The organism is Desulfobulbus oligotrophicus, assembly GCF_016446285.1.
In the GTDB taxonomy this organism is placed as follows: Bacteria; Desulfobacterota; Desulfobulbia; order Desulfobulbales; family Desulfobulbaceae; genus Desulfobulbus; species Desulfobulbus oligotrophicus.
Window position 1 is genome coordinate 2,780,001 of sequence record NZ_CP054140.1, and the last position, 57,671, is coordinate 2,837,671.

The 57,671-nt window shown below is 50.4% G+C and carries 46 protein-coding genes, 1 tRNA gene and 1 rRNA gene (2 of these 48 cut by a window edge); 31 read left to right on the top strand and 17 right to left on the bottom strand.

The window, feature by feature from the left end:
- Positions 1-453 (bottom strand): 16S ribosomal RNA (locus HP555_RS12705) (it extends 1,107 nt beyond the left edge of the window).
- Positions 454-875: 422 nt separating this feature from the next.
- Between HP555_RS12705 and selA the strand changes: the two genes are divergently transcribed.
- The 3 genes from selA (at position 876) to HP555_RS12720 (ending at position 5,687) form a co-directional block, all read left to right on the top strand.
- Positions 876-2,294 (top strand): L-seryl-tRNA(Sec) selenium transferase, encoded by a 1,419-nt coding sequence (gene selA / locus HP555_RS12710; RefSeq protein WP_199262947.1) that lies wholly within the window; start codon positions 876-878, stop codon positions 2,292-2,294.
- A gap of 38 nt (positions 2,295-2,332) precedes the next feature.
- Complete coding sequence (locus HP555_RS12715; protein ID WP_199262948.1) at positions 2,333-4,441, top strand: tetratricopeptide repeat protein; 2,109 nt, start codon at positions 2,333-2,335, stop codon at positions 4,439-4,441.
- Between the two features lie 163 nt (positions 4,442-4,604).
- The gene (locus tag HP555_RS12720; protein WP_199262949.1) at positions 4,605-5,687 is read left to right on the top strand and encodes a type IV pilus twitching motility protein PilT; all 1,083 of its coding nucleotides are present in this window, start codon (positions 4,605-4,607) and stop codon (positions 5,685-5,687) included.
- Positions 5,688-5,708: 21 nt separating this feature from the next.
- Here the strand turns inward: HP555_RS12720 and HP555_RS12725 are convergent, their stop codons facing one another.
- Positions 5,709-6,218, bottom strand: a complete 510-nt coding sequence (locus HP555_RS12725) for a PilZ domain-containing protein (RefSeq protein ID WP_199262950.1) — start codon at positions 6,216-6,218, stop codon at positions 5,709-5,711.
- Between the two features lie 587 nt (positions 6,219-6,805).
- On the opposite strand from HP555_RS12725, the gene pheA reads away from it, so the two are divergent.
- The 6 genes from pheA (at position 6,806) to HP555_RS12755 (ending at position 12,930) form a co-directional block, all read left to right on the top strand.
- Complete coding sequence (gene pheA, locus HP555_RS12730) at positions 6,806-7,909, top strand: prephenate dehydratase (protein WP_199262951.1); 1,104 nt, start codon at positions 6,806-6,808, stop codon at positions 7,907-7,909.
- 48 nt (positions 7,910-7,957) lie between these two features.
- On the top strand, positions 7,958-9,796 hold the full coding sequence (locus HP555_RS12735; RefSeq protein ID WP_199262952.1) for an ABC-F family ATP-binding cassette domain-containing protein: 1,839 nt from the start codon (positions 7,958-7,960) through the stop codon (positions 9,794-9,796).
- A 208-nt stretch (positions 9,797-10,004) separates the two neighbouring features.
- The gene (locus HP555_RS12740) at positions 10,005-10,748 is read left to right on the top strand and encodes an ABC transporter substrate-binding protein (protein ID WP_199262953.1); all 744 of its coding nucleotides are present in this window, start codon (positions 10,005-10,007) and stop codon (positions 10,746-10,748) included.
- A gap of 69 nt (positions 10,749-10,817) precedes the next feature.
- On the top strand, positions 10,818-11,498 hold the full coding sequence (locus tag HP555_RS12745; RefSeq protein WP_199262954.1) for an amino acid ABC transporter permease: 681 nt from the start codon (positions 10,818-10,820) through the stop codon (positions 11,496-11,498).
- Positions 11,495-12,262 (top strand): amino acid ABC transporter ATP-binding protein, encoded by a 768-nt coding sequence (locus tag HP555_RS12750; protein ID WP_199262955.1) that lies wholly within the window; start codon positions 11,495-11,497, stop codon positions 12,260-12,262. Before HP555_RS12745 ends, HP555_RS12750 begins: the two co-directional genes overlap by 4 nt.
- Positions 12,262-12,930, top strand: a complete 669-nt coding sequence (locus tag HP555_RS12755) for an amino acid ABC transporter permease (protein ID WP_199264566.1) — start codon at positions 12,262-12,264, stop codon at positions 12,928-12,930. Before HP555_RS12750 ends, HP555_RS12755 begins: the two co-directional genes overlap by 1 nt.
- Positions 12,931-12,991: 61 nt before the next feature.
- Here HP555_RS12755 and moaA read toward each other — a convergent pair whose 3' ends face one another.
- Complete coding sequence (gene moaA / locus HP555_RS12760) at positions 12,992-14,002, bottom strand: GTP 3',8-cyclase MoaA (protein WP_199262956.1); 1,011 nt, start codon at positions 14,000-14,002, stop codon at positions 12,992-12,994.
- 139 nt (positions 14,003-14,141) lie between these two features.
- Between moaA and tsaD the strand changes: the two genes are divergently transcribed.
- The 5 genes from tsaD (at position 14,142) to HP555_RS12785 (ending at position 21,482) form a co-directional block, all read left to right on the top strand.
- Positions 14,142-15,146: a tRNA (adenosine(37)-N6)-threonylcarbamoyltransferase complex transferase subunit TsaD gene (gene tsaD, locus HP555_RS12765; RefSeq protein ID WP_199262957.1), complete on the top strand. Its 1,005-nt coding sequence runs from the start codon at positions 14,142-14,144 to the stop codon at positions 15,144-15,146.
- The gene (rsmA, locus tag HP555_RS12770) at positions 15,118-16,038 is read left to right on the top strand and encodes a 16S rRNA (adenine(1518)-N(6)/adenine(1519)-N(6))-dimethyltransferase RsmA (protein ID WP_233249184.1); all 921 of its coding nucleotides are present in this window, start codon (positions 15,118-15,120) and stop codon (positions 16,036-16,038) included. The genes tsaD and rsmA overlap by 29 nt, the downstream gene beginning before the upstream one ends.
- On the top strand, positions 16,035-16,265 hold the full coding sequence (locus HP555_RS12775) for a hypothetical protein (protein ID WP_199262958.1): 231 nt from the start codon (positions 16,035-16,037) through the stop codon (positions 16,263-16,265). The genes rsmA and HP555_RS12775 overlap by 4 nt, the downstream gene beginning before the upstream one ends.
- 375 nt (positions 16,266-16,640) lie before the next feature.
- Positions 16,641-18,581 (top strand): 1,4-alpha-glucan branching protein GlgB, encoded by a 1,941-nt coding sequence (gene glgB / locus HP555_RS12780; protein ID WP_199262959.1) that lies wholly within the window; start codon positions 16,641-16,643, stop codon positions 18,579-18,581.
- Positions 18,582-18,620: 39 nt separating this feature from the next.
- Entirely contained in the window at positions 18,621-21,482 is a 2,862-nt protein-coding gene (locus tag HP555_RS12785) for an OmpA family protein (protein WP_199262960.1), read from the top strand.
- A gap of 84 nt (positions 21,483-21,566) precedes the next feature.
- On the opposite strand, the gene HP555_RS12790 is transcribed toward HP555_RS12785, so the two are convergent.
- Both HP555_RS12790 and HP555_RS12795 read right to left on the bottom strand, forming a co-directional pair.
- Positions 21,567-23,174 carry a DUF445 family protein gene (locus HP555_RS12790; protein WP_269846848.1) on the bottom strand — a complete coding sequence of 536 codons (1,608 nt, stop codon included), beginning with the start codon at positions 23,172-23,174 and terminating at the stop codon, positions 21,567-21,569.
- Positions 23,175-23,198: 24 nt separating this feature from the next.
- Positions 23,199-23,858, bottom strand: a complete 660-nt coding sequence (locus HP555_RS12795; protein ID WP_199262962.1) for an HAD family hydrolase — start codon at positions 23,856-23,858, stop codon at positions 23,199-23,201.
- 316 nt (positions 23,859-24,174) lie between these two features.
- Here HP555_RS12795 and ftsE point away from each other — a divergent pair, with 316 nt between their 5' ends.
- The 4 genes from ftsE to HP555_RS12815 all read left to right on the top strand — a co-directional run bounded on the left by ftsE (position 24,175) and on the right by HP555_RS12815 (position 28,543).
- Positions 24,175-24,930 carry a cell division ATP-binding protein FtsE gene (ftsE, locus tag HP555_RS12800; protein ID WP_199262963.1) on the top strand — a complete coding sequence of 252 codons (756 nt, stop codon included), beginning with the start codon at positions 24,175-24,177 and terminating at the stop codon, positions 24,928-24,930.
- A 65-nt stretch (positions 24,931-24,995) separates the two neighbouring features.
- The gene (locus HP555_RS12805; RefSeq protein ID WP_233249186.1) at positions 24,996-25,814 is read left to right on the top strand and encodes a cell division protein FtsX; all 819 of its coding nucleotides are present in this window, start codon (positions 24,996-24,998) and stop codon (positions 25,812-25,814) included.
- A 9-nt stretch (positions 25,815-25,823) separates the two neighbouring features.
- Entirely contained in the window at positions 25,824-26,984 is a 1,161-nt protein-coding gene (locus HP555_RS12810) for a murein hydrolase activator EnvC family protein (RefSeq protein WP_199262965.1), read from the top strand.
- A gap of 188 nt (positions 26,985-27,172) precedes the next feature.
- The gene (locus HP555_RS12815) at positions 27,173-28,543 is read left to right on the top strand and encodes a S41 family peptidase (RefSeq protein WP_199262966.1); all 1,371 of its coding nucleotides are present in this window, start codon (positions 27,173-27,175) and stop codon (positions 28,541-28,543) included.
- A gap of 44 nt (positions 28,544-28,587) precedes the next feature.
- On the opposite strand, the gene era is transcribed toward HP555_RS12815, so the two are convergent.
- On the bottom strand, positions 28,588-29,514 hold the full coding sequence (era, locus tag HP555_RS12820; protein ID WP_199262967.1) for a GTPase Era: 927 nt from the start codon (positions 29,512-29,514) through the stop codon (positions 28,588-28,590).
- Between the two features lie 95 nt (positions 29,515-29,609).
- On the opposite strand from era, the gene HP555_RS12825 reads away from it, so the two are divergent.
- From HP555_RS12825 to hemB, 5 genes are all read left to right on the top strand, one after another.
- A complete protein-coding gene (locus HP555_RS12825; protein ID WP_199262968.1) occupies positions 29,610-31,613 on the top strand; it encodes a ribonuclease catalytic domain-containing protein in 2,004 nt (667 codons plus the stop codon).
- Positions 31,614-31,867: 254 nt separating this feature from the next.
- The gene (locus tag HP555_RS12830; protein ID WP_199262969.1) at positions 31,868-32,443 is read left to right on the top strand and encodes a DUF4390 domain-containing protein; all 576 of its coding nucleotides are present in this window, start codon (positions 31,868-31,870) and stop codon (positions 32,441-32,443) included.
- 15 nt (positions 32,444-32,458) lie between these two features.
- Positions 32,459-34,681, top strand: coding sequence for a sensor histidine kinase (locus HP555_RS12835; protein ID WP_199262970.1), 2,223 nt, complete (start codon positions 32,459-32,461; stop codon positions 34,679-34,681).
- 72 nt (positions 34,682-34,753) lie between these two features.
- The gene (locus HP555_RS12840) at positions 34,754-36,118 is read left to right on the top strand and encodes a sigma-54-dependent transcriptional regulator (protein ID WP_199262971.1); all 1,365 of its coding nucleotides are present in this window, start codon (positions 34,754-34,756) and stop codon (positions 36,116-36,118) included.
- Positions 36,119-36,213: 95 nt separating this feature from the next.
- Positions 36,214-37,197: a porphobilinogen synthase gene (gene hemB / locus HP555_RS12845; RefSeq protein WP_199262972.1), complete on the top strand. Its 984-nt coding sequence runs from the start codon at positions 36,214-36,216 to the stop codon at positions 37,195-37,197.
- 112 nt (positions 37,198-37,309) lie between these two features.
- Here the strand turns inward: hemB and HP555_RS12850 are convergent, their stop codons facing one another.
- From HP555_RS12850 to hisB, 11 genes are all read right to left on the bottom strand, one after another.
- The gene (locus HP555_RS12850; protein WP_199262973.1) at positions 37,310-38,083 is read right to left on the bottom strand and encodes an alpha/beta fold hydrolase; all 774 of its coding nucleotides are present in this window, start codon (positions 38,081-38,083) and stop codon (positions 37,310-37,312) included.
- Entirely contained in the window at positions 38,083-38,490 is a 408-nt protein-coding gene (locus tag HP555_RS12855; protein ID WP_199262974.1) for a VanZ family protein, read from the bottom strand. Before HP555_RS12855 ends, HP555_RS12850 begins: the two co-directional genes overlap by 1 nt.
- Entirely contained in the window at positions 38,487-39,005 is a 519-nt protein-coding gene (locus tag HP555_RS12860) for a YecA family protein (protein ID WP_199262975.1), read from the bottom strand. The genes HP555_RS12855 and HP555_RS12860 overlap by 4 nt, the downstream gene beginning before the upstream one ends.
- Before the next feature lie 151 nt (positions 39,006-39,156).
- Complete coding sequence (locus HP555_RS12865) at positions 39,157-40,758, bottom strand: DUF3369 domain-containing protein (protein ID WP_233249187.1); 1,602 nt, start codon at positions 40,756-40,758, stop codon at positions 39,157-39,159.
- A gap of 12 nt (positions 40,759-40,770) precedes the next feature.
- Entirely contained in the window at positions 40,771-42,729 is a 1,959-nt protein-coding gene (locus HP555_RS12870; RefSeq protein WP_199262976.1) for an ATP-binding protein, read from the bottom strand.
- 210 nt (positions 42,730-42,939) lie between these two features.
- A complete protein-coding gene (locus tag HP555_RS12875) occupies positions 42,940-43,419 on the bottom strand; it encodes a hypothetical protein (RefSeq protein ID WP_199262977.1) in 480 nt (159 codons plus the stop codon).
- A gap of 35 nt (positions 43,420-43,454) precedes the next feature.
- Positions 43,455-44,801, bottom strand: a complete 1,347-nt coding sequence (locus HP555_RS12880) for a protein kinase domain-containing protein (protein ID WP_199262978.1) — start codon at positions 44,799-44,801, stop codon at positions 43,455-43,457.
- Between the two features lie 4 nt (positions 44,802-44,805).
- Positions 44,806-45,537, bottom strand: a complete 732-nt coding sequence (locus tag HP555_RS12885) for a metallophosphoesterase family protein (RefSeq protein ID WP_199262979.1) — start codon at positions 45,535-45,537, stop codon at positions 44,806-44,808.
- Positions 45,534-46,256, bottom strand: coding sequence for a tRNA lysidine(34) synthetase (locus HP555_RS12890; protein ID WP_233249188.1), 723 nt, complete (start codon positions 46,254-46,256; stop codon positions 45,534-45,536). The genes HP555_RS12885 and HP555_RS12890 overlap by 4 nt, the downstream gene beginning before the upstream one ends.
- 61 nt (positions 46,257-46,317) lie before the next feature.
- Positions 46,318-46,956 carry a hypothetical protein gene (locus HP555_RS12895; protein WP_199262980.1) on the bottom strand — a complete coding sequence of 213 codons (639 nt, stop codon included), beginning with the start codon at positions 46,954-46,956 and terminating at the stop codon, positions 46,318-46,320.
- An 80-nt stretch (positions 46,957-47,036) separates the two neighbouring features.
- Entirely contained in the window at positions 47,037-47,636 is a 600-nt protein-coding gene (hisB, locus tag HP555_RS12900) for an imidazoleglycerol-phosphate dehydratase HisB (RefSeq protein ID WP_199262981.1), read from the bottom strand.
- Positions 47,637-47,962: 326 nt separating this feature from the next.
- Here hisB and HP555_RS12905 point away from each other — a divergent pair.
- From HP555_RS12905 to HP555_RS12940, 8 genes are all read left to right on the top strand, one after another.
- A tRNA-Gly gene (locus tag HP555_RS12905) sits at positions 47,963-48,037 on the top strand.
- Positions 48,038-48,099: 62 nt separating this feature from the next.
- Positions 48,100-48,528 carry a 50S ribosomal protein L13 gene (gene rplM, locus HP555_RS12910; RefSeq protein ID WP_199262982.1) on the top strand — a complete coding sequence of 143 codons (429 nt, stop codon included), beginning with the start codon at positions 48,100-48,102 and terminating at the stop codon, positions 48,526-48,528.
- Between the two features lie 17 nt (positions 48,529-48,545).
- On the top strand, positions 48,546-48,938 hold the full coding sequence (rpsI, locus tag HP555_RS12915) for a 30S ribosomal protein S9 (protein WP_199262983.1): 393 nt from the start codon (positions 48,546-48,548) through the stop codon (positions 48,936-48,938).
- 131 nt (positions 48,939-49,069) lie between these two features.
- Positions 49,070-50,110, top strand: coding sequence for an N-acetyl-gamma-glutamyl-phosphate reductase (argC, locus tag HP555_RS12920; protein ID WP_199262984.1), 1,041 nt, complete (start codon positions 49,070-49,072; stop codon positions 50,108-50,110).
- Positions 50,110-50,904, top strand: a complete 795-nt coding sequence (gene truA, locus HP555_RS12925) for a tRNA pseudouridine(38-40) synthase TruA (RefSeq protein ID WP_199262985.1) — start codon at positions 50,110-50,112, stop codon at positions 50,902-50,904. The genes argC and truA overlap by 1 nt, the downstream gene beginning before the upstream one ends.
- 3 nt (positions 50,905-50,907) lie before the next feature.
- Positions 50,908-51,516, top strand: a complete 609-nt coding sequence (locus HP555_RS12930) for a Maf family protein (protein WP_199262986.1) — start codon at positions 50,908-50,910, stop codon at positions 51,514-51,516.
- 1,283 nt (positions 51,517-52,799) lie between these two features.
- A complete protein-coding gene (locus HP555_RS12935; RefSeq protein WP_199262987.1) occupies positions 52,800-54,182 on the top strand; it encodes a TIGR03013 family XrtA/PEP-CTERM system glycosyltransferase in 1,383 nt (460 codons plus the stop codon).
- A gap of 100 nt (positions 54,183-54,282) precedes the next feature.
- Positions 54,283-57,671 carry the 5' portion of a HEAT repeat domain-containing protein gene (locus HP555_RS12940; protein WP_233249189.1) on the top strand. The gene runs 3,133 nt beyond the window's last position, so 3,389 of the gene's 6,522 nt are visible here — the first part of the coding sequence; the start codon lies at positions 54,283-54,285; the stop codon falls past the right edge of the window.

Sequence of the window (57,671 nt, forward strand, 5' to 3'; positions counted from 1 at the left end):
CTTGACAGAGCTTTACGACCCGAAGGCCTTCCTCACTCACGCGGCGTCGCTGCGTCAGGGTTCCCCCCATTGCGCAATATTCCTCACTGCTGCCTCCCGTAGGAGTCTGGCCCGTGTTCCAGTGCCAGTGTGGCGGATCATCCTCTCAGACCCGCTAACCATCGTCGCCTAGGTAGGCCATTACCCCACCTACTAGCTAATGGTACGCAGACCCCTCTCTATGCAGTAGCTTATAAATAGAGGCCACCTTTCCTTGCATGCCTTATGAAAAACAAGAATATCCGGTATTAGTACCCCTTTCGGTGTGTTATTCCAGACATAAAGACAGGTTATCTACGCGTTACTCACCCGTGCGCCACTCTACTCAGAACCGAAGTCCCTTTCGCGTTCGACTTGCATGTGTTAAGCACGCCGCCAGCGTTCGTTCTGAGCCAGGATCAAACTCTCCAGTTAAATATCCTAGCCAATCACAAAAGACTGGACTTATCCAAATCAAAACCAATTACTTGGCCCGCTCGTTTACTGTTCAGTTTTCAAAGATCAAGGACGGCCAAAGGCCATCTCATAAAAAACAGCGAATCAAACGCTGCAAGAACTCAATCTAACCTTTTAAAAACATCGTGTCAATAATAAAATTTGAGGAACAACCAAAAACAAAACATGACACGTGCCCCAAAAGGAGACGGCTATTTACCTGAACAAAAAATACATGTCAATATAAAAAAAGAACTCATCGTAATTTTAAAAAATATTATACCGGCCAAAGATCTTTCCGAATTTCCAGTGTCCTCCGGAATGCTTTCGGATAAAATCTGGTCTATCTTTCTGTACATGACAACAGATTTTACTTTTTATCCCATATGCCGGGGTCATACATGTCCACATCTAAAAATACTCTTCTCAGAGAACTCCCGAATGTTCATGAAAGCCTTCAGTTTCTCTCCGCCTCTGAACAGCTGGCCGATATCCCCTTAAAGCGTTTAAAATTCTGTACGCGTTTCTACCTCGACAGGTTGCGCCAGACATTACTGACAGGCAAAGGGGCAATTGGAACACCTTCTACCAAAAAACAGATTCTTGACGAATTAACTGTCTTTATCCGGCGTTATCATCAACCGCATTTCAAACAGGTGATTAATGGTACTGGCATTATCATCCACACCAACCTGGGCAGATCTCTTTTGCCGGTATCGGTTTTGGACACCTTGGTTTCATTAAACAAGGGGTACTGCAACCTTGAGCTCGACCTCGAAACCGGGAAACGAGGGTCCCGTTATCAACACGTAGAATCCATACTATGCGAACTAACCGGTGCCGAGGCAAGCCTGGTGGTTAACAATAACGCTGCCGCTGTCTTTCTGGTTCTCAATACGCTTGCAAAAGACAAAGAAGTGATTGTTTCCAGAGGTCAACTCGTCGAAATTGGTGGATCTTTTCGCATACCCGACATTATGGATCGCAGTGGAGCCAAGCTTATTGAGGTTGGCACGACCAATCGGACACATTATCACGACTACCAGCAGGCAATAACATCTGAAACAGGGCTACTTCTTCGAGTGCACTGCAGCAATTACCGTATAATCGGTTTTACCAGTGATGTTTCAGCAAAAGAGTTGGCGCAACTCGGAACAACTCATGGTATTTCTGTCATGGAAGATCTGGGATCAGGATGTTTCGTTGATCTCAGTCAATATGGGCTGACCAAAGAACCTCTTGTCCAGGAGGTTGTGGCGAGCGGTATTGATATTGTTACTTTCAGTGGCGATAAATTACTCGGTGGTCCACAGGCAGGCATCATTGTTGGAAAAAAGACGCTGATTGATCGAATTAAAAAAAACCCTCTGAACAGGATGTTGCGCATTGATAAGTTCACGCTGGCTGCCCTGGAATCTATTTTGCGCCTATACCTTGATGAAACCCATGCACTGAAGGAAATTCCGACATTAGCAATGATTACGGCGCCGGAAGAAGCAGTACGGTCACGAGCAGTACACTTTATTGAAACGTACGTCACCCAGATGCAGGATCATTGTCAACTGGACCTGCTGCCGACCTTTTCTCAGGTCGGCGGGGGGGCCGTGCCGGAACAAAATCTACCGAGTTGGGCTGTAGCTGTACGCCCCATAAAACTGCGGACCAGCCAACTTGAGCAAAGATTACGGCAAACAACAGTACCTGTTTTAGCACGGATAGAGGCAGAGCAGCTACTGATCGACATGAGAACAGTTGCAGATGAGGAAATGCCTGCTCTTGCAGCCGGTCTTCACTCCGCACTGGTCTTGGACTCTCAATAATCACGACATCTTCAACTCTTTAACATCATTACATCGACATGTTATCTCTTTTTGATTTTTATACTTTACACCAGTTCATTGCAGATGAAGCACAACGCTCCCTGTCTTTGCCGGCAACCGTCTATTTTGCCCGTCTTGATGCTGATGGATCCCTGCATGCCTTACAGTTGCATTCAACAGATCAAGATGAAGTACCGTTTTCCGAATTACCCCACCAAGTCCTCAAGCCTCACCTGTCAGAAGACAAAATCATTATCCCTTTAACATTACCGTCTGAAGAACATATTGCATTGGTTATTACCGATGTTGATCCGGAATTGCTCAAGAAGATGTCTCCTCAATGGCTTCAAAAAACAGGAGAAGACCTGCTTTCCATATTGGAACTCTCCTGCTTACAGTACAAAGATACCAACCTTGATCTCTATAACAGCCATGCAGCAAAAGCATTTATACAGTGCACGAAGTTCGAAGAACCTGTTTTTTTTCTTTTAATCAACACTGTTTTTTACAGACGATCTGCAATCGGTAATTTGCAAAAATTGCGTGAAACAGCCGACCTTTTGCAAGTTTTAACTAAAAGTCCCTGCTTTACTTTTGGTTATGGAGTTTTTGGGGTAGCACTGGCGCTCGAAAATCGGGAACAGGCTCTCCGACAGACCCGTTATCTGCAACAGCAACTGAAAAGAGAAGGTCTGCACAAGGTTCAGGTGAGCTTTGCCAAGCTTGGCTCGGATCATAGCAAATATGAAAACAGCCTGTTTGAAAAAATCTGGCAGGCTCTGACTGTCGCCGAACAACGAGGCCCCTTTGGATTCTGTGACGTGGAGATCCTGCAGAACCGACCGGATCATCCATTTAAACTTGATAACCCAACCCTGTCAGCACGCCTTGCCCAGCGTTGGCGCGCGCTCTCTGCGTTCTCTTTAGTGCTGATCTCCCGTCAGGCCGGCACCGAAGAACCGTTTACCGGCCCGGCTGAGGCAAATTCCATAGCCCTGCCCCAACACCTGGGTGAGTATATCGGCGAAGATGACAACCTTACCTTTGTGCTTATCCCCGGTAGCGATCCTGAAGAAGTGCGGCTGCAGGTGGATGCCATCCGGGACAGATATCAAGAACTTTATAACAACGGATTATCGCTGACCATAGGAGTTGCCTCATGGCCCTGTTTAGATTTTACCAAGCATGATGTACCGGGTAACTGTCTCAAAGCTCTTCTGCACAGTTCGTATTTAGGTGCCGGAACCACTGTATTCTTCGACCACATCAGTCTCAATATCAGTGGCGATGTTTTTTTTGATGAGGGGGATTATCGGACGGCTATCCGCGAGTACCGCCGTGGCCTCCGCCTGCACCCGAATGATATAAACCTGATGAACAGTCTGGGGGTCGCCCTCATCGAGTGCGGACAAAAACGGCGGGCAGCGGAATGTTTTCAAAATGTACTGCAAAAAGATCCGGCTAACCATATGGCGCTGATCAACTTCGGACATGTACAGCAGACTTTAGGAAGAAAAGATCTGGCACTGCAGAGCTTCGAGCTGGCCTATCAAGGCTTGGAAACAACGAGTTTTGCTCCGCAAGATCTATTGATCCCGCTTGGCAAACTGTACGCTGAATGCGGTGCACACAAGAAAGCTCAAGCCGTGCTTGAGCAATGGCAAGCCTGCCCGGGCAGTGAAAACGAATACCTCCTCTACCGATTATTAGGCCAGTCTTATTTTGAGAACGGTCGTCATGAAGACGCGAAGTCGGCCTGCCAGAAAGCACTGCAGCTCTTTCCGCATGACAGTGTCTCCTTAAGTACACTGGGGTTACTGTATGTTGAGTCAGGTGAAGGTGACAGTCTTGGATTGGATCTTTGTCAAAAAGCACTGGAACTTGACAATCAGAACCCGGATCACTGGTATCGACTGGCGCGGGCACTGCTTTGTCTTATGAACGAAACCGAGGCCTTGTCAGCGGTTAAGCGATGTCTGCAACTCCAACGATACCACATGGAAGGCCGGCTCCTTCTCAGTCGGATTTACCTGCACATGAAAAAAAGCAGGCTGGCTGAACAGGCAGCAGTAAAAGTTTTGGAGGCAGCGACCGCTACAGTATCCCAAAAACATCGGGCGCAGCAAATAATTACTGAATCGGCTTAAAAGTATCTGATCAAACAAGCAGACGCTGATGGCACAAAATAGCACTTCCCTCAAAAAAGTGAATATGAGGTCGAGTTCTCCTTCAACTTTGCCGCAACTTTTTGATACCCTAGAAGAAGATGTTTCATGAACTGCTTATTAGATGCTTGAAGGAGTAGAACCAATGGCGCAAATAGATGCTTTTTTTAAGTTGATGAATGATGAAGGAGCCTCTGATCTTCACTTGATGGCCGGCCAACAACCTGTTCTGCGTATTCGCGGTGACATGGAACGGGTAAAATTCAAAATTCTCGACAACGATACCCTGAAAAGTATGTTGTATGAGATCTGCCCGGAAGATAAGATCAAGATCTTCGAAGAAAATGGTGATCTGGATTTCGGTTACGAGATTCCGGGACTGGCTCGCTATCGCTGCAACTTTTTCCAGCAAAAGTATGGTATCGGAGCTGTTTTTCGTGAAATCCCCAGCGACATTCTCACCTGTGAACAGTTAGGGCTCCCCAAGGTTGTTTCCAGACTGGCCGCTCTCCCAAAAGGTCTGGTGCTGGTTACCGGTCCCACCGGATCAGGTAAATCCACAACGCTTGCCGCCATTCTCGACGAATGCAACAAAACAAGAAAAGACCATATTCTTACCATCGAAGATCCTATCGAGTTCGTTCATAAGAGTCAAAACTGTATCATCAACCACCGCGAAATAGGGACACATACCAAGAGTTTTTCTACAGCGTTACGAGGAGCGCTCCGTGAAGATCCGGATATTATTTTAGTTGGCGAAATGCGCGACTTAGAGACGATTTCGCTGGCCATGGAGGCATCGATGACAGGCCACCTTGTTTTCGGCACTCTCCATACAATGAATGCGATGAAAACAGTGGACCGTGTGGTGGAGATTTTTCCAGCCAATCAGCAGGGTCAGGTCCGTTCAACATTGGCCGATGCGTTACGGGCCGTTGTTTCTCAGACACTGTTCAAGCGGGCCGATATCAAAGGACGCGTTGCAGCACTTGAAATTTTAATTTGTACAGCTGCCGTGCGTAACCTCATTCGTGAGGGAAAAACCTATCAGATTCCTTCAATCATGCAAACCGGCAAGAAATTCGGCATGCAGACTCTAGATGACGCTATTTTTGAGCTTTTGGAAAAGAAGAAGATCAGTCCTGAAGATGCGTATACCAACAGTTATGAAAAAGCACGCTTTTTGAAATATCTCCGCCACCAGCCCTCGGATTTCACCGAAATCTAAAAGCCTACATGGAAATCTTTTTCACGTGCCGAATTGATTGAGGCAGGAACGGAGAACCTTTTTCTGCGCCTGCGTCAGGTTGGTAAACCGGCAGCTGTAATTCAGAACCGTGGTTTTGATGCCGTTTGTGTCAAGAAGATACTCTGTTATCGCCAGTATTTCAGTGGGCAGCTGTTCCAATGAGGACCCGTCATTGCAGTTGTAAAGATCGACAGTTAATTCATTCGATCCGAGGGGAGGGGCATTGTAGTGCTGGTCAAAGGAAATACCATCTTCGCTGATATTTTTGATACGGGCATACTGTTGATCTTTTCCGGAGATGCGCGCCAGAAAAAATGCCGGCAGATGTTTGCGGGGAAAGCGGCGATGCTCCCTGCTGATTGATACGAAGAAAAAAGTGAAAAACTGCTGCCGGCAACGTGTACATCCATAGCTCCGGATAACCGGCAACCAGGCAAATCCGGAGGCTGCGGGACGGGCGGTTACATCTGTGCCGCGACAGGACGGGCATTTAGAACCGAAAACAAACATGGGTTTTCTCCTGTGCCCTGGGGATGGACTTCTTGAACGTACCCAAATGATGACCAATAATTTTTAACTGTTTTTAAGAAAGTGTTCCACTATCATTTTAAGAGACAAGATATTTAAAACAAGTGACTGTACGGTTGTTGAGTACCCATCTTGATATACTCCTGGTTATTTGATAGCGAAGTGAAAACACGAGATAAAGAGACCTGTTGTCATCTGAAAAAGATGGCGTTTGCTCTGATCCGATGCCACAAAAGTCGTTCAAAACGTACAGTAGGCCGTCCTGGTCATTTTTTTACTGACAGCTTCTTAAAACCGGAATCCCTTGGGTGTGTTAAACGTACAAGCTATTTTTTGAAGCTGTCTGTACATCCCCGTTTATTTCCTTAACATGCCGATATCTCCGACAAACAGGCAAACCATGCCAACCTGTGCCGCATGTTTTGTATCAGGTCAATTACAACTGTCTGGTTAACTGTTTTCAACCATCGCAATCAATGCTATAGTCGCCTGCTGGTTGCCGTTGATGACAGATCTTGTTGAAGGTGCTGATCAGCACTCTTCCGACACCTTTAAAGCCATTGAATATCATGACCGAGAAACAAGATATACCGCAAATACGAGAACGTATTGACCAGATTGATGACACCATTCTGGAGCTTTTAAAAGAACGCCTTGATTGCGCCAAAGCCATCGGCCTGTTGAAGAATGAGTCTAATCGGGCGAAGTGGGATCCACAGCGTGAACTGGAAATTTATGAACGGCTGCGTAAAAACAACAACGATATCTTTCCATACAAGGCATTACGCTCGATTTTTCATGAGATTATTACCACCTGTCGGCTATCGCAACGTAAAGCAACGGTCGGCTACTTAGGTCCGGAAGCTACTTTCTCACACCTGGCAGGTGTCAGATATTTTGGCCAAACGGCCGAATATCAGCCTATGGAATCAATTGGCGAAGTCTTTGAAGAGGTGGAAAAAGAACGTGTTCAATATGGCATAGTACCGGTCGAAAACTCCATTGAGGGTGCGGTTACCTACTCTCTGGACGCTTTTCTCAAATACAAGGTCAAAATCTGTGGGGAAATCCAGTTGGCCATCACCCATAATCTGGTCAATCGGTCGGGAAATATCGAAGATATTCAGACCGTTGCCTCCCACTCTCAGCCATTGGCACAGTGTCGCAACTGGCTGCGCAAGCATCTACCCAAGATTCCCACACTGGATGTATTCTCCACCGGGACCGCTGCTCAGATGGCTGCCAACAATCCCAATGTCGGGGCTATTGCCAGCTCATTGGCTATCAATACGTACAATTTGCAGGTAGTTATTCCCGGTATTGAAGACTACCAGGGGAACACCACCCGGTTTCTGGTAATCGGCCGCAAATCACCGAAAAAAAGCGGTTACGACAAAACATCGATCCTCATCGGCTTGATCAATCGTCCTGGAGCTCTCAATGAGATTCTGACTATTCTCTCGGCCAAAAACATTGACCTCGCCAAAATCGAATCTCGACCGACGAAGGACAAACAGTGGAGTTACATGTTCTTTCTTGATATGCTCGGTCATATTGAGGATCCGGTGATTTACGAAGCCTGCAATATTCTCCGACAAATCTGTGCCTACTTCGAACTGCTCGGATCCTATCCTCGTGCCGACGATATCAACCTGAACGGTGATATTGACTGAATCGGCTCGACATAAAAAGAAATAGGCCTGCATCGTTTTTTTCACGTTATGTGTGCATTGCTCAGCTGCCAGAGACTGGCTAAAGCCTTTGGTGCTCAAACGCTGTTTACCGACGTCACTTTAGTTGTCAATCCCGGTGACCGAACCGGCCTGATAGGTCCCAACGGCTCCGGCAAATCAACTCTGCTCAGAATTCTCTGTGGCCTGGAGCAGGCTGACAGTGGTGTAGTGTATACGCAGAAACTGTTGCGAATCGGCTACTTACCACAGGACGACACCTTTGACGAAGCTGCAACCTGCTTTGAAAACTTGTACCACACAGTACAGACAACAGGCCTTGATGAGGAGGCTGAACAGCATAACCGAATTAACGCTCTTCTCAGCCGGGCCCAGTTCACTGATCCAAACATACCGGTCCGTCAACTGTCCGGAGGATGGCGCAAACGCCTGGCCATCTGTCGGGTACTGCTGCAGCGTCCCGAAGTCCTGCTCATGGATGAACCGACTAACCATCTCGACATTGAAGGGATACTCTGGCTTGAAAAACTGCTGAACACGGCCCTTCCCGAAAGCCCCACCGCCTTTCTCATGATCAGCCACGATCGGCGTTTTCTTGAAAACACGGTCAATCGTGTGATCGAACTTGCACCGATTTATCCGGAAGGATCCTTTCAGGTGCGTGGAACATATACCGATTTTCTTAACAAAAAAGCCAGCTATCTCCAGCAACGACAAAATCTGGAAGAGCGATTGGCCAACCGGTTACGACGAGAGACCGAATGGTTGCGCCGCGGGCCTAAAGCACGAACGACCAAGTCCCGTTTTCGAACTGAAGAGGCTGAGCGGCTGCAGGAAGAATTAACCGAAGTTCGGCATCAAAACAGAGCAACCGGCCAGGTAGACCTAGCCTTTGATGCCACTGCCCGGAAAACCAAGAAACTGCTCACCGCAACCGGATTAACCAAAACGTTTAACCGAACCACCCTCTTCTCCAATCTCGACATCTCCCTCTCGCCGGGCATGCGCCTTGGACTCCTCGGACGTAACGGCAGCGGCAAATCAACCCTGATGAGCATCCTGGCCGCATCCGTCCGTCAGAGCGGCCTCAAGGCAGACAAGGGCACCATCATCACTGCAGATGGGCTTCGCATCGTCAGTTTCGACCAGCGCCGCGCGCAACTTGAACCGGAGATCACTTTGCGGCATGCTCTGGCTCCGGAAGGTGACAGTGTTGTCTACCAGGAACAGTCGCTCCATGTGGTTACCTGGGCAAAACGATTTCTGTTTCGTGCCGATCAACTGGAAACACCTGTCTATCGGCTTTCCGGCGGTGAGCAGGCCAGAATTCTCATTGCCAGGCTCATGTTGCAGCCGGCGGACATTCTCCTGCTGGATGAACCAACCAACGATCTTGATATCCCCTCCATTGACGTGCTTGAAGAGAGCCTGTGTGAATTTCCCGGTGCTGTGGTACTCGTTACTCACGATCGTTTCCTCCTTGATCGTGTCTGTACCCTGGTGCTTGGTTTTGATGGATCAGGCAATGCCGAATACTTTGCCGACTATGAACAGTGGCTTGCAGCACTTTCTGCGCAGCCCGACAAAGATCAACCTGACACATCTGCTACCCCTCGTAAAAAAGTAGCTCCCAGGTCCAAACCCGGTAAACTCTCGTACATGGACCAGAGGGAATATGACCAGATGGAAGAGTTGATTCTTGCCGCTGAAGTCCGATTGGACCAGGTAGAGACATTGATGGCTTCACCCGAAATAGTGGCCAACCCTTCTGAGTTACAAAAACACTGGCAGGAACAACAGGAGCTGCAGGATAAGATTGACCGGCTGTACGATCGGTGGAATGAACTTGACGCGCGTAAACAGGGGTAACGCAACCATCATCCGCAGCGTTCATAAATTCTTTGCAGGTATGCTCTTTTTCGAAGTCAACCGATCCGGGTAAATCCCGTTGACACTTTGTACCGGCTTCACTATTAATCTGTCGGAATCCGCTCCAAAATAACTGTGTCCTATGCAGCAGTGTGATAACGTTTGCGCCAATGGTCATCTTCTACCTCCCATTACCAAGGATACCCTCATGATCAGAATATGCTTCCTCCTTTTAAGTATCGTGCTGTTCACAACCAACCAAGCCTCTGCTGCAGACAAACTCCTAAACGGTATTGACGCTAACTTCCCGCCCTTTGCCTTTATCGACAAAACCGGACAACCAAGCGGATTTGATGTCGAGGCCATGAACTGGATCGCTGAAGATATGGGAGTCGAAGTCAGTCATCAACCCATTGAATGGGACGGAATCATCACCAGTCTGCTGACCAAAAAAATCGACATCATTGCCAGTGGTATGAGCATCACTGCACAACGGGCCAAACAGGTCAACTTTACCCTGCCGTACTGGATTATAAAAAATGTGTTTGTGGTCAAAAAAGATTCACCGCTGACTGTAGACACCCTGCTTAAAGGCAAGAAAGTTATCGGGGTGCAACAGGGGACTTCTGAGGCAAAGTGGCTCAAAGAGCAGATCACTGCACAGCATTTCAACTATGAGCTCAAATACTACAACTCCTCGCCACTGGCTGTTGAAGATCTCCTGAACGGTCGAATCGACGCTGCAGCCATGAACGATGCTCCAGCTATGGACGCTGCCGGTAAAAAAGCCGTGCAGGTTCTGGGATCCATCGGCATGCCGCAGGAAGATTTTGGTTATGCGGTTCGTAAAGAGGACGGCGAGCTTCTGGATCGAGTGAATACCAGTTTGAAAAAACTGATGGCCTCACCGCATTGGGAGGTATTGAAAAACAAGTATGAACTCAACAAATAAGAACCGGGAATGACGGGCTCCACACTTTTTCAGGTCCGCCCCTGTTGTAACCGATAACCGGTATTCATTATGCCAAGCAGTATCAGCACTGTCATTGATGCTCTGCCCTACCTCATGTCGGGATTTTTCAACACAGCGGCTATCGTGCTGGCAGCCATGTTTTTTGGTCTGTTACTTGGTGTGAACATAGCAGTCGGCCTGGTTTACGGTAATCGGATTTTACGCTTCTTTCTTGGACTGTATGTCTGGTTTTTCAGGGGAGTACCCGTGCTGGTTCTCCTCTTTCTCTTTTACTTCGGCCTGTTCCCCTATCTCAACCTTCCCTTTAACGCCCTGGTCTCCGTATCACTGGTCTTGGGTATGACCACCGGGGCCTATCAGGCGAACATCTTCAAAGGAGCGATTCTTGCCCTCCCACACGGGCAGTTCAACGCTGCCAGCGCACTGGGAATGAGTCATTTTCAAACTATTCGCACCATCATCCTGCCGCAGGCATTACGTCTCTCGGTCCCTGCATGGTCGAACGAATACTCAATTATCCTTAAAGACTCCGCCCTGGCATTTGTCATTGGAGCTCCAGAGATCATGGCCCGTACTCAGTTTGTTGCCTCACGGACCTACCAGCACCTGCCACTTTATATCGTCGCCGGTCTCCTCTACTTTCTTCTGACCTGGCTCGGGGTCGCCGCGCTCCGTTACTTTGAACAACGGGTGCAGATTCCCGGGTACAGTCACCATGGTTTACAATGACCACAGATATGCCGCCTATCTTACAAATCGACAATCTTTACAAATCTTTTGACAACGCCACCATATTAAAGGGTGTCAGTCTGCGCTTGCACCAAGGTGAAATCAAGGTGCTGATCGGACCGTCAGGAAGCGGTAAATCCACGCTGTTACAGTGCATCAACTGCCTGACCTACCCTGATGAGGGGGAGATCCTTCTGGATGGAAGAGTAGTTGATCGGACCAGCAAAATCAGTTTATGCAGACTTCGCCAGGAAGTGGGCATGATCTTTCAAGATTTTAATTTATTTGATCATTTAACCGCCCTCAACAATATCACCATACCACTGCGCAAAGTAAAAAAGATTGGTCGCCGGGAAGCGGAAAAACGGGCCAGGCTCGAACTGGAACAGGTGGGACTGGCTGACAAGACAGAACTCTACCCTGCCCAGCTTTCCGGTGGGCAGAAGCAACGGGTGGCCATGGCCAGAGCCCTGGCCATGGATCCGAAAGCCCTGCTCCTTGATGAACCCACCTCAGCCCTTGATCCTGAACTGATCGGCGAAGTGATTGCAGTGATTAAAAATCTGGCGGCCAGAGGCATGACTATGCTCATGGCAACCCATCAGATCAGTTTGATTGCCACTCTGGCCAATGAAATTTTATTTATGGAACAGGGAAGTATTGTTGAACAGGGCCATCCCTCTGTTTTACTGGCACCCGGAAGCAACAGCAAAAGTCAGGGATTTTGCGACCGTTTGAATGAACTGTCCGACGGCAAAAGATGATGGAGGGATTTTCTCCTTTTTATCAGGAACTGTTCACCGCCCTCAACCGGGGTTTACTGATGAGTGTGGCCCTCATTCTGCCCTCAGCTGTCGGAGGGCTCTTCATAGGCACAGCAGTCGGCAGTCTGCGCGTCTACAGCGGACCGATATGTCGTCGCCTCGGTGATGGTTACGCTGCCCTCTTTCGTGGCACGCCTCTGGTGGTCCAGCTCTTTATTCTGTACTTCGGGTTGCCCAACATCGGTCTTTATCTCAGCCCGTATGCGGCAGCGGTTATTGGTTTTATTCTCTGCAGCGGCGCCTATCAGTCGGAGTATGTCCGCGGTGCCCTGCTGTCAATCAAACGCGGTCAATACCTTGGCGCCCAGGCCCTTGGTTTCACGGGCTGGCAGACCATCCGGTCAATCGTTCTTCCCCAGGCGATCCGTCGCGCGCTTTACGGCTGCGGCAACGAAATTATCTACCTGATCAAGTACTCATCACTGGCGTACGTTGTCACCTGTATGGAACTCACCGGTGAAGGCAAGACAGTTGCCACAGAATACTTTCGTTTTACTGAAGTGTTTACCGTTATCGGCATCTACTATCTGGGTCTGGTTACTCTGGCAATGGCGGGTTTGAAAAAGATTGAGCGTCTGCTCTATATCCCCGGGTTTGGTCGCCAATAGCACATCGCTGTATATCGCAGAACAGGTGTCGGCTCAAAGCAATCAGAACGCCTCTTCCCTTTCATCCCCCGATACGAGACATACGACCGTGGCAGTCGCTGCCGGACCGGCGCATTCGTTCGGCCAGCTGGTGCCCCTGCGGCTTGTTGCGAATTGCGGTTAACAGAACCTCACGAACAGCCGCATCATCGGGATTGCTCCTGAGAACTTCCCGCAGATCCACCTCTGCATCATGCAACAGACAGGAGCGAAGTGTACCGGACGAGGTCAGGCGCAGACGGTTGCATCGGTTGCAGAAGTGATGGCTCAGCGGACTGATAAACCCCAGGGTGCCGACAGCCTTTTCACCGAGACGAAATACCTGTGCAGGTCCGTCACTCTGATCTTTCTGCAGCGGGATCAAGTCTCCCGCTCCATGGATCCGATCCATAATTTCATCAGTACCGATGAAGGTGTCGGCGTTCCAGCGAGTTGACCCGCCAATGGGCATAAATTCGATAAACCGAACCTGTATGGGCATATGCTGACTCAAGCGGACAAAATCGAGAAGTTCATCGTCATTGATATGCCGCATCACCACCATATTCAGTTTTACCGGCGCAAACCCCAGGGCCAGAACACGTTCAATGCCCCGCCAGACCTGATGAAAACAGTCCACGCCTGTAATTGACTGTACACGCTCCGGCCGTAAGGAATCCAGGCTGATGTTCACCTTGGTAACTCCGGCGTCAAACAGTTCCTGACCGAACCGTTCAAGGAGAATACCGTTTGTGGTAAGACGGACATCACTCAACCCTTCAATCCCGGTGAGTGCACGGATAAACTGCATAACGTTCCGTCGGACCAGGGGTTCTCCCCCGGTGAGTCTGACCTTGGTGATTCCCATCGCCACAGCCACACGCACCACTCGCAACAGTTCTTCATAGGTCAGTAATTCGTCATGCCTGAGCTTAGACAGACAACCTGTTGCCTCCTCTTCCGTCACACAGTACATGCAACGCAGATTACAGCGATCAGTCAGACTGAGGCGCAGGTAAGAGATAGTTCGTGAGAATAAATCAGTAGGAGGCATTTTTGCCTGTTCGAACCTGGTAATTTTATAGATATTGTGTATTTTACTGTGTGAAACAGGGTGTGCGATTGCACATGCAGCAGCCAGTAACTGGCAACTACAGATACCACTACAGGGGAGTGATTGCAAGAAGTGACCTATGCTTATCCTCGCGATTGAAAGTTCTTGTGACGACACAGCAGCAGCAGTGATAGAGCCGGAAAACCGGATCCTCTCCTCAGTTATCAGCAGTCAGGATGAAATCCACGTTCGATTTGGTGGCATTGTCCCGGAATTAGCCTCCCGTCGCCACATTGAAATGATTCGGCCCGTGGTTCATCAGGCGCTTGCCCAGGCCGGTGTCAAACTGGAGGATATTGACCTTATCGCCGCCACCCAGGGACCGGGACTGGTCGGCTCTCTTCTGGTCGGATTTACCTTTGCCAAAGCTCTTGCCCTTGTCAACAACCTGCCCTGTGTCGGTGTGGATCACATGGCCGCCCACCTGCTGTCCTGTCTTCTTGAAGCACAACAACCGTCTTTCCCTTACACCGCACTGATTGTTTCCGGTGGCAACACCTCGCTTTTCGCCGTTGAAGACCCGCTCACCTTCACCCGTCTTGGTCGTACCAGAGATGATGCTGCCGGCGAGGCCTTTGACAAGGTCGCCAAACTGCTTGATCTTGGTTATCCCGGAGGCCCCGAGATCAGCCGACTCGCAACGTCAGGCAATCCACACACATTCGCCTTTCCCCGTGCCCGGTTAAGCAAAGAGAGCCTTGACTTCAGCTTCAGCGGGCTTAAAACCTCGGTGGCCGCCTGTGTGCACAAGCTTAAAAAAACCGACCGTACACTGCCGATTCCAGATATCTGTGCCTCATTTCAAGAGGCAGTTGTTGATGTACTGGTGGATAAAACCCTGGCCGCCTGTGCTCGGACAGGCTATCGGTCGGTTGTCATCGGCGGAGGAGTAGCGGCAAATCCGAGACTGCGGCAAGCGCTCTCCAACCGGTGCACTGAAGAAGGGCTGCAACTGTTCATGCCCAGCCCGGCGCTGTGTACGGACAATGCCGCCATGATCGGCATTGCCGGTTATTATCAATTCTTAAGCGGTCGATTCGTAGATGCAGACAGTGATGCCTATTCCCGATCGCCTCTCAACTGATATGACGCCCCTGCACACGAAACAGATACTCAGGCGCCAGGGACTGGCACCGCATAAGAAGCTGGGACAGAACTTCCTGGTCAATCCACGCACAGCCCAACATATTGTTGACCTTGCTCAACTCAGCCCTGATGATCAGATCATTGAGGTGGGAGTCGGCCTGGGAGCACTCACCCGCCCGTTGGCTACCACCGTCCGTTCAGTTATCGGGCTTGAAAAAGATGCCGGTATCATCCGTTTGCACCAGGAACAGCAGGATCTTCCCTCAAATGTCAGCCTGCTGCACACCGATGTGCTCACGATTGATCTCAACTCTCTTGTCGAACCCGGTCAACGCCTTAAAATCGTGGCCAATCTGCCCTATTCGATCTCCAGCCCGTTTCTCTTCCGCTTGATTGCTCATGCCGAGCTGATGGACTTTGCCGTGGTCATGCTGCAAAAAGAGGTGGCATTACGACTGACTGCTCAACCAGGAAGTAAAGAATACGGCGTCCCTACAGTGCTCCTTGCCGCCTGTGCCGATGTGCAGCCGCTGCTCGCCGTTTCCCCTGCCGAGTTCCATCCCCGTCCCAGGGTCGATTCACTGGTCATTCGCATTAATTTCCATCCTCTCCCCAAACGGGTACAGGCATTAGGCAGATTCGACCGGGTATTATTTACTCAAATTGTCCACGCCGTTTTTCGACAACGCCGCAAGACCCTCTTAAATGGACTGACAGGTGCCGGGTTGAACCTCGACAAAACAACTCTCCACCAGTGTCTGGAAAAAGCCGGGTATGCGCCTCAACTCAGGGGAGAGACTCTGGCCCTCGAAGATTTTGTCCACCTGACACGTCGTCTTGCCGACCAGGGCTGCACCTCACTCCTCAACAACCAGCCTGTTATACCATGACAAAAAAGACCCGCCCCTCACCCCCGGGAATCGGCCCCTATGTCTTTCCCGTCCTGCTCACTGTCTTTGGTCTTTGGTGTCTTTATGACGGCTGGTTGAACGATAGCCCTGAAATGTTACAACACAGTCTCTTCAATCGGATCGCCAGCGGTGTCCTGCTGACCTGGGCTGTCTGGGATCTCATCCGTATCCGCAAACACACAGCATCCAAACAGACCGACGGGTGATCCGCCCTGCCATTACTATCAGCCTGAGGGCCTGAAAGTTTACACACCAATGCAAAAAGGGATGTCCTTCTCAACAGACCGGGCAAGTTCAGATAAGGTTTCGACAGAGTAACCACCCCCCTGAGCAGTCCCCATATCCCCACCGGGGTTAAACAGGTTTTCTTACCGGTTGACACCGATTACTGCCGGTTTTGGTAAACGCCTGCTCCCTTCTCCCTGGTAAGTTTTATTCGTTGTTTGTATTCGCTGCACAGCCGCATTCCGCCTTTCCTCTACCCGGGCTGCGTCAACATTTCTCCATGACAATCATTGGTCAATGCGGTAAGTTGAAGGAGTTTTTTTAGTTATTAACTTCTGATGAGGTGTAGACAACTGATGAAACATGATATTCCCGACGGAATAGCTGTGCCTGCAGCCTGGCTCAGTGATTTTGACCGCTACCTGATCAGCGAAGGAACACATGAACGCGCTTATGAAAAGCTGGGCGCTCATCTGATACGATTCGATGAGCAAGATGGCGTGGTCTTCGCTGTCTGGGCACCCAACGCCTCACATGTTTCGGTAGTCGGTGATTTCAACAGCTGGGACGGGTCCCAGCACCCCATGCACTCCTCTGATACCGGCATCTGGACGCTGTTCATCCCGGAGCTCACCGAATTTTCCGTCTATAAATATCGTATCACCGCACGCAGCGGCGAACTGCTGGACAAGGCCGACCCTTTTGGCTTTGCCATGGAAGAACGGCCTCGCACCGGTTCAGTCGTTGCCGATCTTGATCGATATCAGTGGCAGGATCATGAGTGGATCAGCCGGCGAAGCACTGTACAAGCCCTGGATCAACCGATTTCGATCTATGAAGTGCACCTCGGCTCGTGGCGTCGGATACACGATCAGCAATGGGGGTACCGTTACCTCTCTTACCGGGAACTGGCCGATACGCTCATTCCTTATGTTGTGGAGATGGGCTACACCCATATTGAACTGCTTCCCATAGCCGAACACCCGTTTGACGGCTCATGGGGGTATCAGGTTCTAGGCTTTTATGCACCGACATCCCGCTTCGGTACCCCTGAAGACTTCATGTACTTCGTGGACCGCTGTCACCAGGCCGGCATTGGTGTTTTGCTTGATTGGGTACCAGCACATTTCCCAAAGGACGGTGCCGGACTCAACCTCTTTGACGGCACGCAGCTGTATGCCCATGCCAACCCTATGCAGGGTGAACATCAGGACTGGGGCACCCTGATTTTCAACTACAGCCGTAATGAAGTCCGCTCTTTTCTCATCTCCAATGCCCTCTTCTGGATCGACAGATATCATATAGATGGATTACGCGTTGATGCAGTTGCCTCTATGCTCTATCTCGACTATTCGCGCCAGGAAGGACAGTGGATCCCCAATCAATACGGTGGACGTGAAAACCTTGCGGCAATCAGTTTTCTTCGTAAAGTCAATGAAGTGGTACACGGCATCTTCCCGGGTGTGCTGACCATTGCCGAAGAGTCAACCTCCTGGCCCATGGTCAGTCGCCCCACCTACCTGGGCGGACTTGGTTTCAGCCTTAAATGGAACATGGGCTGGATGCACGATACCCTGCGGTACATGTCGAAAGATCCTCTGTTTCGACGATTTCATCACAACGAGATGACCTTTGGCATGCTGTACGCCTTCCATGAAAACTTCCTTCTGCCCATCAGTCATGATGAGGTTGTGCACGGCAAAGGCTCACTTCTCAATAAGATGAGCGGTGATGAGTGGCGAAAATTTGCCAACCTGCGAGCGTATCTCAGTTTCATGTGGGGCTATTCAGGCAAAAAACTTCTGTTCATGGGTTGCGAGTTCGGCCAATGGCAGGAATGGGACCATGATACCGGCCTGGAATGGCAGGCTCTTGAGGCTCCTTCGCATCAGGGTGTACAACGGCTGGTACGAGATCTCAACGCGGTGTATCGCCATGAACCGGCCCTTCACCAGGTGGATTTCGACTGGAGCGGGTTTCGCTGGATTGATGCCAACGATTCGGACAACTCGGTTTTTTCATTTCTCCGTATTGCTCAAGACCCTGATACATTCGTTATTGTGGTGTGTAACTTCACCCCGGTGGTACGGGAGAACTACTGTATAGGCGTACCGGTGGCAGGAAGGTATCGTGAACTGATCAACTCTGACCTGGATGTGTACGGAGGCAGTAACATCAGCAACGGACCCGCCATCATGACACAACCAGTGGCAAGCCATACCTTTGATCACACCCTGAGCCTGACCCTGCCTCCGCTGGCTACTCTCATCCTTCAACCTGACACTGCAAACAATTAAAAACCTCTTCCACATGACTTCAACCAGGTCGCATCTATCATGAAAATACGACTCATCCTTCTCACCCTTGTCGGCATAGTCATCTACATATTCCTGGCCACGTTCCACAGCAATATGGTCAAAGAGGCCTCAAAGACGAAAGAACAGGAAACCCCTGTCCGGATACAACCCCCTGCTCAAGAGCCTCTGTCCGCCGAAAAGAAGGAGACTACACCTCCAGTTCCCTCCCAGGTGCTGCCGGATCTCCCTTCACCTCAGGAAGAAGCTGTTTCAAAATCTCCAGAAAAATCAGCAGCCGATCAGGCTCTGCAACCGGATCAGGCCGTGTCAGATGCCCCGGCCATGATGGTTGCACCGGCTCTGCCAGCGCCTGAAGTGAAACAACTACAGGCAGATCTTAAGCAACGAGACGTGCAAATACGTCAGCTGCTCGATGCACAAAAAGATATGTCCAACCGGTACAAGGCTCTGCTTGATGCCAAAAAGGCAGAAGCAGTTGCCGGTACGGTCAAAGATCAAAGACTGGAAGAACTTCTTCTTGACAAAGAAACAACCAAAGCTGAACTCGGCAAGGCCATCAAGATGTTGCAGCAACTGCGTCTGGAGATGGAACAACTAAAGACCGCTGAAGCACAGGCTAAAAAAAGTCTCATCATAACCAATGCAGAACAGATCAAGGCGCTGGCTGCTGAGAAGAAAAAACTGGCCGCAGAACTGCAGTACGCCAGAAAAATGACGGAACAGCTGCAGACAGTTGTCAGTCAGACAGAGTCGGCACTCAAAGAAAAAGAGAACATCCAGCAAAATATACAGGCTGATGTTCACAAATATGCAGAAAAGAACAACCAGTTAAAAGCACAGCTGGAGGAGACGGTTAAAACGTTAGCCACCACCAAAGTTGCTCTGCAACAGGCTGAACACAAGGTTTCCGAACTGATCCGGCGGAGTATGGAAAAAGAGCAGCTGGCCGCAACTCTGCGCAATCAGCAAACCATTCTGGAGCAGGAAAAGGCTGCCACTGAGCAAAGATTGAGCGAAAAATCCTCCTTGCTGGAAAAATCGCACAAAACCATTCAAACGCTCCAGCAGGAGATAGCAAAGCAACCACAGGCAATTGCTGCTGTGCAACTTCTGCTCGATGAGCGTAATCAAGAATTTGATCAGCTCAAGCAGGAAACCACCACCACAATGCAGCAGCTTCATCAACAGATGAACGATGCCACACAGAAGACCGGCGAATTCGCCAGAGAACGTGACCGCCTGAAATTAGAGTCTGCTGAAGCAAACAAGCGCATTGAGCAGCTCGACTTGCAACTGCAACAGACAAAGGCTGCGCAGACGGATGCAGATAAAAAACTCACATCAGCACTTGAAAACGAGAAAAAACTTCAGGCAGAGCTCAATGAAAAAACGCTTTCACTCAAAAGTTTTCAGGCACAAGCAACTGAATTAACGTCAAAAAATACCACACTGCATAATGAACGCCTTGGCCTGTCCAGTCAACTTGAGGCTCTGCAGGCCGATCACAGCAGGCTCCTTGCGGAGAAAGCGTCTTTTGAAGGCCAGAAAACAGCCCTGGCCAAGGCCGAGAACCGATTAAAAGAGATGGCAACACTACAGGTTCAACTCGAACAAACAACCCAGACATTGGCTGAAAAGACAACCGCCTTAGACAAAGCGGCAAAGCAGGAAGAAGAACTGCAAGCTCTGCAGACAAAACATGCTGAGCTCAACACACAGATGCAGGAGAGCAGGTCGGCGCTTACGCAACTGGAAGAAGAAAAATCTGCTCTGGCAGCCCAGTTGGCAGCTACGCAAGCTGCTCGTGACAATGTTGAAACTCTGAAGAAGACGATAGAAAGTAAAAACACCGCCCTCACCGATGCTGCAATAAAAATTAAAGAACTGACAGCTGTCAGCGCCAAGGTGGCTGACCTTGAGACGCAGTTAGGCAACACCAAAAAGACACAGCAGGCCACTGAAAAACGAGCGGCAGAGTGTGAGCAGGCAAGTAAAATGCACCAGGAATCGTTGAGCAAAAAAGCTGCAGCTATGCAAACACTGGAAAATCAACTGAGAACGGCACAAAACCGTGTTGATGAACTGACAGACACCTATCGTCTGAAAGAACAGCAAGATCTTGTCCCCAATCTCAAGCAGCAGATTGCCACATTACGCAACCAGGTTGTGCAGCTGGAGACTGCTGCCACCCGGTCGCAACAGGCTGTTACTGAAGCAACAGCAGCGATTCAGGCAAAAAATGAAGAGGCAGCGACCGCTCACGCAAAAACCCAGGCCCTGCAGGCTGAAAATGAAAAGCTCCTGCAAACCCTTCAGACCAATCAGGAGATGGTCGATTCGTTAAAGAAACAGCTACGCACTGAGGAAAAACAAACACCTGCACCTGTAGAACAGTCGGGCGCAGCAGCGCCGGTCCCGGCGGCAGCGGCTTCTGCCTCCATTCCTGATGCTGACAAGGATGGAATCAGCGATGCAGATGACCTCTGCGCTGATACACCGGCGGGAACACCGGTCAATGCCCTTGGCTGCCCTTCAGAAAAGGCCATCATTCTTGAAGGTGTCACCTTCCAATCCGGTACTGCAGCATTGACACCGGAGTCGCAAAAAATTCTCGATAAAACCGCCGATATCCTCAACCAGAATCCTCAGGTTACCTTTGAGGTGGCCGGTTATACCGACAGTATGGGTAATGCTCAGATCAATCTGTCTTTAAGTGACCAGCGGGCCAAAACCGTTGCCGGATACCTGGTTAGTAAAGGTGTTGCTGCTTCTCGATTGACGACCAGAGGGTACGGATCGGAAAATCCGCTCGCCGACAACGCCACTGCCGCAGGGCGGCAAAAAAACCGTCGCGTTGAATTACACCTGACCACTCCCTGAGCAATCTTCCGCACCAAGCACAGCGCCCTGTTCACCATCGGTGAACAGGGCGCTGTGCTTATATAATAAAGACAACAGGGAAGACTACATCGTCAACCTGGCCAGCACAAGATTGATCAAGCCGATAAGAAATCCAAGAAGAGCACCGAACAGGTTGATGTATTTAAACTGCTCCTCCATGATCGACAGCAGGAGTCGTTCTAATTCGAGCAGGTCCAACGAATTCACCTTATCGATCACAACCTGCCTGATGTTAAGCGACTGAACCACCCCGGGTACTTCCTGAAGCAGCATGCGGTTCGTGACAACAACAATATAGTCAACAATCCCCTGTCGCACGCCGTGGGGAACAAGGTCATAGAGCCGTCCCAACGGTCGGGTAAGAAGGCCATCAACCATGGTGCCCACCATCGTATGGATCAGACGTTCGCTGCTGCCGGAACGAAACAAGCTCATCATCTCCCTGAAAAAGACGTGTCGTACTTCATCCTTCTGATCCTGGGTGAAAAACTGCGAAATAACCTCCCCAAGAGATCGTTCTCCGCCGGCCACCATATTTTCAAAGCCAAGATGCAGCAATGCCCGCAGCTCTGTCAGCACCTCTTCACTCCTGATCACGGTAACCAGCCGGCCGGCACAGGTGTGACACAGGATTGCGACCTCTTCTTCAGGCAGCAGTGCCAAAAAAGTGCGGAGTGGTTGTTCCAGAAACGAGGTGAAAACACTGTCAAGAGCCATTCCCATCCGTTCCTGCACTTCGGGATTTTCAAACCACTGAATCAGATCTTCCTGTTTTTCGTCGAGATAGTCACCAATACTCTGTTCCATAGTATCGATTTCCAGAAATCCCTTTGCCATGGCTCCGACTGGACCGAGCTTTTCCAGAAAGTGCTCAACACCGGTTATAATCCCCTGAACAATCTGCCCCCGCAACACAGGATCAGCGAGTTGCCCTCCCATTCGCTGCAGAAGAGGCCCGATGTGTTTGCCCAGCGCCGATCGGACAAGCTCGGCAAGCTGAACCGGAATGACATCACCAAAAGTTTTATTACTCTCCGCTGCCTTCCGTACCAGGCCTTCAAGATATTCTCCAAGCCAGGCTTCAACCTGCCTGTTCATAATCAGTATCCGGAACAGCTCGTCTATGAACCAATAGACAGTCCGCCGGTTGCTCGAGGTGAGCAGACTGTTGATTTCACGCTCCTCCATCTCGTCCAGATGGCGGGTAAACGCATCTGTTAACGTATCGGCAAAATCATCGCTGCCCACATAGGTGACAACGCCCTCACCTATCTGATACTTCAATGTCTTAATACCTATCTGCAGATAGGAACGAAAACGAAGCGGTACGACCTCTGCCAAAGGCCCGAGTTCCCGTTGGAAAATCTCACCAACTTTTTTTTCGGCCAGGGATACAAGATGATCCTGAAACGGTTCTTTGGAAATAGCGCTTCCAATATCCGTACTGGTCAAAAGATGGCGTCCCACCATTTCACCGATATTAACCGCCAGTTCACGGCGTTTAGCCGGAATAATCCCAGGGGTCATCGGTACACGTACACCAAACAGATGCCAGGGGCGTAAGGGACGAAAAAGCATACGAATGGCAACCTTATTCGTCAAATATCCAATAAACGCTCCAACACAGGGATGGGCCAGAGACGACAGCAACGTATAGTCAACGGGAAGCACGATAGCAGAACCTACGGTACACAATTAAACAGGAAACAGGATGGGCAGCAGATCTTCAGGTCGGGCAACCAGATAGCGTGCCCCGGCCCGACGCAGTTCATCCCCATCACGAAACCCCCACAACACCCCGGCCACATCCATCATGGCAGCACGGGCGGTGTGCATGTCCACTCCGCTGTCACCCACATAGAGGATTGAGGCAGGGGACAGATCAAGGATGTGGGCTATTTCCAGAGCCGCCGTCGGATCAGGCTTCTTCGGGATTCCGGGACGTTGTCCGAAGACGGGATCAAAATGCCAGCCAGACAGCATTCGATGGACACACAGGCGGGTAAACTGATCCGGTTTGTTGGAAAGAATACTCAAGCGGATCTCTTTTGCGGTCAGATAATCAAGAAGAGAGGCTATCCCCGGATACGGTGCGGAACGGACATGCCAGCATTCTGCGTACACCTCTTCAAAGGCTGCCATCATTTTCGTCACAACCACCGTCTCCCGGTGTCCTTCAGGTAAGATGCGTTCAATCAGAACCCGCAAGCCTTCACCAACAAAAGTGCGGTACGCTCCCACAGGATGCGTGGGGAAATTGTTATCCGCCAGTATCCGGTTGGCCGCAAAAGCCAGATCTTCAAGAGTATCCAGCAAAGTTCCATCCAGATCAAAAATCACTGCTTTGTACCGCATCCCCCTCACCTCTTTGGCCACTAAGAGTATTCAAACCCGGAACCACCACGGTTTCTGAAGCAAAAAGCTGTTACGGCTCGTACTATACCAACCCTTTTCAGCTGTGTAAGTGTTTTTCCGTTCTGTGCACATCCAGGTACAACAGAACCATGCACACTATTTTTTCTTTGTTCTCACCGAACAAAAGCTATAAACTTGAAAGTATGAATATTTTACACTAAAAACAGCTAAACGATATACAGTACCCGGTACTGTGAAACATCAAGGTCCTTTGTCAAGCTCTCTTTCCCATTTTCTCTACCTGTGATCATAACGAATGCATCAGACTCCTCCCACACCGTCCACCATCGTCGACCTGGTCAAGGTGAGCAAAACCTACCATCCGGATACTCAGGCCCTGGTCGACATTTCCCTCAATGTCTGTCAGGGGGAAATCCTTTTTCTGACAGGTGTAAGCGGAGCAGGCAAGACGACTCTGCTTCGTTTGATCAGCCACATTGAAAGACCGACGAAAGGGATGATTGAGGTTGCCGGTATTGATCTTGGCAAACTGCCACGCAACAAAATCCATCTCCTTCGACGCAAGGTCGGCACAGCCTACCAGGACTTCAAGCTACTTTCTGACCGGACTGTAGCAGACAATATCGCCATCGCCATGGAGGTGATATATCGACCCAGTTCTCATATTGAACAGCGAACCCGAACTTTACTCGACCAGCTCGACCTGGCGACGAAATACAACACGCGGGCCGGAGACCTTTCCCGCGGCGAACAGCAAAGAGTCGCCATTGCACGGGCGGTGGCCAACAATCCGGAAATCGTCCTCGCCGATGAGCCGACCGGTAACCTGGATGCCGAGACCACAGCAAGGGTGATGGAACTTTTCTACCAGCTCAATCGTCAGGGCACCACATTGCTTATCGCCACTCACGACCGTTCCCTTTTTGCAGATACAGGCCACCGGGTGATTGAGCTGCGTTCCGGAAAAATTAAATCAACGGTCAACAGATCCCTGAAAAACATAAGTGAGCCGACCGAGGAAGTTCATACCGTGCAGGAGTCTGAGCAATGAGATTTGTATATGTTGTTCTTCGTCAAACTTGCCGAAACATGCTGCACTCCTGGAAATCTCAGTGCATGACGCTGCTGACTGTATCCCTGTCGGTGCTGATCTTTTCTTTTTTCTTTCTCATCTACTCCAATGCACTCCATATCGGCGAAAAGCTGGGCGATGATCTTCGTCTGATTGTTTACCTTGACGAAGAAGCAGCGCCACCTCTTCAGGAAGAGTACCGCCACAAAATTCTCAAGTTCGACCAGGTCGACCGCATCGAGTTTGTCAGCAGTCAGCAAGCCTACAAGCGATTTGAGCACATGCTGGGTGACAACACCGACGTCCTTACCGGTGTCCCCACTGACTTCTTACCGCCATCCATTGAAGTGTACCCTGTCCGAACCCTGGACAGCCTTTCACGAATCACCCGTTTTTCAGATTACCTGCAAACATTGCCGGGGGTACTCAAGGTACAGTACGGTAAAGAGTGGATCGATCGATTTTACGCTTTCATCCAGTTAATGCGGGTGATTATTATCCTCTCAGGGGCCCTGCTCATCATGACCACCACCTTTATGGTTGCCCACACCATTCGCCTGAGCCTCGTATCACGTCAGCAGGAGTTGGAACTTCTCCGACTGGTGGGAGCAACCAACAACTATATCCGTACACCGTTCCTGTTTGAAGGTGCACTGCAGGGATGCATAGGAGCCAGCTGCGGTATTGGTGCACTGCTGGCACTGTTTAACTGGATCACCCTGCGATTCGCCGGGCCGGAAACCATCTCCCAACTGCCGTTTATCTTCTTTAACTGGCCGATAGTCTGCGCAATTATCGGCATCTCCACCCTGCTCTGTACGTTCGGCAGTCTTTCTGCAATCAGACGATTTCTCCACCTGTGAGTTCTATCCATGCTTCGCTGCCTCACGATTGCCTGTGTCTTTTTTCTCCTGAGCATGCCATCCTTTGTCTTGCCCGAAACAGACGAAGAGTCTCCATCAAGCAATGTCATAACCATCGGCAGACTTCGCCAGGAAATGGCCGTCCACCAGGAAAAAATCGATCTGGTCGACGAACAGGAGCGTTCGTTACTTGACGAACTGGCTGCACTGGACAAAAAAATAGATCAACAGAAGACAAAAATACAAACACTGCAAATAAAGATTGATGAACAGAAGGAGATCATTGCTGAGAAGGAACAGGAACTGACTACAATCAACAAAAAAAATGAGTCCTTACAGCAACATCTACTAAAACGTCTTCGATCCTTTTACCTCCTCGGTCAAACCGGATCCCTCAGTATTGTGTTTTCTAAAAACACGCTGCCCGATCTGATGCTCAGCAACGATGCGTTTCGTTTTCTGTCCACGTACGACCAAACGGTGTTTGCACAGTATCGTGCCAATGTTGTCGCTCTCACACAGGTCAAACAGGCCCGGGAACTTGAACGAACGGTTCAGGAGCACTTCCTTCAGGATACCGCCACTGAAAACGAGTTGTTACAACAGATCGTTACAGAAAAAAATGAGCTGCTGCAGCGAACACAAACCGAAAAAGAACTGTATCAGCAGGCAGTGCGAGAAATGAAAAAGGCGGAAGCATCTCTGCTTACCACGCTAACTCAAGACAGTCCGGCGCTGGAAAAGAACCGTGGTGGTTTTCTGACACAAAAAAAGAAATTGCCGCCACCTGTCTGGGGAAAGATCATCCGATACTTTCATGAACCGACAACAGACGAGGACACTACATTTATTAACGGGATCACTATTCAGCCCTCCGAACAATCTGAGGTTTTCGCTGTGGATAACGGAGAGGTTATTTACTCGGGATATATGAGCGGGTACGGCAGAATGGTGGTAATCGAACATACCCAGAATTACTACTCCATCACCTCCGGACTGGAGGATATCCGGGTTCTTGAAGGCGACGTCATCAGGCAGGGACAGATTATTGGGACGAGCACAGACAGCGCCGGGTTATTTGGTGAAGGTCTGTACTTTGAAATCCGTCATGGTGCCCAACCGGAGAATCCACTGGACTGGATCAAACCCGGCACGCTTGTGAACCGGTGACCAAGCCTTTGATTCTTCTATTTTTTAAGTGACGCACAATAACCATTGCCCCGCCTTCTATTTCTCGTTAGGTTTGAGGGAAAATGCCTTTAATACGGTCACCCGGATACGTATAAGCTCTTCCCGTATCAGCGTAACGCCGTGAACGTGTTAATCTAACCGCTCCAATCAACTTGTCGAACACCCCAATGAAACGCCTATTCTTCCTTATACTTATCGGGATTTACTGCATCTGTACCCCACTTTTTGCCGATGAGAATAAACAAGAGGGTGATATTTACAGAGATCTGGAAACATTTGCCAATGTTCTCACCCTGATTCAGCAACATTATGTCGAAGAGATTGACTCCAACAAGGTGATCACCGGGGCTATCAACGGTATGCTCAACTCCCTTGATCCCCACTCTGCTTATATGACACCCGAGGATTTCAAAGACCTGGAAGAAGAGACATCAGGGAGTTTTACCGGTGTTGGGATTGAAATATCCATCCGTGACGGGGTGCTTACAGCCGTGGCCCCGATTGAAGGTACTCCTGCTGATCGCAAAGGAATCAGATCAGGAGATCATATCATTCGTATTGATGGTGCACTCACCAAGACCATGACCCTTATGGAGGCGGTTCGAAAACTTCGCGGAGAAAAGGGAACAGCAGTCACAATTACCATCCATCGTCCAGAGTGGAAAGAACCCCGGGACTTCACCCTGACCAGAGAGGCTATCCCGCTCATTTCCGTGAAATACACAGAACTGGAACCCGGCTTCGGCTATATCAGGGTGTCCAACTTTCAGGCGACCACCACCAGAGACCTGCATAATGCCTTGAAAGACCTGAAGAAGAAACATCAGACTCTCGGTATTCTCCTTGATTTACGGAACAACCCCGGCGGCTTGCTTGATCAGGCGGCAAAAGTGGCCGACCTGTTTTTATCCAGAGGAGTGATTGTATCGATCAAAGGAAGAGACAAGGAAGAGCAAATGGTTTTTGAAGCGCATGCGGATGACAGTTATACTGATTTCCCCATGGTCATTCTTGTCAATGGCGGTTCCGCCAGCGGTTCGGAGATTGTTGCCGGTGCACTGCAGGATCACAAACGTGCCGTCATCCTGGGGACCACCACCTTTGGTAAGGGGTCAGTCCAGACCATTCTCCCCCTTCCCGAAGGGGCCGGCCTGCGACTGACCACTGCCAAATATTACACTCCCAAAGGAGCTTCCATTCAGGCCACCGGCATAAAACCGGATATGATCGTGCCATTGACAGCAAACAACGATACAGAGGCATCAAGTACCAGTACCGATACAGATGCAGGTACCACTACTTCCGGTTCCAGCAAGGTCATACGCGAAAAAGATCTGCCCGGCCATCTTGAAAATGAAATGGTCGATGAAAAGACAGTGGAGAGCTCAAAAGAAGAAAAAACACCTGATGAACAGGAAGAACGGTTTCAAACCATTGATAATCTGCAACAGATGACAAAACGACTGAAAGAGGACAATCAGTTACGCACCGCCCTCTTCACCTTGAAAAGCCTGAGTCCGTCCGGCAGACAAAAATAAGGAAGAGAATCATCATCTCCGGTACAAACAGACCGTTTCACCCCTCAGACCAAGCCAAGATCGCGAAGGATGGCTGTATTTTCCGTCCAGTCCTTGCTCACTTTAATCCAGAGATGTAAACGGACCCTGCGGTCAAGTACCTGGGCAATATCTGCGGCGGCACTCTGACGAATTGTCGCCAGCATCTTGCCTTTTTGCCCCACTAAAATACCTTTTTGAGAATCTCGTTCCACCATAATCGTCGCCCGAATAACCGCAGGATCACCTTCTTCAAAAGAATCGATGACCACCGCCGTTGAATAGGGAACCTCTTTGCGGATCAACAGAAAGATTTTCTCGCGGATAATCTCTGCTGCAATAAACCGCTCAGTCGCATCTGTCGGCAGATCCTCAGGGTAGTACTGCGGCCCTTCCGGCAGTAAGGTAACCAGTTCGGCCAGCAATACATCAACACCCTGACCTGAAAGAGCGGAAACAGGGACAACAGATGCAAATGGATGCAGGGTCCGACACCAGTCCATAATGGGCAGCAACTGCTGCTGTGGTATCAGATCCTGTTTATTCAGGGCAAGCACCACTGGTTTGGTTATCTTTTTTAAATACCCTGCATACTCCTCGGCTTTGCTTATCCGTTTATCATGATTCCAAACGCTGCAATCAACAAGAAAGAGAACAGCATCAGCGTCTGCCAGACTGGCCAGGGCAATCTTAACCATACGCCGGTTGATCTCCTCCTTTGCAGCGTGCAAACCCGGTGTATCTAACAGGAGAATCTGAAAATCAGGACCGGTCACTATCCCCATAATCCGATTGCGGGTTGTCTGAGCCTTGGGTGTGACAATGGCTATTTTCTGCTGGAGCAGCTGATTGAGCAGAGTTGATTTGCCGACGTTGGGTGCACCCAGTATGGTGACAACTCCGGATCGATAAGGTGCGGAAGAGGCGCTGAGACTGTTTTTTTCAGAGATCATACGAGTGTATCGTAAAGAATAGAATGACAAAAAGAAGAATTCCTGCTATCCACTGCACCTTACCATGGCCTTAAAACTTCGCAACGTGTTCCCCCATGATTTTACCTGGTAGCCTTATCGAGTTCATAGATGGCGGCAGATTTATCTGCGGACTTGTTTTTGGTGCTGCCAATAAAAAGGTACGGCTCATCAGCCAGAACGGGCGAGAACTCCATCTTCCGGAAAGCCGCATCGTCAATGTTTCGCAGCAGGTGTACTCCCAGACCGATCCGAAGGAGGCAATTATCGCCCTGCTGAGGGAGCACTGTGCCAAACGTACAACTCTGGCAGAGGCTATCGATATAGAGCCCCTGTGGGAAATCGTGTGTGAAGAGGCCGAAAAAGAATTTACTCCGGATTTCCTGGCGGAGCTGCACTTCGGCAGCACGGTTGACGATGATCAGCGTGCCGCCTTTCTACGCGCTGTCTTTACAGATACCCTCTTCTTTAAATATAAAAATGGTCAACTCATAGCGCATACACCGGAGCAGGTGGAGCAGTTGCGACAGCAGCGCCTTCGAGAACAGGAAAAGAAACAGTTGTTCGAGCAGGCTGCCATCGGCATGCAGGGCATTATGCGTGATGAGCCGATCCCTCCCGCCACCTGGCCGGATCGTGATCGCTGTTTACAGTGGGTCAGTGAAGCAGTTCTCTTTGGCAATGAGGCAACAGAACATGTTTTTGTCAGCCAGGCACTGAAAAAGGCCGGCTTAACCTCACCACATGCCGGTTTCGAACTCCTGGTCAAAGCCGGCATCTGGGACCGTGACGAAAACCTTGCGCTCCTGCGTTCGGACCAGCCGATCGACTTTCCGGAACCATGCCTGGATGTGACGGAAAATCTCTGCGAACCCACAGCTGAAGAGCTTCTCAGTGACTCTAAGCGCAAAGACCTTCGATCTTTAAACACCTTCACCATTGATGGCGCAGCAACACGCGATTTTGATGACGCCATCCATATACGAAAAAAGGAAGATGGATTGATCGAAGTCGGCATCCATATCACTGATGCCAGCTACCACATCCCGATCAAAAGCCCTTTATTTGCCGAAGCCAGGGAACGGGCAACCTCCATCTACTTCCCGGAAGGCCATATCCCCATGCTGCCGCAGAGGTTATCCTTTGATCTGGGGAGTCTTGCCCGGGGGAAGATCCGCCCCACGATCAGTTTTCTGGTCACCTTCTCAACAGACGGCATGCAGGTCCATTCATCCATCACCCCCGCCGTTATTGAGGTTAAACGACAGTTAAGCTACCGGGAAGCGGATGCCGCCATCCATCAGGAGCCAGGTCTGGCACTACTGCACCGTATCAGTCAGCAACTCCGTCAGCAGCGCGTTGAGCGGGGGGCACTGTTACTCTCACTTCCAGATGTCAACATCGACATTCGCGATCGAGACCACATCCACGTACACCTGGCCGCAGTGGACACGCCGGCCCGTAACCTTGTTTCCGAACTGATGATCCTGGCCAACAGTCTGACCGCCTCTTATCTGGCGGCACGCGAAGCCCCTGGACTGTTCCGCTCACAACCTCCGCCAAGAAAGCGTATTATTTCCGGTGTTCAAAACAGCCTTGCCGATATTGTTCAGCAACGCCGTTATATCGCCCGGGGCGAACTCACTGCCCACCCCAAGCCACACAGCGGTCTGGGGCTTAACTGCTACACGACCATTACCTCACCGATCCGCCGATTCCTCGACCTGGCCATGCAGCACCAGCTCAGCCATATGCTGCACGGTCAGGGCATTCTTTTCTCAACAGAAGAGTGTAAAACATTCACAGGTATCATCCAGCAAAAACTTGGTCGTGCCAATGCCCTGCGGCAACAGCGGCATCGATATTGGATTCTTCGCTACCTGGCACCCAAAGAAGGACAGCTGGTCAATGCTCTGGTAGGAGGAGTCGGCCCGAAACGTGTCAACCTGCTCCTGTGCGACTGTCTCTTTGATGTTGATTTACCACTGAACCCCGCCTTTCCTGTTACCCAGGGTGATATTATTCGTCTCAGGCTTGCCCGAGTCCGCCCGTTGGATAATGTACTGCGGGTCGATTGGTGACAGCTCTTTATCTCGACCGCCATGCAGTCGGCCGGGTGGCTTGATTTTCCTTTTTCCATCAGCATGCACAACCTTTCCTTCACCTGCAACCATCGATGGTGAACATGAAAATAACAGGGTGTGATGATCCAACTTCACAGTACCGGAGCAGTCCTTGTGATAGACAAAAGAGCGCTGATCAATTATATGTTTTCCATACGCTCTTTTTCGTGTCGTCTTCAATGAATAAAGCAGGGGGCCCTGTTCACTTCAACATGAAACACGTCGCCGTTCGACTGGTAACCCTTCATTTTCTTATTCTCTTGTTTCTGGCCTCATCCGCATTTGCCAAGCCGGATACATCTCCGGAAATAAAAGATATTATTGTTACCACTTCAGAAACAGACCTGCTCCTGTTTGCCACTGTTAAAAATGGGTTCACCCAAAGAATGCTTGAAGATCTCAACAATGGTATTCCCATTGACTTCATTTACCAGATGGAACTGATTATGACCGGTAATCGATTCCTGAATACCACTTTGATGGAAGCAACCATTACCCACACCTTACAGTACGACCAGGAGAACAAGAGATATCACGTTACTTTTTCTGAGAAAAACGACAAAAGTTTTGTCACAGATGATCTCTCCCGGGCCAAACAGTTAATGGCCGAACTGAACGGTGTAAAGATCATCCCCCTGTCTCAACTGGTTCCTGACGCACCCTATGCCATCCACTTTAAGGTAACCTTAAAAAAAGGCGCACTCCCTTTGGGTATGCACCGTTTTCTGCCCTTCTCCTCCCTCTGGAATTTTGAAACCGACTGGCGAACCATCGAGTTCAGATACTGATATCCGGTACTAGAGATGCTCACCGCTGATCAGAAAAAAAAGAAACAGCGGCTTGTCCGGCTTGTTATTGTTTTTTGTATTCTCCTGATACCGCTCCTGGGATACGTGCAACGCGGCCTGTTGACCGGGCAGTTCAACCTCCCAATCTCCAGCACTATACTGATCTTTGCGTTAATCAATATCAACGGCCTGCTGCTGTTGCTCATGCTCTATCTCGTCTTGCGCAATCTTGTTGAGCTTGTTTTTGAACGCAGACAAAATATCCTTGGTGCACGACTGCGAACCCGGCTGGTTATCTGTTTCATCTCCCTGTCTTTTATTCCCACAGCCATTCTTTTTTTTGTTGCCCTTCGTTTTATCTCAACCTCAATGGACTACTGGTTCAATGCTCAGATAGAAGAATCTCTACAGGCATCAGTACACCTGTCCCAAACCATCATTCATGACAGCGGGAAGCAGGCGGAATATACAGGCCGGCAACTGGCCACTATCCTGGAGAGCGGCACTGTCAACCTGAACGATCTACCGGCACTTGAACGCTTCTTAAGCAACATTATTGCCATCAGCACAGAGGGTGCGCCGGACAGTTTGCTGCTGCTCAACAGCCGGCACCAGCCGCTGCTCACACTTGTCGGCCCTCGACTCCAGGGTGTTCCCTATCCGGATCCACCCTCTGAAGCCCTGCGTTTTGCCACCGTAGCAAACCGGTCCGAAGTGGTGACCCATAAGACGATCGCAGGCGAGCTCATTGAGGCCATTGTTCCTGTCCAGATCTCCCGCACCCCTCCGCAGACATGGTTCCTCATCACCTCGGTGCTGATACCGGCAAGCCGCCTGGATGCCATGCACTCCATCTCCAGTGGCACCACAGACTATCAGCAACTCATCATGCTCAAGGCACCAATTAAATTCAGCCTTATCATCATATTGCTGATCATTACCCTGTTGATTCTGTTCGGAGCGATCTGGTTTGGTTTCTTTATTGCCCGCTCTTTAACCGGACCGATTAAAAAGTTAGCAGAGGCAACCAAACGAGTCGCAGACGGAGACATGGATTTTATTGTGGAAAAGGAGGCGGATGATGAGATGGGCATGCTCATCGATTCGTTCAATTCCATGACGTCGGAAATACTGGCCTCCAACCGGCAGTTGGCCCGGGCGCACCTGGCCCTCCAGGACAGCAACGAAACATCCGAACAACGTCGACGTTATCTCGAAACTATTCTGGAGAATGTGGCGGCCGGTGTCATTGCACTGGATGAGAACAACCGTATCACCACCATCAATCGCTTTGCAGAGGAACTGCTTGCCGTTGATCCAACAGATTTCCTGGGCAAGGACTTCCATACAGCGCTGCCAAAGCAGCATGTGCTGATTGTGGAAAATTTTCTCACAGAGTTACAAACCACCGGCAAGGCAACCATTGAACGACACCTGCGTGTCACCATCCGCAAGGGGGAGACCCTCTCCCTGCAGGTAAATATCACACGAATGGTCGATGACCGTCAAAATCCCATCGGGTTTGTCATCGTTTTCGACAACCTGACCAATCTGGAAAAAGCCCAGCGACTTGCGGCATGGCAGGAAGTGGCGCGCCGCATTGCTCATGAAATCAAAAACCCCCTGACGCCTATTCAGCTTTCAGCCCAGCGGCTCCGTAAGCGGTACCTGGAAACCATCAGTGACAATCGGGATATCTTTGATAAATGCACGGCTACCATCGTCAACCAAGTCGATGAAATTAAAAAAATGGTCAGTGAATTCTCCGACTTTGCCCGCATGCCGAAGCTGCGCAAAGAACGTAACAACCTCACGTCCATGATCCATGAAGTGGTGGTGATGTACCAGGAAGCGCATAAGCAGCTGCATATCACCAGCAACATTGCACCAGATGTACCTGCATTTCTTTTTGATGCTGTACAGATCAAACGGGTACTGATCAATCTCCTCGACAATGCGGTTGCCATGCTTGGAGATACCGGATCCATTACCGTTACCCTGAGCTACGATGATCCTGAACAGAAAGCCCGCCTGGAAGTCATCGACGATGGCCCGGGAATCTCCAGTGACATTAAATTACGGATTTTCGAACCCTATTATTCCACTCGTAAGTCCGGCACCGGTCTCGGACTGACCATTGCCCACACCATTGTCAGCGAGCACGGCGGAACCATCCGCGTCCATGACAACATGCCCACCGGTTCTGTCTTTACGGTTGAGCTACCGGTGGAGAACTGATACTATGGACCCGCATACGTGCACTTTACTCTCAGATGTCTGCCCTTCATGTTTTTTCCAGTCCCCTAGTTTATGCCGGAAACCATACTGATCATAGATGATGAAGAGGCCATTCGCGACAGCCTGGCCGGTATCCTTGCCGATGAAGGTTTCCTTCCACTGACTGCCGGCTCAGCTGAAGAAGGTCTGCGAGTACTGGATGATCAGGAAACTGATCTCGTCCTTCTTGATATCTGGCTGCCGGGAATGGATGGCCTGGAGGCGTTGAAACTGATCAAACAGCGTTTCTCTCTGCCTGTGATCATGATCTCCGGACACGGCACCATTGAGACAGCTGTGCAGGCCACCCAGAGCGGTGCTTTTTATTTCATTGAAAAACCGCTTTCCTACGACAAGACCATTCTTGCAATCAAACAGGGACTGCAGGTTGCACGGCTGGAACGGGAAAACCAGCTTCTCCGGGAAAGTGAAGCTCCACCATCAACCATCACCGGCAACAGTCCGGTTATCATGCGACTACGGCAACAGATTGAACGGGTCGCCCCCACTGATGCCTCGGTACTCATTCTTGGGAAGCACGGGACCGGTAAAGAACTGGTGGCACAGACCATCCATCGTCTCTCCGCAAGAAACAGACAGCCGATGATAGCTGTCAACTGTGCCGCCATTCCAGAAGAACTCATTGAATCCGAACTGTTCGGTCATGTGAAAGGGGCGTTCACCGGTGCCACGGAAACCAAAAAAGGCAAGTTTGACCAGGCCAATGATTCCACCCTCTTTCTCGATGAAATCGGTGATATGAGCCTGAAAAGCCAGGCCAAGGTGTTGCGCATTCTCCAGGAACAGCAATTTGAGCGCGTGGGCGGATCGCGAACTATCGGCATAGATGTTCGTATTCTGGCGGCCACCAACAAAAATCTTGAAAAAGAGATTGAACACGGTCATTTCCGGGCAGACCTTTTTTATCGCCTGAATGTTGTCCCCATTGAAGTACCCGATCTGGCGGATCGGTGTGAAGACATCCCGCTGCTGGTGGCGGATTTTATCAGTCAGTTTCGGCACAAGGGACTTGGTGACAAACAGTTCACTCCGGAAGCTTTTCAGCTGCTTCAACATCACTCCTGGCCCGGCAATGTTCGTGAACTGCGCAATCTCGTCGAACGGTTGCTGATCATGGTACCTGGAGAGATGATCCTGGCGGAAGATGTCGCTCTTAACCTTGGTAGCACATCAGGATTGCAACCACCGGTACCACACACAGGCTCAGCGTACCAGCATCTGGCCTATAAAGAGGCACGCCGCCAATTTGAAACAGACTATCTCCGGGCCAAACTTGAAGAAAATGACGGCAACGTCTCCAAAACAGCTGAAGATATCGGTATGGAGCGTAGTCACCTGCACAAAAAACTGAAGGCTCTGGATATCACAATTAAATAGATCAGCTCCTCTTTAAAAAGAAACTGATCTTTTCTTTATTGAGGATCAATCCTCTCCAGATTTCACAACAACATATTTCTCTACTGAGGTGCCCCATGGTTTTTCCGGAATATCGTCCCCGTCGAATGCGACAGCACGAAACCTTTCGTGCCATGATTCGCGAAACACGGCTAAGCACAGAACAGATGATTTACCCGCTCTTCGTTCTTCCCGGCAAAGGTATCCGAGAGGAAGTCAGCTCCATGCCGGGTGTCTTCCGTTACTCGGTGGATCAACTTGTCAAGGAGGCCAAAGACTGTCTGGCAATGGGTATCCGTTCCGTGATCCTCTTTGGACTGCCTGAAAAAAAAGATGGTCTTGGCTCCGGTGCGTACGCTAAGCATGGTATTGTACAACGAGCTGTCCAGGAATTGAAAAACAAGGTACCGGACATGACAATAGTGACCGATGTCTGCCTTTGTGAGTACACAGACCACGGTCACTGCGGCTGCCTAGCAGGTCAGGAGATTGACAATGATGCAACCCTCGAACTCCTGGCTAAAACAGCACTGTCGCATGCGCAGGCCGGAGCCGACATGGTTGCCCCTTCCGACATGATGGACGGCCGGATCAGTGAGATCCGGACGACACTGGATGAACATTCGTTCCATACGGTACCGATCATGTCCTATGCTGTCAAATACGCCTCAGCCTTTTACGGCCCCTTCCGTGATGCAGCCGAATGTTCCCCCCAATTCGGCGACCGCCGCAGTTATCAGATGGATCCGGCCAACAGCAGGGAAGCCCTGCGCGAAGCAACACTTGATGTGGATGAGGGTGCTGATATTCTGATGGTGAAACCGGCCCTGGCCTATCTTGACATCATCAGCCGATTACGTGATGAATTTGATCTGCCGATTGCAGCCTATCAGGTCAGTGGCGAGTACGCCATGATCAAGGCGGCTGCAGAAAAGGGATGGATTGACGGGGAACGGATCATGGCGGAGAGCCTGATCGCCATACGCCGGGCAGGAGCCGATATCATCCTCACCTACTTTGCCAAGGATATGGCCAGGTTACTGGCTAAAACCAAGGGCTAGCCCTCCTGTCTTCACACAGCAGAATCGGTGTCGTACCGAATGGTAAACCGATTCTTTATGCAGTCGGTTCACAGGGATATCTGCAAGCGTCTAACAGTTCTTTGGCAGGAGCTCACCTGGCCAATCGGTTGACGAAACAGGACATGAGGTCCAGGCTCAGCTCGGGGAACTCAAGGTGCGGACTGTGACTGCAATCCTCTAAAAGCAGAGGCGTTGCCGGTCCTGCAGACATGTTGACAATGGCATCTACCTGTGCCGAAGTGCCGTACTGATCATCCCGTCCCTGCAGGACCAGCATTGGCACCTCAATTGCGGGCAGCACGTATTCGATGTTCCAGGATCTGAACCAGGGGCTTGTCCAGGTATCGGCCCAGGCCCGAAACATGGTCTCTGTTTTATCACCATGATGCCTGGCGAGCCCCCTCTTCAGTTCCCCTCGGGCAAAGGACAGCTCAGCCTGCTCAACACCGGTAATACTGGCAGGCTCAACAAAGACGTGGGCGGAAACAGTTACTGTGCCGAGGAGGCGAGGCCAGCGTTCCGCACTGAAAAGCAGACTGATGCTGCCGCCGTCCGAGTGGCCGATTAAAATAAAGTTCTGATCCGGAAGTACGGCATCAAGGACCAAGGGCAACTCATAAAGAGCGTACTCGTGCAGATAATGAATAGTCCGGGGCCGGGTAAGCTGTGATGATAAACCGTAACCGATACGGTCATAAACCATACCCGGACAACCGGTGTGCTGACAGAGCTGCTGCGGATAGTCCCGCCACTGTGTTATGGAGCCAAGTCCTTCATGGAGAAAAACAAGCCAGGGACGGTTGGTCTCACCGGCATACTGTTCATAATTAAGCTGCTGCCCTGTATCAAGTGTCAATAAAGCCATCAGGCAACCTCATCCGTTGTATCACGCCGCCACGTTCGCCATGCCCATACAGATAGAACGGCGAGCAGACCACCTCCCACATCCGCGGCCACATCTGAACCACTGACCTCCCGACCGGCAATGAACGACTGATGCCACTCGTCCGAGATCCCGTAAACAAGACAGAACATCAAAGTGGCACCACCGGCATAAACAGGATGATTGCTACGCCACTGAGGTGAGAGAGCCACATAAAAAGTAACCCCGAGAATCGTGTATACCAGGCAGTGAAGCAGTTTATCGATATTGACGACAGCAGGCAAAGTGAATGTGCCGCCGGGTTGATGGGAAAGATAAAAGATACCGCTCATAACCAACCCCACAGGCAGATACCGCAGCCGATTCAGCCACTGTCTCATACTCTTCATGCTGAGGTTTCTTCACCCTGCTCCACATGCATCTGTGCAAGCATTTCTTTTGGAAATCGTTTACGAAGCCGCCGAATAGCCGCATTGATCTGCTGTGCCGGACTGTTGACAAGCAATGTCTTCACCTTGTCAACATACGAAGTTACATACACCTCTCGATCATGAAGAGCAAAGGTATGACTGAAATTTATCTCTATGGTCTCGGGATTCTCATTGACCTGGACAGCCAGTCGCTCACCATTTTTGGCAATTTGCACGGCATCGGAATCGGTGATCTCAAATAACCAGGCATCCCCCTTATGATCAGCAAAAAACAGAAAAACACCGAGCTCAAGAAAAACCTCTTTTTTTTCCTCAGCCAGGGTCTGTACCTTTTCAATGGTCGCCAGCAACGAAACCTTCACCGGACTTGTCGGCTCAGCCACAGCACCTGCCTGCTGCGCCGACAGACAACAGTGCTTGTATTTTTTCCCGGAGCCGCACGGGCACGGTTGATTTCTACCGATTTTTCCCATTCTGTTTTCCTCGTAACCTGTTGAGCTGGGTCTTAACACCTTCTCATGACACGTACCCTATTACCTAAACCTTCGGTAGACTTCAAGAAAAACTACTCTTCCTGCCGGGCAGTACTGTGCGTCAAAAAACAGTACCAGGGAGCACTGCAGTTCACACCATGTCGGAAGATACACCGGAAAGAGCACCCGTCACCTCGCTGTACTGCAGCCAGACACGACGAAACTCCTCCTGGCTTGCAAGGAGGATATCCACGAGTCTGGGATCAAAATGTTTTCCGCGCTGTTCCCTGAAATAAGTCAGTACATCCTCCCAGCTCCACGCCTCGCGATAGATGCGTCGATTAGACAGGGCATCAAAGACATCGGCCACCGACACGATCCGGCTACTGATATGAATTTCGTCACCGTTCAGACCGCGTGGATATCCCCGGCCGTCCCAGCGTTCATGATGTTCGAGAATAATTCGGGCCGCAGTGCGAATAACCGGGCTTCCGGAATTTGTCAGCAGTTCATGGCCCTGACGCACATGAGCCTGAATGATCTGATATTCCTCCGGGGTAAGCGGGCCGGGTTTATTTAAAACAGCATCCGGGACACCAATTTTACCAAGGTCGTGCAGAGTTGAGGCAAGCTTGAACATCTCAGCCTCCTCCTCGCTGAGGCCGTATTTCAAAGCAAGCAAACGTACATATTCGGCCACCCTGCGGACATGGCTGCCTGTCTCATCTGAACGGCACTCCATGGCCTCTGCCATATGGTAGATGATCTCCTTCTGCGATTCTTCAATGCCTCTGTTAAGGAACAGGTTGTCAAAGGCCAGGGAGACATTGGTAAAAAACAACTCAAGCAAATCACGATCGTCTTCGTCCAGCTCCTTGGCAATCTCAAAATAAAGGAAATTTTCCGAGCCGGTCTGACTTTTAAAGTACCAGGCACACTTACCGCTCTCGCAATAAAAACCGTGGGGACAGGATCGGGCCTGATCAAGAGCACCCCGCATCAGGGCGATTTTCACCTCACCAATCGGCTGATCGACATATTGGCTGAACTTCCCGGTTGCCGCCAGTACCACCGATTGTCCCTGGATTTTTGAAACCGCCAATCCCGAGGAATGGCTATAAAGCGCATCCTCATGCAACTGAAGAATCGAGGTTAATTGATCTAAAACGCCGCTCCCTAATTTTTCTAAGGATTGACGTTCAAAAATATCCCCTGAAGCATCGATGATCTTTCTCAGCCCTTTACGATTATTTTCAAGGGTCACAATAAAGTTGTAACTTCGCAGCGCGGATATGACGGTGACCAGCATCCGCTCAAGGGTTAACTCTGTCTTTTCCCTGTAATCGTTGATGTCATACTCTAAGATGACTTTGGCCGGCGGTGCCTTACCTGGTTGACCGGTACGCAAAACTATCCGCACAGTATGATTGTTGAGTACCTCGCGAATATAGCGGACAAGCTGCAGACCGCTGTCATCGGTTTCCATCACCACATCCAGAAGAACAACGGCTATGTCATGGTGCCCGGCTAAGATCTGCCTGGCTTCCTGACCGCTGTAGGCATGGAGGAACTCAAACTTCTTGTTATGATACTCCATGTCTTTGATCATATAGGTGGTGACACTGTGAACATCGACCTCATCATCAACAATCAGAATCTTCCATCTGTCCTGGGGAATACTGCCGTCAGCCCGGCTTTCACCCGGTTCCGGAGCTTCATCTTTAAAGAGAAGGGCATCATCGTCGATCATCATAGACACTCCACGTCAAACAGGTATAGTCATCTGAAAGACTGTTCCCTGTCCTGGTCGGCTTTCACAGCCGATTTCTCCACCAAGGGTTCGCGTAACCAGGTTAAAAACAATGTGCAATCCCAGCCCGGTGGAGCCGTGTTGCCGTGAGGTTGTAAAGAAGGGTTCAAACACTCGATCCTGCACCTCTGCCGGCATCCCTTTCCCGTTGTCCGAGTAGCGCATCTCTAAAACATTCTCTTGACGTATGGCTTCAATCCGGATCTCACCGCTTTGATCTTCCGCAAAAGCATGGACAAGGCTGTTAATAATGAGATTGGTCAGAATTTGAGAAAAAGCACCGGGATAACTTTCAATCACCAGATCCGGGTCGCATTCGACAACAATCCGGTGGCTGGTCTTCTTCAGCTTTGGTCGTAAGCTGAGCAGAATTTCATCGATATATTCACGCAGGCGAAAAATCCGCCGATGTTCTGAGACCTGATCAACCGCCACCATCTTAAAACTGCGAATCAGATCTGAAGCACGGTTCAGATTAACCAGAATCATATCGACGCCTTCACGGGAATCTTCCAGAAACTGCGTTAAATCAGAGCGTCTTATTTCACCTTTCGAGAAACGTTCCGTTAAAGTTTTATTTTTCTCAACAAGGGTTGAACTCGCAGAAAGGGCGACTCCTACCGGGGTGTTGATTTCATGGGCAACACCGGCCACCAACTCGCCCAGGGCAGCCAGCTTTTCCGAGAGGACCAGTTGTTTCTGGGTTCGCTGTAAATGCTCCAATGTCTGCTGTACATCCTGGTTGGCCTGGGCCAGCTGCTCGGTACGCTGCATGACACGGTGCTCCAACTCTTCATTGAGACGAAGCAACTCTTCCTGTGCAACCGATCGTTCGTGCTCTTTTTCTTCCAGCTCCATCGCCATACTGTCAAAGGCATTGGCTAACCGGCCAAGTTCCCCCTCCTGAAAATCAATACCGGTACGACTGCTCAACTCACCGGATTTCAATCGATCCGTCGCCGCAATCAACTGGTTGAATCGACGTATCAGGGTTCGCTCTCCAACAACCCAGGCCGTCGCAAGTGCCAATGCTGCCGCCAGAATCAGCAGCACCAAATTACGAAGGACAACAAACCGAGCCTCACCCAGTGCCTGGTCAACCGGAATGCCAAGACGAATCATCAGATAAGGAAAGGATGCTCCTTGAAAATGAAGCCTCTTGAAACTGTACAGACGACGTACTCCATCCACGCCTACTTTTAAAAAGGTCCCCTCCTCTTCTTCACCGGACATGCGTTCCACCATCTGCGGTAAATCCGGTACCCAGGTATACTTCTCCGTTTCAGGGAATCTTGTCAGACGCATACCTTTGGCATCGGTCAGGGTGAAGATCGACTGCTCAGGCAAATGAGTGTCTGCAAAGAGACGACCGAAGTAATTCAAATCAAAGTCGGCAATCAGCATGCCCTTTGGCTGAAAATCATCGGCAAAAACCGGCTGCGCAAAATGAACAACAACCCGACGTTCATTTTTACGCAGAGTATAATTGCCGACAGTAAAAACTCCGGACTGCAGGGCTTCTTGGAAAACATCGGCGGGTTGGGAAGTTGTCGACAGATCGGCAGGGGCAACGGCAAGCACACGTCCGTTGATATCGATCAGGGTAAAAGAAACATAGACCGTGTGATTGGCCAGAATTTCTGCAAGAAGCGTCTGACAGGCGTCAACGTCGAGTCGACGGACGTCTGCCGACCGGGCAATCGCCATGAGCAGCAACCGGGCATTCTCAACCACCCTCTCATGGTGAGCAGCCATGGCCTGCACCTGGCGCAGAGCATAGTTCTCAGCATCCAGGACCACCCTGTTACGTAGCTCCCGCCCGCTGTACAGCAAAATTGCCAGTGATGGGAACACTGCCAACAGTACCAGAACAAGCAACGTTCTTCGGATGGAGCCGAAAATAAAAAGGCGCATACGATCATCTCGAAAACGAGAATGAGTCGATAATGTTCGGAAATCAGGAGAACATCATCATCTTACCCCACATTGATACAATAAAATTTATACTTTATATCAATTTATGTCAACAGAACTCCAGTTCAGCTCATGGGAAAAGCAACCGCATGCAAAGCAGAGGGCAGAAGAATACACGTGGGGGACAGACTTCGGGACAGAACAGTCCTGTTAATTAACCGGATGCAGAAGCGAGGTCTCCAGTTTGCCTGCTCGCACTGATACAAGCCAGTAAGATACGGGGATGGCGTGAATGGACGTTGTTAACTCCTCACTGACCCGGTGTGAATCTTCAATAAGATTATAAAAGGTCGAATCGATCCCAATAAATCCATCCAGCAGGTGGGTCAGTGTATGCAGCACTTTGGTTACATACCCCTGTTGCAGGTCAGGCAACTGCTCAAGGGAAGTGACCCCTTCCTCTTTAAGATGGGCAAGCATGCGTCGGGCAAAAGCGGCATTAGCGGCCAGTCCATGTGCGAGGGTTGGCTCAAAAAGCGGATGGGATCCGTTGTAGACCTCTTCAGGGTGGATAACAAACGTAGCATAGGAGATCAACTGATTGCCGGAAAGATACTGCTTCACATGACGTATAGCTCGGTCCTTGGATGCAGAGTGCACTAAAAAGTAGTGTGCAACAGGGTCGTCCATAAGTTTATCCAGTTCATAAATTTATCCGGTTCGGCTTATAAGGAAGTATCGACTGTGCTCTCTGCGGGGATACAGACAGCCCTGACATGATTCCGACAAGCTATGTCCTGGACACCGGCAAACCCCATGTCCATGTTCACATACCAGCTTTCATGATATCCGTGACGGTCACAGCTCCAGAGCCATTTCATTGTCTGCCCTGTGTTCTCCGCAGAAAAAAATGCCGCATAGCCGGCGTCTGACAGCATGCTCAACAACTCGTTGACAGTGGGAAGCCGCCAATTCTGATACCCCTGAAACCGTTGTTTGTTCAACATCTCCACATAGCTGCGGGCTTCGGCAAGGGAGAGTGGAAACCGGCTGCCATGCCGCTGCCACACCAGATCCGTTGCCCGATCCCACACGATCTCTGCACCTGTCTCCAGCACATTACACACTGATTCCACCGGTCGCATCAGGGGGGTCACCCCAAAATGTTTTTGAGCCTGGGACCTGCGTACATTCAAAGATGTACGACGTAAAACCTTGGGTTTATCCCCTGCCTGAGGCACTGGACACCAGCGCTCTGAAGCCGATGGCACCTTGGGGAGCTGCTCCAGGGCAACCAGCATCTCATCTGCGGATTGAAACCGCTCCTCCGGCTGCCAGCGCAACGCTTTAAGGAAAAAATCGTCCCAGGACTGATCATACTGGGCATTGACCATGGACAAACTTAAACTCTGCATGCCCGGGAGCTTACCGGTGAGCATCCGATACAACAGCACTGCCGTTGAATAGAGGTCAGCCCGTCCATCAACGGCGTTTGGGTTTTTGCGTTGTTCCGGAGGAGTATAATACGGAGAACCGATCTGCATATTGCTTGGGCCTGAAAACGATGTGCCGTTAACCAGGGCCATACCGAAATCGCAGATTTTTATTATATCTTCGTCGGTGACCAGGATATTTTGTGGCTTTATGTCACGATGAACAATGTTGTTGTAGTGGAGAAAACCAAGGCCAGCCAGGATCTGCCGGCCATAATGCAACACCTTGGATGCCTGAATTATCCGGGAATCCTCCTCAAGATGAAAAGACTCACCAATCATGTCCCCAAGATTGTTACAGATATAATCCATAACAAAAAAAGGCCGGCCTTGATCATCGTGGTCAAAGTCATGAACAGTGACGAGAAAAGGCTGGCTGAAGGTAGCCATGGTACGGGCTTCAAAGATGAAAATATCGCGTAACTGATCAACACCGAGGATGTCTTCCAACAGTTCGTTGGGATCAAGGATTTTGACGGCAACCACCTTATCAATAACCGGTACAATAGCCTTGTAGACCGACCCCATTCCTCCCTTGCCAAGACGGCGAACGACCTCGTATCGACCCACTTTCTTCATTGGCTCACCAAAAAAGACGTTTAGCGTTGCTGCCTGGAAACCCGCGTTCACCCAGGAGTTGCATGGTGGTCTGGACATCATAGACAACAGACCGTATTTCAATGGTTGCCGCTTCCTGATCCCAAAGCACGTACTTCGCATGCCAGCTAAACATATCGCGTGGTTGTCCGACACTTCCACAAAGTAACAGATGACGGACCTGTCTTGCGAGGTCAGAGTGACCGAGAGGCAACGGACAGCTTGTCACAGTGCTGTTATCCGACTGATGCCAACTGAGGTCGTGGGTATGACCAGCAAAACAAATCCGCTCCGAATAGGCGGCAAATACACGCTGCAAACGGGTTTCTGTGGGATTGTACAGGTAGACTGTCATGGATTCCGGTGGACAGCCATGAACAAAACGAGTGTCGTTCCAGACAAGAGAACTGGGCAATGAGGTCAACCAGGATAAAGATTGTGCACTCAGCAGCGATCTGGTCAGATGCAGCGAATCCCGAGCAGTTGCATGGAAGCGGACAGAATAACTGCGACTGGCCAATCCGAGTTCGTGATTGCCCATCACCGAACACACTTTGCTCCTGATCAACGCCTGAACCACCTCTTCAGGCTCTGGACCGTAGCCGATATTGTCGCCCAAAGAGAAAATCCGGTCAACGGACAACAGGGCAATATCGGCCAAGACAGCCTCCAAGGCCCGAAAATTACCGTGAATATCTGCAAGAATCGCCACCCTCATGGAAGATGTCTTTCTTTGCTTTGGTTGAGCAGGTACTGCTGGCGGATGTTGCCAAGAGCTGCAAATATATGCTCTTTTGCACCGGGAATCTGCTGATAAATCAATGAGGCCAAGTGCTGCATATCGCGGCGTTTGGTTTGCTCACGCAAAGGACAGAGAGAGCGAATCGGCGTCACACGCAACTGACGGCCGACCTCTTCAATCTCCACCTTGTCCAGATATGCCAATGGCCGGATAAGTGTCAAGCGTCCGGAAAAAAGGTTCTGTTTCGGAACCATGGTACTGATATTGCCGGCACAGGTGAGATTCAGCAGAAAAGTTTCGATAATATCGTCGCGATGATGGCCGAGGGCGATGGTATGATAACCGCATTCTCGTGCATAGACGAACATCTGCGTCCTTCTTGAACGGGCACATTGAAAACACAGATCATGGTACGTCTTTGTGGTCTCTGTCGGCAACAGATCGGGCTGCCAACGAGCCGGCAGGATATGCAGGGGCAAACCAAGTGCACTGATCGAGCGACGAAGCTTTTGTGCCATCGGTCCGGGGCCGTTGGCGTCGGCTTCCATATCAACATGCACAGCTGCAAGGTCGTAATGGATCGGCGCTTTTTTCCGCCACTCGACCAGCAGCCATGCCAGTACAAACGAATCGATTCCGCCGGAAACCGCCACCAGAACCCGGTCACCATCGGTCAGCATGCTGTAATCGTGCATTGCCCGACCGATACGTCGATTTACCCCCCGCGACAACAACACTGTCACGGTTGCCGGTTCACTACTTGTCGTCGAGGTAAGGACATTGGGAAAATTTTTCCTTAATACCGTCGCGGGCCAGGTCTTCAGCAGTCAACCAGACAAGCCCACGGCTCTGTGCTTTGGGCAGAGTGAGCAGATTTTCCATCACGGATTGCTGTTGTTCATCGAATCGACCATGACACAATACCCGTCCCTCACCCACCTCATAGAGCCTGTAGGCAAAGGTAACAGCAGCAGGCTGTCTCACACCATAATCGCCGCCGATCCGTTCAACATACCGACTAAGCGTGACCTCCAGCAGGGTGTTGCACTCCTGTTGAGCAGCGATGTCTCTCGCCTTCTCCAGGTCAGTGAAACCACCACCTTTGTGTTCAACCTGAAGAGGAGTGGTAATAAACCGAACCCCCGATTTATCTGCCAGGGCCTCTTTGATCAGGCCATCCATCACGACACTGGAATTTCGAAGCAACTCTTCTTCGGCAAGCGTCTGATTTTCATCAAACTCAATGACCGGCCGAACCGGAAGCACCGCAATACCTGATACGGCAAAGGTATCATCCAAAGAACTTTGAACAGGGCCTTTCACCTGCGTACATCCGGCGGCCATAACAAGACAGAGTGCCGCTGTTCCGACTTTTATTTGCTGTAAAAGTGCCACTTTTTATTCCTCCTGCTGAAGGGTGGAAAGTTGAAAAATTCGGCTAAGGTGTTTACACAACATGCAGGTCTTCAGTGTACTTATAGCATACCTTTTGAAGAGAGCTGTCCCGTAACCAGGGGATGAGGTGCGGCTGCAAGGGCGACTGCCCGCCCCAATGCTTTGAATATCGCCTCAAGAATATGGTGGCCGTTTTCACCATGCAGGAGATCAATGTGCAGTGTTATCCCTGCATGCAAGGAGAAAGCACGGAAAAATTCCTTGGCCAACGGTACATCAAAAGTCCCGATTTTCTGTTCAGAAATCTCGACCTGGTAATGGAGAAAAGGACGGTTGGAGAAGTCAAGGCAAACCCGTGCCAGCGCCTCGTCCATGGGGACATAGGCATGACCGTACCGACAGATACCGGCCTTGTTGCCCAAAGCTTGAGCAAAAGCCTGTCCCAGACAGATACCCACATCTTCAACAGTGTGATGGTCATCGACTTCCACATCACCCTGTGCGGATATTTTCAGATCAAAAAATCCGTGGACAGCCATGAGTACCAGCATATGATCCAAAAAGCCCACACCAGTGTTAACCGTGATTGCACCTGTCCCATCAAGAACAAAATCAAGCTGAATGCTGGTCTCCTTCGTTGTTCGGGCAAGCGAGGCTGTGCGTGGTGCGGTTGCAGTCATTATCAAAATTCCTGTAAAATAAATTGCTTCCTCTTTTTGAGGTGGGATGGGTGGCAGGTATTATCTGCAGATCAAACAGCACCTCACTGCGATCAGGCCACCTAAAGACTCTTGACAGTTGTCTACAGGGCTGAAAATCAGTAAAATACTGAACAAGTTAGCTTAGCATACTATTCTTCTTTTTCTTGATTGGCAACTGTTCTCCTCTCTCTCATCATGGTTTTTTTCATGAAGGGATCATGCCGATAAATTTACCTGCTGATGCTTTTTTTTATTGACACTTCTCAACAAAATCTATTAGAGTTGTACGTTATCGTGAACAATAAGCGGGAATAACTCAGTGGTAGAGTGCAACCTTGCCAAGGTTGAAGTCGCGAGTTCGAATCTCGTTTCCCGCTCCACAAAATTACCCAGGTTCGGACGCCTGTTCGAACCTTTTTTTTTCAAGCACGAGACACCCAGCATGAAAACCTATTACACGCCGATAGATGAAATCGAACGCAAATGGTACGTGACAAATGCCGATGGTAAAGTTCTTGGCCGCATGGCAGCGGAAATTGCTCGACTTTTGCGCGGCAAACATAAACCAACTTTCTGTAACTTTCAGGACAACGGTGATTTTGTCATCGTTATCAATGCAGAAAAAGTTCATCTCACGGGCAACAAGTTAGACAACAAACTCTATCATCACCACACTGGATACCCAGGAGGGCTTAACACCCGCTCTGCCCGCGAAGTATTAGCCAAACAACCGGAGGAAGTGATCCGGACGGCAGTGCGCGGTATGTTGCCCAAAAATAAACTTGGCCGTGCCCAGCTTAAAAAACTGAAAATATATGCTGGTTCAGATCATCCTCACCAGGCTCAACAACCGGAACAGTACGAGATTTGACAACGGAGTATTATACTATGAATCCCGAACAGACATACGCCACCGGCAGACGAAAAACCGCAATTGCACGGGTCTGGATCACCCCGGGAAGCGGTAAGGTCGCTGTTAACAAAATGGCCATGGACGAATATTTCGGCAACATCTTCTTTGAGCCAAAGATCGCAAAGCCTTTTACAGTCACAGAGACCGTTGATAAATATGATGTGCTGGCCACAGTTACCGGCGGCGGTAAGACTGCCCAGGTTGACGCACTGGTGCATGGCATTGCCCGTGCTTTGCAGGGACTTAACCCGGAACTGCACTTACCGCTGAAAAGAGCGGGGCTCCTGACAAGGGATCAGCGTGCAAAAGAACGTAAGAAATACGGTCTGCGCGGAGCCCGTGCCCGCTTCCAGTTCTCCAAGAGATAACTGGGCGGAGATACCAAGGATCGGTCACTGCATTTTCTTAAGCTTTTACACCTATCAGGGAATAACGGGTACGTTATTCCCTTTTTTTATGAACCTGCCCTAACACTTATCGCTTACAAGGAAGAGATATCATGGTGCGAGTTGGTATTGTTGGCGCCTCAGGGTATACCGGCGCCGAACTGGCCCGGCTGCTTGCAGGCCACGAAAAAGTCACAATCACTGCCGCCACCTCGCGACAATACGCAGGAAAGGCTCTGGCAGAGGTCTTTCCTAATCTGCGCAAACGAATTGATATTACCTGTGAAAATCTGACAACGGACGAGCTGGTTGAGCGCGCCGACTTCTTTTTCACAGCGGTACCACATAAAACCGCCATGGATGTTGTTCCTCAGCTGTTGGCTGCCGGTAAAAAAGTGGTCGATCTGAGCGCTGATTTTCGAATTCATGATTCAACAACCTACGAAGAGTGGTACCAGAAACATACCTGCCCCGAGCTGCTTGACCAGGCAGTCTACGGTCTTCCGGAACTCTATCGTGAGCAAATACGGCAAACACGGCTGACCGCGAACCCCGGTTGCTATCCGACCTCGGTAATTCTTGCCCTTGCACCTCTCCTGCGAGAAGAGATGATAGATCCGGCAACTCTTATTGTTGATTCAAAATCCGGAACTTCAGGGGCCGGCAGAGCTGCCAGTGTGGGAACCCTGTTCTGTGAAGTGGCCGACGGTTTCAAGCCGTACAAGGTGGGCGGAACCCATCGACACATCCCGGAGATAGAACAGGAACTGTCCATTGCTGCCGGCCAACCGGTCACTATTTCTTTCACCCCTCACCTGCTTCCGCTGTCACGTGGTATTCTCAGCACCATCTACGCTGCACTCACCGACAAGGGTAGAGAGACTGACCTGCAAGCTCTGTACGAACGGGTTTACAGAGAAGAACCTTTCGTACGGCTACTGCCGTCCGGAACGCCACCGGCAACACAGCACGTTCGAGGCTCCAACTACTGTGATCTTTCACTGCAGAAAGACCGACGAACCAATCGCTTAATCGTCATGTCCGCCATTGACAACATCGTCAAAGGTGCCTCCGGCCAGGCCATACAAAATATGAACCTCATGAATGGATTTCCCGAAACAGAAGGCCTGCTCGGTGCCCCGTTTTTCCCCTGATGCAACGGAATGTTCGTTTACTCATTGCCTACGATGGAAGTAATTACCATGGCTGGCAGCGGCAGCAACAGGGAGAAGCAACCATCCAGGCGACCCTGGAAGGTTCGCTGTCTCAAATCTGCAGCGCTCCCATAACGTTACACGGCGCAGGACGAACCGATGCCGGGGTTCACGCCCTCGGCATGATTGCCCATTTCCATACCGACTCCACCGCCCCTCTCGTTGCCTTTTATAAAGGACTCAACGCCCTGCTGCCGACTGACATCCGTGTCCTCAAGGCTGAAGAAGCCCGGTTGGATTTTCACAGCCGTTTCAGCGCCTGTGCTAAAACATACCGGTACGATTTCTTCACCGGCGCAGTGCAAATCCCTGCAACCCGTCTGTACCAGGCCCATTACCCTGGAAAATTCAATCCCCGGCTCCTGCAAACCGCCTTCGGCCATCTCCTTGGTACCCATGATTTTTCCAGCTTTGAACGTTCGGGTTCCCGAGACAAAGAAGTTGTTACCGGGCGCGGTGCAGTTCGGACTCTTTTTCACGTCAGTTGCACCCCAACGCTTGGAACAGCTGATCAATGGTCACTTCGTTTCACCGGCGATGGTTTTCTCAGACAAATGGTCCGTATTCTTGCAGGGACTTTGATAAGTATAGGTCAAGAAAAAAGAAGGGCTGACGCAATACAGGCCATTATAACAGCACAAACCCGAACTGCTGCCGGCCCGACCGCTCCGGCCTGTGGACTCTTTCTTGAACAGATTCATTATCCTCAACCCTGTCTTTGTTCCCGCTCCTGATCGATGTTTATTGCCGCCCATCCCCTTATTCTTGCCTCAGGCTCTCCACGAAGAAAGGATTTACTCCGCCAGGCAGGCCTTACATTTCAAATTTTACCAGCCACAGTTGATGAGTTACCTCATCCTTCTGAACGACCGAAGGACTTTGCTGAACGGATGGCAACAGAAAAAACACTCCAGATTGCTGCCATACACCCAGAAGCTTGTGTTCTCGGGGCTGATACTGTGGTCACACTTGACCGGCGTATTTTAGGCAAACCCCGGGATAAGACCCATGCCCTGGCAATGTTAAAGAACCTCCAGGGACAAACCCACACTGTTATCACCGGCTTTACCCTGATGATGAAAAATCATGCAATGTTCGAGGCAGGCACAGTGGCCACGGCTGTAACTTTTGGAACTTTTACCGAGCCCATACTCGAATCCTATGTGCAAACAGGGGAACCGATGGACAAAGCAGGGGCCTACGCTATCCAGGGTGCGGGTGGTTTTCTCATCCATAAGATCTGCGGGTCATACAGTAATGTGGTGGGGTTACCCATGCTGCCCATTATCCAGATCCTTCTCAAATGGAACTGTATTCATCCCGATCAAAGCCCGTCACACCCCTGATTCCAGCAGACCGGGATCAGACTTCGCTGGTATCGTCAAAACAGCTGAACAATTTCACCATCCAACCCGATCGACCTAACCTCTGTTCTTTCCCCTCCGCAACAGAGACAGACCAAACAGGTCGTCTGAGCACGGCATTTCTGCCACCTTCTCGAAAATGACGCATTACCCCTGGAAGCAGGCTGGACTTCCATCTCTTTCTTACTCTAAAAAAACAGCCTTACTCAGACAACACTTCACTTGTAACAACAGACTCTGGTGATGCATGGAGCATCTGAAGAGTCGCAGAATGACAACAGAATTCTGTGGTATTCAATTATCAAAACGCGTTACTCTGAAAAAATACCATGACCGTAGAATCTGATGCAGCAAAAAAAAATTGAATGCAGTTAAACGTTGTGCTCAGGCCCCAAGTATCGTTTCCTGCCAAACTGCCGGGCATGAAAGAACGGTATACAGGATCGTTGTTCACCATATCCATAGAACTTCTGCACATAAAAAAATTAGTCTATCCGGGATAACGTAAAAATATGATACACTGTTTTTGACAACATCTACGAGAGAAGTAAACGATGGTATGGTTACAGAAGAGCCCGGATGATCGAATGTGTCATCAACCCGATTTCTGCGGCGGGGAGTCATTGAGACACAACCTGTCGATGCATGCTCATTGCCGTCTTCTAAAAAGTTGCAGAAAAACGGTCCCGAGAGTTTATTGGTGATGGATGATTCGTAAAAATATTACACAAACCAAGTACCCCGGGATCGGATCAACACTGAAGAACCGGCTTTTAACCATCAAACATTGAGCATCCGGTTGCTGCATGCTTACCGGCCGGCACCAGGCATCGGCTCGCCTGTTGCAGAGACCAAACTGTACCTGCTTGTGATACTGACGGTCACCTTCCGGTCTTCATGGACAGGATATCATAGGCGAGGAACGGCAAAACCACCTGGCCCGACGCCATACACCAGATGCTTTATTCTGTACAGTCAACCTGTATTCCGGAAGAGCTCTGATCCGACTTTTCAGGTGGATGTCAACTCAGGCCATTGTTTTCCTGCTGCTTTACTGCGGAAAAGTGTGTGAAAAACTATGATGGATACTGCAGCATTTATAGGTTAAATAAGTGCAGTTTTCTTTATTTTTAAGAAAAAACAGCATTGACAAATAATCATCAACATTTTCCACATTTATTAAAAAATTTTTCCTCCGTCTTTTGGGCCTCTACCAATCAGCAAACCATTAAACGATTATACGCGATGTTATCGCCAGAGAAACTATGCCTTATCTTCTGAACAAATATTATCCGGCTCGTAAGTTGATTTTTTTCTTAGGCGAAGGGTTTCTTATTTTTTCAAGTGTACTCGGTGTCCTTCTTCTCATTTCAGGATGGAAGCTGTTTTTCGCTGTCCCATCTGAATTTCTACCGAGAGCTCTTATTGTAACGATCGTCTTTCAACTGACTTTGTACTTTTTTGATCTGTATGACTTCAGAAAAACCGGACCGACCGGCGAAACCTTTATGCGTATGATGCAGGCTTTCGGGGCTGGTTGTATAGTCTTAGCTTTTCTCTACTTTGTATTTCCATTCATTATTATCTCTACATCTACATTTTTTGGTTGTTATATTCTTATCTGCATAACTCTTTTATTGTGGAGATCACTCTATTATTTTATTCTTCAGAAAAAATTGTTAGCACAAGACATTATCATTATCGGCACCGGAGAAATGGCTGCCAGAATTGTCCTTGAAATTCTTGAGAACAAGGAGTCCGGCTTCATCATTGCAGCAATTATCGGCAACAACCCTCCAGTTTTTGATCATCAGAATATTCCTGTCTTTCATACCTTCAGTGACCTGAACAGTAACCCGGTCCTTTCAGAAATCGATCATATTGTTGTCGCTCTTGATGACCGCCGGGGAGTCATGCCGACCACCGATCTCCTCGAAAAAAAATTACAGGGGAAACTCATTGAAGATGGGATATCCTTTTACGAGACCATCACCGGTAAAATTCTCATCGAAAAAGTAAATCCTGCCTGGCTCATTTTCTCCGAAGGGTTTGACTACGGCCGCCTGGCCTATCTTTCCAAACGCATCTTAGATCTTTTTCTTGCATTCATCGGGCTTGTGTTGAGCCTGCCGATATCTATAGTGACAGCCATTCTCATCCGACTTGAATCACCAGGTCCTGTTCTCTACAGGCAGGAACGGGTAGGAGAACGTGGCAAATCATTTTACATCTTAAAGTTCCGGTCAATGCGCCAAGATGCTGAAAAAAATGGTGCTGTCTGGGCAGCAACAAACGATAGCCGTGTCACTCGCGTCGGTCGCTTCATCCGGAAAGTTCGCATTGATGAAATCCCACAGATGTGGAATGTTGTTCTCGGCCAGATGAGCTTTGTCGGTCCCCGGCCTGAACGACCTGTCTTTGTCAATCAATTGGTCCAGAAACTGCCGTATTACTCATTACGTCACGCCACTAAGCCAGGCATCACCGGGTGGGCGCAGGTATGTTATCCTTATGGAGCATCTGAAGAAGACGCCCTGCGCAAGCTCGAATATGATCTGTATTATATTAAACATCAGTCTTTTTTTATTGATCTTTTGATTGTCTTCCGCACCGTTAAAACGGTTCTTTTTCAAAAAGGCGCTCGATGACCCCCACTCTACCATGACTTTCTCATCTCCTTCCTCTGCCACCGATCGCCACAGTCTGCTCCTGGACTTCTCTGTCCGTTTGTATACGGCCCTCAGAACAATGCGGCTTTATCCAAGCACCAACCCGCAGGTCCAGCGGAGCAATGACTTTTTCTTTAAGACATTCAGTGCACTCCTGACGCATCAGACAACAGAAAGATCAGTCACCATTGCCTGTTCAGACGGCAGGCTGCTTATCTGCGGAGAACATCTCACAGACAAAGACCACGCTCGCCCGCAGATCCAGGGTCTGATCACCCTTTTTAACCGGTTGCAGATTCATTCACTCACCTTCCATGAAGCGTTCACCACCAGAGAATGCAGCTTCTTTGTTGAACTTCTTTCTTCATTCTTAGCGGAAAAAGAGGCGAGCAGATCTATAGCCTCATTGTTATCCGAAGCGGATATTACCTCTGTCACCGTTGATACCATGAAGTATGTTGTCCTCCGTGAAGGCGAACAGGTCGTTAACGAGGAACTGATCGGATCCGGACTTGATATCAGCGACGAAGAGTTGACCAATTTTATCCTTGAGCATGGTGCTCAGGAAATGATCCCGGGTGTTTCGTCGACATTGGTTGATCAACTCATCGGTCAACTGTCGGCTACAGGGACTATTTCAGACGAACAGTCCGAAGATATCAACAAAACAGTCATCGATCTTTTACAACAACTGAGTCAGGAACCCGGAGCTGCTGCACATGACCAGAAAATAGCCGGTATCGCAAACCACCTGGCAGGCCTTGATCCTTCAGTGCTCGCACAACTTGTTGCTCATCTGCCAATCACAGCGGATACCGACAGTGTTTTAAGTACGATCTTCAACCGCATTCCACCTGAACATCTTCATTCCTTACTTTCAAATCTCACCCTGCAGCACATCTTGTCACCCCAGGGAGATGTGCGGCAGCATCCCATGACTGCTGACAATGCACTCTCCTGGATTACACACCTGGAACAGACAGGTCCGCCTGATGTCAGCAAGGCCATTGCCCAGAACATCGATGCACGACAGCTGCTGCTTAACCCGGACACACCGATCAGCCAGCTGCCCGAACACCTGCTCCAACGCCTCAGACAGCCGGAGTGGTCGGCACCGGTTATCACGGCCGCAGCCAGACAGGTCAGTGATCCGCAGGCCCACACAGAAGGCCAGACTGATTTTGCCGCCTTTAACCGCATGCTTGCCCACTACGAACAGCTGCTGAGCAAGGAGCAGCAGACCCGGGTTGCCCGGCAGGCTGGAGCTGAACTGGCCTCCATGGAAGGCATTGCACTGGGCAATATCCTGGCCCAGCGGTTCAAGGGACTCTTTGGCGAGCAGCTCTACTCCCAGGTCCTCAACCAGGTGTCAGACCAGCTGCTGGACGAGACCATTGAACACCTCACCCCCAAGCAGCTCAACCGCATGGTTGCCACCCTGATCAGCGACATCCCGCTGCAGATCGGTAAAGACAAGGATCCCGGCTTCAAGCCTGTTGATGATATCCTGTTCAAGCGGCTGGCACAGACCAGGCGGGGACCGGAGCTCAGCAAGGCCATTGCCCAGAACATCGATGCACGACAGCTGCTGCTTAACCCGGACACCCCGATCAGCCAGCTGCCCGAACACCTGCTCCAACGCCTCAGACAGCCGGAGTGGTCGGCACCGGTTATCACGGCCGCAGCCAGACAGGTCAGTGATCCGCAGGCCCACACAGAAGGCCAGACTGATTTTGCCGCCTTTAACCGCATGCTTGCCCACTACGAACAGCTGCTGAGCAAGGAGCAGCAGACCCGGGTTGCCCGGCAGGCCGGAGCTGAACTGGCCTCCATGGAAGGCATTGCACTGGGCAATATCCTGGCCCAGCGGTTCAAGGGACTCTTTGGCGAGCAGCTCTACTCCCAGGTCCTCAACCAGGTGTCAGACCAGCTGCTGGACGAGACCATTGAACACCTCACCCCCAAGCAGCTCAACCGCATGGTTGCCACCCTGATCAGCGACATCCCGCTGCAGATCGGTAAAGACAAGGATCCCGGCTTCAAGCCTGTTGATGATATCCTGTTCAAGCGGCTGGCACAGACCAGGCGGGGACCGGAGCTCAGCAAGGCCATTGCCCAGAACATCGATGCACGACAGCTGCTGCTTAACCCGGACACCCCGATCAGCCAGCTGCCCGAACACCTGCTCCAACGCCTCAGACAGCCGGAGTGGTCGGCACCGGTTATCACGGCCGCAGCCAGACAGGTCAGTGATCCGCAGGCCCACACAGAAGGCCAGACTGATTTTGCCGCCTTTAACCGCATGCTTGCCCACTACGAACAGCTGCTGAGCAAGGAGCAGCAGACCCGGGTTGCCCGGCAGGCCGGAGCTGAACTGGCCTCCATGGAAGGCATTGCACTGGGCAATATCCTGGCCCAGCGGTTCAAGGGACTCTTTGGCGAGCAGCTCTACTCCCAGGTCCTCAACCAGGTGTCAGACCAGCTGCTGGACGAGACCATTGAACACCTCACCCCAAAGCAGCTCAACCGCATGGTTGCCACCCTGATCAGCGACATCCCGCTGCAGATCGGTAAAGACAAGGATCCCGGCTTCAAGCCTGTTGATGATATCCTGTTCAAGCGGCTGGCACAGACCAGGCGGGGACCGGAGCTCAGCAAGGCCATTGCCCAGAACATCGATGCACGACAGCTGCTGCTTAACCCGGACACACCGATCAGCCAGCTGCCCGAACACCTGCTCCAACGCCTCAGACAGCCGGAGTGGTCGGCACCGGTTATCACGGCCGCAGCCAGACAGGTCAGTGATCCGCAGGCCCACACAGAAGGCCAGACTGATTTTGCCGCCTTTAACCGCATGCTTGCCCACTACGAACAGCTGCTGAGCAAGGAGCAGCAGACCCGGGTTGCCCGGCAGGCCGGAGCTGAACTGGCCTCCATGGAAGGCATTGCACTGGGCAATATCCTGGCCCAGCGGTTCAAGGGACTCTTTGGCGAGCAGCTCTACTCCCAGGTCCTCAACCAGGTGTCAGACCAGCTGCTGGACGAGACCATTGAACACCTCACCCCAAAGCAGCTCAACCGCATGGTTGCCACCCTGATCAGCGACATCCCGCTGCAGATCGGTAAAGACAAGGATCCCGGCTTCAAGCCTGTTGATGATATCCTGTTCAAGCGGCTGGCACAGACCAGGCGGGGACCGGAGCTCAGCAAGGCCATTGCCCAGAACATCGATGCACGACAGCTGCTGCTTAACCCGGACACACCGATCAGCCAGCTGCCCGAACACCTGCTCCAACGCCTCAGACAGCCGGAGTGGTCGGCACCGGTTATCACGGCCGCAGCCAGACAGGTCAGTGATCCGCAGGCCCACACAGAAGGCCAGACTGATTTTGCCGCCTTTAACCGCATGCTTGCCCACTACGAACAGCTGCTGAGCAAGGAGCAGCAGACCCGGGTTGCCCGGCAGGC

Excerpts from the sequence above, each read along its gene's own strand:
- HP555_RS12855 (WP_199262974.1), bottom strand. The coding sequence starts at position 38,490 with ATGAAGAGTATGAGACAGTGGCTGAATCGGCTGCGGTATCTGCCTGTG.
- HP555_RS12935 (WP_199262987.1), top strand. The coding sequence starts at position 52,800 with ATGCCTTATCTTCTGAACAAATATTATCCGGCTCGTAAGTTGATTTTT.
- HP555_RS12890 (WP_233249188.1), bottom strand. The coding sequence starts at position 46,256 with ATGCACGATTACAGCATGCTGACCGATGGTGACCGGGTTCTGGTGGCG.
- HP555_RS12875 (WP_199262977.1), bottom strand. The coding sequence starts at position 43,419 with ATGGACGACCCTGTTGCACACTACTTTTTAGTGCACTCTGCATCCAAG.
- HP555_RS12810 (WP_199262965.1), top strand. The coding sequence starts at position 25,824 with ATGCTTCGCTGCCTCACGATTGCCTGTGTCTTTTTTCTCCTGAGCATG.
- HP555_RS12735 (WP_199262952.1), top strand. The coding sequence starts at position 7,958 with ATGTGTGCATTGCTCAGCTGCCAGAGACTGGCTAAAGCCTTTGGTGCT.
- HP555_RS12840 (WP_199262971.1), top strand. The coding sequence starts at position 34,754 with ATGCCGGAAACCATACTGATCATAGATGATGAAGAGGCCATTCGCGAC.
- HP555_RS12815 (WP_199262966.1), top strand. The coding sequence starts at position 27,173 with ATGAAACGCCTATTCTTCCTTATACTTATCGGGATTTACTGCATCTGT.
- HP555_RS12885 (WP_199262979.1), bottom strand. The coding sequence starts at position 45,537 with ATGAGGGTGGCGATTCTTGCAGATATTCACGGTAATTTTCGGGCCTTG.
- HP555_RS12745 (WP_199262954.1), top strand. The coding sequence starts at position 10,818 with ATGCCAAGCAGTATCAGCACTGTCATTGATGCTCTGCCCTACCTCATG.
- era (WP_199262967.1), bottom strand. The coding sequence starts at position 29,514 with ATGATCTCTGAAAAAAACAGTCTCAGCGCCTCTTCCGCACCTTATCGA.
- HP555_RS12835 (WP_199262970.1), top strand. The coding sequence starts at position 32,459 with ATGCTCACCGCTGATCAGAAAAAAAAGAAACAGCGGCTTGTCCGGCTT.
- HP555_RS12850 (WP_199262973.1), bottom strand. The coding sequence starts at position 38,083 with ATGGCTTTATTGACACTTGATACAGGGCAGCAGCTTAATTATGAACAG.
- HP555_RS12930 (WP_199262986.1), top strand. The coding sequence starts at position 50,908 with ATGTTTATTGCCGCCCATCCCCTTATTCTTGCCTCAGGCTCTCCACGA.
- HP555_RS12825 (WP_199262968.1), top strand. The coding sequence starts at position 29,610 with ATGATTTTACCTGGTAGCCTTATCGAGTTCATAGATGGCGGCAGATTT.
- tsaD (WP_199262957.1), top strand. The coding sequence starts at position 14,142 with ATGCTTATCCTCGCGATTGAAAGTTCTTGTGACGACACAGCAGCAGCA.
- HP555_RS12805 (WP_233249186.1), top strand. The coding sequence starts at position 24,996 with ATGACGCTGCTGACTGTATCCCTGTCGGTGCTGATCTTTTCTTTTTTC.
- HP555_RS12880 (WP_199262978.1), bottom strand. The coding sequence starts at position 44,801 with ATGAAGAAAGTGGGTCGATACGAGGTCGTTCGCCGTCTTGGCAAGGGA.
- hisB (WP_199262981.1), bottom strand. The coding sequence starts at position 47,636 with ATGACTGCAACCGCACCACGCACAGCCTCGCTTGCCCGAACAACGAAG.
- HP555_RS12740 (WP_199262953.1), top strand. The coding sequence starts at position 10,005 with ATGATCAGAATATGCTTCCTCCTTTTAAGTATCGTGCTGTTCACAACC.
- selA (WP_199262947.1), top strand. The coding sequence starts at position 876 with ATGTCCACATCTAAAAATACTCTTCTCAGAGAACTCCCGAATGTTCAT.
- HP555_RS12785 (WP_199262960.1), top strand. The coding sequence starts at position 18,621 with ATGAAAATACGACTCATCCTTCTCACCCTTGTCGGCATAGTCATCTAC.
- HP555_RS12755 (WP_199264566.1), top strand. The coding sequence starts at position 12,262 with ATGGAGGGATTTTCTCCTTTTTATCAGGAACTGTTCACCGCCCTCAAC.
- HP555_RS12725 (WP_199262950.1), bottom strand. The coding sequence starts at position 6,218 with ATGTTTGTTTTCGGTTCTAAATGCCCGTCCTGTCGCGGCACAGATGTA.
- pheA (WP_199262951.1), top strand. The coding sequence starts at position 6,806 with ATGACCGAGAAACAAGATATACCGCAAATACGAGAACGTATTGACCAG.
- glgB (WP_199262959.1), top strand. The coding sequence starts at position 16,641 with ATGAAACATGATATTCCCGACGGAATAGCTGTGCCTGCAGCCTGGCTC.
- HP555_RS12860 (WP_199262975.1), bottom strand. The coding sequence starts at position 39,005 with ATGGGAAAAATCGGTAGAAATCAACCGTGCCCGTGCGGCTCCGGGAAA.
- HP555_RS12865 (WP_233249187.1), bottom strand. The coding sequence starts at position 40,758 with ATGATGATCGACGATGATGCCCTTCTCTTTAAAGATGAAGCTCCGGAA.
- argC (WP_199262984.1), top strand. The coding sequence starts at position 49,070 with ATGGTGCGAGTTGGTATTGTTGGCGCCTCAGGGTATACCGGCGCCGAA.
- hemB (WP_199262972.1), top strand. The coding sequence starts at position 36,214 with ATGGTTTTTCCGGAATATCGTCCCCGTCGAATGCGACAGCACGAAACC.
- rplM (WP_199262982.1), top strand. The coding sequence starts at position 48,100 with ATGAAAACCTATTACACGCCGATAGATGAAATCGAACGCAAATGGTAC.
- HP555_RS12715 (WP_199262948.1), top strand. The coding sequence starts at position 2,333 with ATGTTATCTCTTTTTGATTTTTATACTTTACACCAGTTCATTGCAGAT.
- HP555_RS12775 (WP_199262958.1), top strand. The coding sequence starts at position 16,035 with ATGACAAAAAAGACCCGCCCCTCACCCCCGGGAATCGGCCCCTATGTC.
- HP555_RS12830 (WP_199262969.1), top strand. The coding sequence starts at position 31,868 with ATGAAACACGTCGCCGTTCGACTGGTAACCCTTCATTTTCTTATTCTC.
- moaA (WP_199262956.1), bottom strand. The coding sequence starts at position 14,002 with ATGCCTCCTACTGATTTATTCTCACGAACTATCTCTTACCTGCGCCTC.
- HP555_RS12795 (WP_199262962.1), bottom strand. The coding sequence starts at position 23,858 with ATGCGGTACAAAGCAGTGATTTTTGATCTGGATGGAACTTTGCTGGAT.
- truA (WP_199262985.1), top strand. The coding sequence starts at position 50,110 with ATGCAACGGAATGTTCGTTTACTCATTGCCTACGATGGAAGTAATTAC.
- HP555_RS12720 (WP_199262949.1), top strand. The coding sequence starts at position 4,605 with ATGGCGCAAATAGATGCTTTTTTTAAGTTGATGAATGATGAAGGAGCC.
- HP555_RS12870 (WP_199262976.1), bottom strand. The coding sequence starts at position 42,729 with ATGCGCCTTTTTATTTTCGGCTCCATCCGAAGAACGTTGCTTGTTCTG.
- rpsI (WP_199262983.1), top strand. The coding sequence starts at position 48,546 with ATGAATCCCGAACAGACATACGCCACCGGCAGACGAAAAACCGCAATT.
- rsmA (WP_233249184.1), top strand. The coding sequence starts at position 15,118 with ATGCCTATTCCCGATCGCCTCTCAACTGATATGACGCCCCTGCACACG.
- ftsE (WP_199262963.1), top strand. The coding sequence starts at position 24,175 with ATGCATCAGACTCCTCCCACACCGTCCACCATCGTCGACCTGGTCAAG.
- HP555_RS12750 (WP_199262955.1), top strand. The coding sequence starts at position 11,495 with ATGACCACAGATATGCCGCCTATCTTACAAATCGACAATCTTTACAAA.